This is a genomic window from Thiobacillus denitrificans, assembly GCF_001530125.1.
Classification (GTDB): Bacteria; Pseudomonadota; Gammaproteobacteria; order Burkholderiales; family Thiobacillaceae; genus Thiobacillus; species Thiobacillus denitrificans_C.
The window spans coordinates 16,253-59,956 of record NZ_LDUG01000061.1; the positions used below are offsets into that span (position 1 = coordinate 16,253).

The 43,704-nt window shown below is 64.1% G+C and carries 46 protein-coding genes and 1 pseudogene; 15 read left to right on the forward strand and 32 right to left on the reverse strand.

The window, feature by feature from the left end; translation table 11 throughout:
• From ABW22_RS16965 to ABW22_RS16090, 4 genes are all read right to left on the reverse strand, one after another.
• Window positions 1-643: NAD(P)/FAD-dependent oxidoreductase (locus tag ABW22_RS16965; RefSeq protein ID WP_193393321.1), on the reverse strand; the 643-nt coding region annotated here is incomplete at its 3' end.
• A gap of 345 nt (window positions 644-988) precedes the next feature.
• Entirely contained in the window at window positions 989-1,993 is a 1,005-nt protein-coding gene (gene ybiB / locus ABW22_RS16080) for a DNA-binding protein YbiB (RefSeq protein WP_059759262.1), read from the reverse strand.
• 139 nt (window positions 1,994-2,132) lie between these two features.
• Window positions 2,133-4,814 (reverse strand): nitrate reductase, encoded by a 2,682-nt coding sequence (locus tag ABW22_RS16085; RefSeq protein ID WP_059759268.1) that lies wholly within the window; start codon window positions 4,812-4,814, stop codon window positions 2,133-2,135.
• Window positions 4,815-5,080: 266 nt separating this feature from the next.
• Complete coding sequence (locus ABW22_RS16090) at window positions 5,081-6,436, reverse strand: diguanylate cyclase domain-containing protein (protein ID WP_237763388.1); 1,356 nt, start codon at window positions 6,434-6,436, stop codon at window positions 5,081-5,083.
• Between the two features lie 292 nt (window positions 6,437-6,728).
• On the opposite strand from ABW22_RS16090, the gene ABW22_RS16095 reads away from it, so the two are divergent.
• Entirely contained in the window at window positions 6,729-8,036 is a 1,308-nt protein-coding gene (locus ABW22_RS16095) for an MFS transporter (RefSeq protein ID WP_059759276.1), read from the forward strand.
• Between the two features lie 109 nt (window positions 8,037-8,145).
• On the opposite strand, the gene ABW22_RS16100 is transcribed toward ABW22_RS16095, so the two are convergent.
• Together ABW22_RS16100 and ABW22_RS16105 are read right to left on the reverse strand one after the other, a co-directional pair.
• The gene (locus ABW22_RS16100; RefSeq protein ID WP_202813979.1) at window positions 8,146-8,433 is read right to left on the reverse strand and encodes an NAD(P)H-dependent oxidoreductase; all 288 of its coding nucleotides are present in this window, start codon (window positions 8,431-8,433) and stop codon (window positions 8,146-8,148) included.
• 135 nt (window positions 8,434-8,568) lie between these two features.
• Window positions 8,569-10,680, reverse strand: coding sequence for an autotransporter outer membrane beta-barrel domain-containing protein (locus ABW22_RS16105; RefSeq protein ID WP_082709053.1), 2,112 nt, complete (start codon window positions 10,678-10,680; stop codon window positions 8,569-8,571).
• Between the two features lie 578 nt (window positions 10,681-11,258).
• Here ABW22_RS16105 and ABW22_RS18185 point away from each other — a divergent pair.
• From ABW22_RS18185 to ABW22_RS16125, 5 genes and pseudogenes are all read left to right on the forward strand, one after another.
• Window positions 11,259-11,480 (forward strand): annotated as a pseudogene (locus ABW22_RS18185) (hypothetical protein); the annotation flags it as partial.
• Between the two features lie 226 nt (window positions 11,481-11,706).
• Window positions 11,707-11,871, forward strand: coding sequence for a transporter associated domain-containing protein (locus ABW22_RS18190; RefSeq protein WP_237763391.1), 165 nt, complete (start codon window positions 11,707-11,709; stop codon window positions 11,869-11,871).
• Window positions 11,872-12,123: 252 nt separating this feature from the next.
• Window positions 12,124-13,581 (forward strand): sensor histidine kinase, encoded by a 1,458-nt coding sequence (locus tag ABW22_RS16115; protein ID WP_269083917.1) that lies wholly within the window; start codon window positions 12,124-12,126, stop codon window positions 13,579-13,581.
• Complete coding sequence (locus tag ABW22_RS16120; protein ID WP_059759283.1) at window positions 13,578-13,994, forward strand: response regulator; 417 nt, start codon at window positions 13,578-13,580, stop codon at window positions 13,992-13,994. Before ABW22_RS16115 ends, ABW22_RS16120 begins: the two co-directional genes overlap by 4 nt.
• Window positions 13,991-16,696 carry an EAL domain-containing protein gene (locus ABW22_RS16125; RefSeq protein WP_059759287.1) on the forward strand — a complete coding sequence of 902 codons (2,706 nt, stop codon included), beginning with the start codon at window positions 13,991-13,993 and terminating at the stop codon, window positions 16,694-16,696. Before ABW22_RS16120 ends, ABW22_RS16125 begins: the two co-directional genes overlap by 4 nt.
• A 30-nt stretch (window positions 16,697-16,726) precedes the next feature.
• Here ABW22_RS16125 and ABW22_RS16130 read toward each other — a convergent pair whose 3' ends face one another.
• The 15 genes from ABW22_RS16130 to queD all read right to left on the reverse strand — a co-directional run bounded on the left by ABW22_RS16130 (window position 16,727) and on the right by queD (window position 26,545).
• Window positions 16,727-17,368 (reverse strand): class I SAM-dependent methyltransferase, encoded by a 642-nt coding sequence (locus ABW22_RS16130; protein ID WP_059759290.1) that lies wholly within the window; start codon window positions 17,366-17,368, stop codon window positions 16,727-16,729.
• Window positions 17,365-18,507, reverse strand: coding sequence for a cysteine desulfurase family protein (locus ABW22_RS16135; RefSeq protein ID WP_059759293.1), 1,143 nt, complete (start codon window positions 18,505-18,507; stop codon window positions 17,365-17,367). Before ABW22_RS16135 ends, ABW22_RS16130 begins: the two co-directional genes overlap by 4 nt.
• Window positions 18,504-18,659 carry a hypothetical protein gene (locus tag ABW22_RS16975; protein WP_193393322.1) on the reverse strand — a complete coding sequence of 52 codons (156 nt, stop codon included), beginning with the start codon at window positions 18,657-18,659 and terminating at the stop codon, window positions 18,504-18,506. Before ABW22_RS16975 ends, ABW22_RS16135 begins: the two co-directional genes overlap by 4 nt.
• A gap of 26 nt (window positions 18,660-18,685) precedes the next feature.
• On the reverse strand, window positions 18,686-19,444 hold the full coding sequence (locus tag ABW22_RS16140) for a class II glutamine amidotransferase (RefSeq protein ID WP_082709057.1): 759 nt from the start codon (window positions 19,442-19,444) through the stop codon (window positions 18,686-18,688).
• A 42-nt stretch (window positions 19,445-19,486) separates the two neighbouring features.
• A complete protein-coding gene (locus tag ABW22_RS16145) occupies window positions 19,487-19,714 on the reverse strand; it encodes a heavy-metal-associated domain-containing protein (protein ID WP_059759300.1) in 228 nt (75 codons plus the stop codon).
• Window positions 19,715-19,760: 46 nt separating this feature from the next.
• Window positions 19,761-20,003: an SHOCT domain-containing protein gene (locus ABW22_RS16150; RefSeq protein ID WP_059759303.1), complete on the reverse strand. Its 243-nt coding sequence runs from the start codon at window positions 20,001-20,003 to the stop codon at window positions 19,761-19,763.
• Between the two features lie 10 nt (window positions 20,004-20,013).
• Entirely contained in the window at window positions 20,014-20,334 is a 321-nt protein-coding gene (locus tag ABW22_RS16155; RefSeq protein ID WP_059759306.1) for a DsrE family protein, read from the reverse strand.
• 23 nt (window positions 20,335-20,357) lie between these two features.
• Window positions 20,358-20,795 carry a hypothetical protein gene (locus ABW22_RS16160; RefSeq protein WP_059759310.1) on the reverse strand — a complete coding sequence of 146 codons (438 nt, stop codon included), beginning with the start codon at window positions 20,793-20,795 and terminating at the stop codon, window positions 20,358-20,360.
• Window positions 20,792-21,619: a sulfite exporter TauE/SafE family protein gene (locus ABW22_RS16165; RefSeq protein WP_059759313.1), complete on the reverse strand. Its 828-nt coding sequence runs from the start codon at window positions 21,617-21,619 to the stop codon at window positions 20,792-20,794. The genes ABW22_RS16160 and ABW22_RS16165 overlap by 4 nt, the downstream gene beginning before the upstream one ends.
• Before the next feature lie 50 nt (window positions 21,620-21,669).
• Window positions 21,670-22,626: a transglutaminase-like domain-containing protein gene (locus ABW22_RS16170; RefSeq protein WP_059759316.1), complete on the reverse strand. Its 957-nt coding sequence runs from the start codon at window positions 22,624-22,626 to the stop codon at window positions 21,670-21,672.
• Window positions 22,627-22,631: 5 nt separating this feature from the next.
• Window positions 22,632-23,087 carry a rhodanese-like domain-containing protein gene (locus ABW22_RS16175; protein ID WP_059759320.1) on the reverse strand — a complete coding sequence of 152 codons (456 nt, stop codon included), beginning with the start codon at window positions 23,085-23,087 and terminating at the stop codon, window positions 22,632-22,634.
• Between the two features lie 27 nt (window positions 23,088-23,114).
• A complete protein-coding gene (locus tag ABW22_RS16180) occupies window positions 23,115-24,422 on the reverse strand; it encodes an MFS transporter (RefSeq protein WP_059759323.1) in 1,308 nt (435 codons plus the stop codon).
• Window positions 24,423-24,425: 3 nt separating this feature from the next.
• Entirely contained in the window at window positions 24,426-25,169 is a 744-nt protein-coding gene (locus ABW22_RS16185; RefSeq protein ID WP_059759326.1) for an MBL fold metallo-hydrolase, read from the reverse strand.
• 179 nt (window positions 25,170-25,348) lie between these two features.
• Complete coding sequence (locus ABW22_RS16190; protein ID WP_059759330.1) at window positions 25,349-26,011, reverse strand: ArsR/SmtB family transcription factor; 663 nt, start codon at window positions 26,009-26,011, stop codon at window positions 25,349-25,351.
• Window positions 26,012-26,185: 174 nt separating this feature from the next.
• Entirely contained in the window at window positions 26,186-26,545 is a 360-nt protein-coding gene (queD, locus tag ABW22_RS16195; RefSeq protein WP_059759333.1) for a 6-carboxytetrahydropterin synthase QueD, read from the reverse strand.
• Window positions 26,546-26,650: 105 nt separating this feature from the next.
• On the opposite strand from queD, the gene ABW22_RS16200 reads away from it, so the two are divergent.
• The 6 genes from ABW22_RS16200 to ABW22_RS16225 all read left to right on the forward strand — a co-directional run bounded on the left by ABW22_RS16200 (window position 26,651) and on the right by ABW22_RS16225 (window position 29,907).
• Complete coding sequence (locus ABW22_RS16200) at window positions 26,651-27,094, forward strand: rhodanese-like domain-containing protein (protein ID WP_059759338.1); 444 nt, start codon at window positions 26,651-26,653, stop codon at window positions 27,092-27,094.
• A gap of 364 nt (window positions 27,095-27,458) precedes the next feature.
• On the forward strand, window positions 27,459-28,004 hold the full coding sequence (locus tag ABW22_RS16205) for a heavy metal-responsive transcriptional regulator (RefSeq protein ID WP_082709061.1): 546 nt from the start codon (window positions 27,459-27,461) through the stop codon (window positions 28,002-28,004).
• The gene (locus ABW22_RS16210; RefSeq protein ID WP_059759342.1) at window positions 27,902-28,165 is read left to right on the forward strand and encodes a glutaredoxin family protein; all 264 of its coding nucleotides are present in this window, start codon (window positions 27,902-27,904) and stop codon (window positions 28,163-28,165) included. The genes ABW22_RS16205 and ABW22_RS16210 overlap by 103 nt, the downstream gene beginning before the upstream one ends.
• Window positions 28,162-28,776, forward strand: a complete 615-nt coding sequence (locus ABW22_RS16215; protein WP_059759347.1) for a hypothetical protein — start codon at window positions 28,162-28,164, stop codon at window positions 28,774-28,776. Before ABW22_RS16210 ends, ABW22_RS16215 begins: the two co-directional genes overlap by 4 nt.
• A 1-nt stretch (window position 28,777) precedes the next feature.
• Window positions 28,778-29,473, forward strand: coding sequence for a cytochrome c biogenesis CcdA family protein (locus ABW22_RS16220; protein ID WP_059759350.1), 696 nt, complete (start codon window positions 28,778-28,780; stop codon window positions 29,471-29,473).
• A gap of 8 nt (window positions 29,474-29,481) precedes the next feature.
• Window positions 29,482-29,907: a DsrE family protein gene (locus ABW22_RS16225; protein WP_082709059.1), complete on the forward strand. Its 426-nt coding sequence runs from the start codon at window positions 29,482-29,484 to the stop codon at window positions 29,905-29,907.
• A 12-nt stretch (window positions 29,908-29,919) separates the two neighbouring features.
• On the opposite strand, the gene merA is transcribed toward ABW22_RS16225, so the two are convergent.
• Genes merA through merT form a run of 3 tightly spaced genes read right to left on the reverse strand, consistent with a single transcriptional unit; the run spans window position 29,920 to window position 32,210 of the window.
• A complete protein-coding gene (gene merA / locus ABW22_RS16230) occupies window positions 29,920-31,545 on the reverse strand; it encodes a mercury(II) reductase (RefSeq protein WP_059759358.1) in 1,626 nt (541 codons plus the stop codon).
• Window positions 31,542-31,844: a mercury resistance system periplasmic binding protein MerP gene (gene merP, locus ABW22_RS17080; protein WP_059759363.1), complete on the reverse strand. Its 303-nt coding sequence runs from the start codon at window positions 31,842-31,844 to the stop codon at window positions 31,542-31,544. Before merP ends, merA begins: the two co-directional genes overlap by 4 nt.
• A 12-nt stretch (window positions 31,845-31,856) precedes the next feature.
• Window positions 31,857-32,210 carry a mercuric ion transporter MerT gene (gene merT / locus ABW22_RS17085; protein ID WP_059759365.1) on the reverse strand — a complete coding sequence of 118 codons (354 nt, stop codon included), beginning with the start codon at window positions 32,208-32,210 and terminating at the stop codon, window positions 31,857-31,859.
• A gap of 83 nt (window positions 32,211-32,293) precedes the next feature.
• On the opposite strand from merT, the gene merR reads away from it, so the two are divergent.
• Window positions 32,294-32,707 carry an Hg(II)-responsive transcriptional regulator gene (gene merR, locus ABW22_RS16245; protein WP_059759367.1) on the forward strand — a complete coding sequence of 138 codons (414 nt, stop codon included), beginning with the start codon at window positions 32,294-32,296 and terminating at the stop codon, window positions 32,705-32,707.
• 3 nt (window positions 32,708-32,710) lie between these two features.
• Here the strand turns inward: merR and ABW22_RS16250 are convergent, their stop codons facing one another.
• From ABW22_RS16250 to ABW22_RS16260, 3 genes are all read right to left on the reverse strand, one after another.
• On the reverse strand, window positions 32,711-33,847 hold the full coding sequence (locus ABW22_RS16250) for an FAD-dependent oxidoreductase (RefSeq protein WP_059759370.1): 1,137 nt from the start codon (window positions 33,845-33,847) through the stop codon (window positions 32,711-32,713).
• A 61-nt stretch (window positions 33,848-33,908) separates the two neighbouring features.
• Entirely contained in the window at window positions 33,909-34,079 is a 171-nt protein-coding gene (locus ABW22_RS16255; protein WP_059759373.1) for a rubredoxin, read from the reverse strand.
• A 42-nt stretch (window positions 34,080-34,121) separates the two neighbouring features.
• Window positions 34,122-34,595, reverse strand: a complete 474-nt coding sequence (locus ABW22_RS16260; protein WP_059759376.1) for a rubrerythrin family protein — start codon at window positions 34,593-34,595, stop codon at window positions 34,122-34,124.
• A gap of 176 nt (window positions 34,596-34,771) precedes the next feature.
• Between ABW22_RS16260 and ABW22_RS16265 the strand changes: the two genes are divergently transcribed.
• Both ABW22_RS16265 and ABW22_RS16270 read left to right on the forward strand, forming a co-directional pair.
• Window positions 34,772-35,203 carry a DUF3617 domain-containing protein gene (locus ABW22_RS16265; protein ID WP_059759379.1) on the forward strand — a complete coding sequence of 144 codons (432 nt, stop codon included), beginning with the start codon at window positions 34,772-34,774 and terminating at the stop codon, window positions 35,201-35,203.
• A gap of 9 nt (window positions 35,204-35,212) precedes the next feature.
• A complete protein-coding gene (locus ABW22_RS16270) occupies window positions 35,213-35,614 on the forward strand; it encodes a YqaA family protein (RefSeq protein ID WP_059759382.1) in 402 nt (133 codons plus the stop codon).
• Between the two features lie 164 nt (window positions 35,615-35,778).
• Here ABW22_RS16270 and ABW22_RS16275 read toward each other — a convergent pair whose 3' ends face one another.
• The 5 genes from ABW22_RS16275 to ABW22_RS16295 form a co-directional block, all read right to left on the reverse strand.
• Window positions 35,779-38,850 (reverse strand): efflux RND transporter permease subunit, encoded by a 3,072-nt coding sequence (locus tag ABW22_RS16275; RefSeq protein WP_059759386.1) that lies wholly within the window; start codon window positions 38,848-38,850, stop codon window positions 35,779-35,781.
• A gap of 46 nt (window positions 38,851-38,896) precedes the next feature.
• On the reverse strand, window positions 38,897-40,042 hold the full coding sequence (locus ABW22_RS16280; RefSeq protein ID WP_237763389.1) for an efflux RND transporter periplasmic adaptor subunit: 1,146 nt from the start codon (window positions 40,040-40,042) through the stop codon (window positions 38,897-38,899).
• Between the two features lie 189 nt (window positions 40,043-40,231).
• Window positions 40,232-41,638, reverse strand: a complete 1,407-nt coding sequence (locus tag ABW22_RS16285) for a TolC family protein (RefSeq protein WP_237763390.1) — start codon at window positions 41,636-41,638, stop codon at window positions 40,232-40,234.
• A gap of 158 nt (window positions 41,639-41,796) precedes the next feature.
• The gene (locus ABW22_RS16290) at window positions 41,797-43,140 is read right to left on the reverse strand and encodes an ATP-binding protein (protein ID WP_059759393.1); all 1,344 of its coding nucleotides are present in this window, start codon (window positions 43,138-43,140) and stop codon (window positions 41,797-41,799) included.
• On the reverse strand, window positions 43,137-43,704 hold a 568-nt coding region (locus ABW22_RS16295; protein ID WP_059759402.1), incomplete at its 5' end, for a winged helix-turn-helix domain-containing protein. The genes ABW22_RS16295 and ABW22_RS16290, both read right to left, overlap by 4 nt.

The window sequence follows — 43,704 nt, forward strand, 5'->3', positions numbered from 1 at the left end:
GCAGGAATTTCATGCCTTTTGCTTCCAGGCTCTTCTGCAGCAGGCGCGCGGCGGGCTCGTCGAGCTGGCGTTCCATCAGCCATGGGCCGATGTGCACCACGGTCACGTCCATGCCGCGCTTCATCAGGCCGTTGGCCGCTTCCAGGCCCAGCAACCCGCCGCCGATGACGACGGCGTGGCGATACTGGCTGGAGGCGCGAATCATCGCGTCGACGTCGGCGATATCGCGGAAGCTGATAACGCCGTCGAGGTCGACACCGGGCACCGGCAGGATGAAGGGATTGGAGCCGGTAGCCAGCAGCAGGCGATCATATTCGGCGCGGGTGCCATCGTCGGCTTCGACCGCGCGCACGCTGCGGTCGATCTTCACCACCTTCTTGCCCAGGTGCAGGGTGATGTTGTTTTCGCTGTACCAGTCGAGCGGGTTCAGCACGATGTCGTCGACCGTCTGCTCGCCGGCGAGCACCGGAGACAGCAGGATGCGGTTGTAGTTGGGGTGCGGCTCGGCGCCGAACACCGTGATGTCGTAGAGGTCGGGCGCCAGCTTCAGCAGCTCTTCCAGCGTGCGCACCCCGGCCATGCCGTTGCCGACCATGACGAGCTTCATTTTTGGACCGTGTCCCATGGGCGTACTCATATCCATCTCACCACTCCAAACGAAAGACCAAAAGTGATGACCGAGATACGCCGTTGCATTCGGTCTGCTTAAAACAACTCATTCAACCCGGATATCGATTCGGGCCGAAACACCGCTGTAGGCGCGGCGCCCTCGCCGCGAATAGCGACCGCAATCGCGGCGAGGGCGCCGCGCCTACATAAAGACGTAAAGCAATCTCTATGCCAAGCTATCAGGGCTGCGCAACTGCCTTGTTATTACAGGGTTTAAAAGTTCCCCTCTGGAACGACCCGGTTTATTACGCACCATCGCAGTGCCGTATCGTGCAGCGTGCACCGAACCCTACGCTGCCGCCCGGCCAAAGCCATTGCGCTACGCGCCCCTCTCCCCAACCCTCTCCCGGAGGGAGAGGGCGCGAACGCCAAGCCCAAACCCGTTGATCGCCGTAATCGCGCGCGCCTGGTTGAGGTCTTCGGTATAGCCAGCGGCATACAGGCACACGGCGAGCTGATTGCGGATCGGCAGCGGCAGCGACAGGTGATCGCGCATGACCTGGGCTGTCCACGCACCCGTTGCCCGCGCGTCCATCTCCGGCAGATTCTCCAGTACGGATGCGGTCGTCTGCGCCCCGTACATCGGCTGCCACTGTCCGTCCTGCATCAGCACCATCTCCGGCCGCTGTAGCGGGTCGGCAAACGCCTCGCCCTCACAGCCCTGCAGCAGCAGCGCATGTCCGCCCAGGGCCTCCAGCACTTCGCGCGTCGGCGCAATCTCTGCGCCCGATGCCACCGGCGTCACCCGCACCGAATGCTCGCCCAGCACATCGGCCAGCATCGCCAGCCGCGTCACCCAGCCATCGACCCCCAGCCGCGCGCGCAAGGCCAGCAGCGCGGCCAGGCCGGGGCTCAGCAACGCCACCGGGGCGAAGGCGATGCCTTCCTCCTGCAGGTGCGCATTGACCTGCGCCGTGGTGCTGCACGGCATGATGCCGAGCTCGCGCAGCACGTAGGCCGCCGCCGTGCCGCCGCCGCCTTCGAACACGCCATGAATCAGCACCGGAATGCCGAAGCGCTTCAGCAGCAGCGCCAGCAGCGGGGTGAGATGCGGATGCGCGCGCACCCCGTGATAGGTCGGCAGCACCACGGTACGAAAGGGGCCGGACGGCGCGGCAAAATCCGGCAGCCGCTCGGCCAGCGCCGCGTGCAGGCCGAGCCAGGCATCCAGCCCCGGATCGTGCTGGTTGAAGGCGACCAGGAAGGCCGCCGTTTCCAGCTCCGGCACCCCGCCATCGAGCAGCGCTGCGCCCAGCGCGCGCGCATCGACAAAGCCCAGACCTTCGCCTACTTCGATCTGGCGGATGAGCGTGGCGTAGCTCATGACGGTCCACCTGGAAAAAGCCTGAACCACAGAGGCACAGAGGTATGTCCCGTAGGGACGGTATCCCTTGGGGCACAGAGAGAAACCGGAAAGAATTTGGGGTTCTCTGTGCCTCTGTGCCTCTGTGGTGAAATGGTTTTCATGCCGCCACCCGGTTGCTGGCGATCAGCCGCTTCAGTTCCGGCACGCACGAGCCGCATTCGGTGCCGCATTTCAGATTCGATTGCAACGCGGCCAGATCGGCGCCCGCCGCAATTGCCGCGACGATGTCGGGCTCGGCCACGTTCAGACAGTTGCACACGATGTGTCCACGCCCGGTCTTGCCTGCCGGCGGCAGCGCGACCGGCGCCAGCAGCCAGCTTCGCACCTCCATGGCCGACGCGCCTTCGGCAATCAGATCCTTGAGCCAGTCTTGCGCCACGGTTTCACCGGAGAGCCGGGCGCCGGTGATCACCCCGTCTTCCACCCGCACCTTTTTCCAGATTCCGCGACGGGCGTCCTGATAGTTCATGGTTAGCAGCGGGTCGTCCAGCCCGAACGCAGCGTCCATCTCCTGCACCAGCGATTCGGGCAGCGGGCCCACGCTTGCCGCCTGAAAAACCAGCACGGTGTTGTCGCGCCCGGTGAGGCCGGCGGTGGCGTAATCAAAACGCCCGAGAAAGGGCTGCGCGAGCCGCAGCAAGGTGACGCCATCGCCCCGCAGCATGATCGCCCGCCGATAGGGAAGGACGGCCTTTTCCACCTGCACCGCGGCATGCTTGAGTTCGGGTTGTCTGGAAACCGGATCGAAGGCGTCGAGCGTGAGGGCATTCACCCCCAGCCCGGCCATGAAACGGCCGCCCCAGTGCATGGGAATAAAACCCTGGCCGCCACGCAATTCCGCGCTCGCCTGCACCTTGATGACGAGACTGCCGCGGCGGCTTTTGACCCGCACCAGATCCCCATCGTGCAGCTGGCGGCGTTCCATATCCTGGCTATTCATCGACAGCAAGGGCTCTTCGACATGGGAATACAGCCGGGCCACCAGCCCGGTACGGCTCATGCCATGCCACTGGTCGCGCAGCCGTCCGGTATTCAGATGCAGGGGGTAGCGCGCATCGATGGGCTCTGCCACCGGCCGGTAAGGCGCGTCGTAAAAGCGCGCGCGTCCGCTCTCTGTTGGAAACACGCCATCCTCGTACAGACGCGGCTTGCCGAGATGTGCGCCTGCGGGAAACGGCCATTGCTGCGGCCCTGCATCCAGCAGGGCGTAGCTGAGCCCCGTAATGTCCAGGTCGCGCCCGCGCGTGGTCGCGCGGTGTTCGTTGAAGACGTCTTCGGCGCTTTCGTACGGGAACAGTCGCACGCCCTGTTCCGGCAGCAGCCGCCGCGCAAACTCGGTGGCAATGGCCCAGTCGGCACGCGCCTCGCCCGGTGGCGGCACGGCGGCGTGGACGCGCGAAATTCGGCGTTCCGAATTGGTCATCGTGCCGTCGGTTTCGCCCCAGGTAGAGGCGGGCAGCAGCAGGTCGGCAAACTGCACGGTTTCGGTATCGGCGAAGGCTTCCTGCACCACCACGAATTCCGCCGCCCGCAGGGCTTCATGGATCATGGCCTGATTCGGCATCGACTGCGCGGGATTGGTGCAGGCGATCCACAGCGCCTTGATCTCGCCCCGGCGCACGGCCTCGAACATTTCCACGGCGGTCTTGCCGGGCTTTTCCGGCACCGAATCCACCCCCCACAGCTGCGCCACTTCGGCGCGATGTTCGGGATTGACCAGGTCACGGTGGGCGGACAGCAGATTCGCCATGCCACCGACTTCACGCCCGCCCATCGCATTGGGCTGACCAGTCAGCGACAGCGGCGCGGCGCCCGGCTTGCCGATCTGACCGGTCGCCAGATGCAGGTTGATGAGCGCGGCATTCTTGTCGACGCCACAGCTCGACTGGTTGAGTCCCTGGCAGTAAAGCGACAGCGTCGGGCCTTGGGCAAACCAGCGCGCGGCCTGCACGATGTCCGCCGCCGCCACGCCGCAAATGGTCGCGACTTTTTCCGGCGTGTATTCGCGCACGGTTTCCCTGAGTTTTTCCCAGCCTTCGGTGTGGGCGAAGATGTAGTCGCGGGAGATCAGTTCCTCCCACAGCATCACGTTCAGCATGGAGTGAAACAGCGCCACATCCGTCCCCGGCAGGATGGACAGGTGCAGATCAGCCTCCTGCGCGGTGTCGGTGCGGCGCGGATCGACGACGATCAGCTTGAGGTCGGGATTGCGCTTGCGCGCTTCTTCGATGCGGCGGAACAGGATCGGGTGCGCATACGCCGTGTTCGAGCCGGCGATGAAGATCGTCCCGGCGTGATCGATGTCGTCGTAGCAGCCGGGTGGCGCGTCGGCGCCCAGGGTCGCCTTGTAGCCCGCCACCGCGGACGACATGCACAACCGCGAATTGGTGTCGACGTTGTTGGTGCCGATCAGCCCCTTGGCCAGCTTGTTGAAGACGTAGTAATCCTCGGTCAGCAACTGGCCGGAAATATAGATGCCCACGGCATCCGGGCCATGCTCGCGGATGATGGCGGCAAAGCGTTCGGCGGCGTGATCCAGCGCGGCGTCCCAGCTCACGCGCTGGCGTGCTTCGTCGCGCGACACACGCAGCTCCGGAACCAGCGCCCGCCCGCCCGCCTGCGCGGTCAGATGCAGCGTGGTGCCCTTGGTGCACAGCTTGCCGTGATTGGCGGGATGCATGGGGTCGCCCCGCACGCCGGTCATTTTCCCGGCATCGGTTTCGATCAATACCCCGCAGCCGGTGCCGCAGTAACAACAGACAGATGAAACAACAGACATGATGGCTCCTCGTCCAAGTCTGTCAGCAGGGTCTGTGCCAGGACGCGGCAACGTAGTGAATTCAAGGGCTTGACGAAATTCCGCTCGGCGCGATGCGGACGATGCGCTCAACTGCAGTGCATGCACGGAATGGGATGCCGCAAATTGGTGCGCCGGTTCAGGTGCAAAAGCCCAGACCCGACTCCGACCAGCCGTGCGCTGTGGTTATGAATGAGCGACAGCGACCCTCGGCGGCTCTTTGTGACAGGCCTCTCCAGGCCCGCTGATCAAGATTTCGGGGTATTGAGCATGCTGGGGCTGGATGTGACCTGGACGCGGTTTCCACCGCTCTTTTTGGCGGCGTACATTGCTTCGTCAGCATACCGAATCAATTGCTTGTAATCGTCACCGTGCTCGGGATAGAGCGCCACACCAATGCTCGGTGAAATATGCACCTTGTGGCCGGCCAGCTCGAAAGGATGGCCGAGTGCAACCCGAATCTTTTCGGCAATCGACAAGGCCTGCTCCGGCAGGGTGATGCCGTTGAGCAGTACCAGAAACTCGTCGCCACCGACGCGCCCGACCGTATCCGAGTTACGTACGCATTGACTGAGACGGCGTGCCGCTTCCTGCAGCAGAAGATCGCCAACGGGATGCCCCAAGGTGTCGTTCACCTGTTTGAACTTGTCCAGATCGAGGTACAGCAAGGCAAGCTGGGGCGGGGTCTGGTTCCGTTCAGCCCAGCGCAGCGCGGTTTGCAGGCGATCATGGAACAGTTCGCGGTTGGGCAGGTCGGTCAGCGGATCGTGCTGCGCGATATGCTGCAGCCAGACTTCCATCTGCTTGCGTTCGATCACAGGCGTGATCTGGTCGGCGACGAACTGCAACAACTCGATATCCTTATTGGTATATCGCGCCTCAGCGCAATCGCTCTGCACCACAAGGGCGCCGATGACGCCATTTTTTGCGCAGAGCGGAACGCCGAGCCAGTTCGATGAGTCCCTGCCGACATCGGACGGGGGTCGCCCGGGCAGACCCTCGCCGCTATTCGGTGGCACAAGCAGGGCCTGTCCGGTACGGACGACCTCTGCGCTCAGTGCCGTCGAATCCAGTTTTTGCGGTCCAGGCGCCTCACCGTATTCATCGACAGCGTAAGGAAAGGTCAACTCGTCCTTGTTTTTATCGTAAAGCGCAACGAAGAAATTGGCTGCCGGCAATAATTCGACCAGGATATGATGAATCTGTTGAAACAAGGCGACCAGATCTTCGGCAGCATGTGCCGCGTCGGAAATCGCATAGAGCGCGGCCTGGAGGGTGTCGGCGTGCATGCGTTCCGTAATGTCCCGCGCCACGGCCACCCTCACTTGATCCGCCTCCGACCAGCGGGCCGACCACATGATATGGACAACCTGGCCGTCCTTGCGCACATAGCGGTTCTCGAAATGGGGCTGGAGATGTCCGTCCAATATCCCATCGACCGCCTGCAGCGTCTTCGCCCGGTCCTCGTGAAACACAAAGTCGATCATCGGCCGGCCGACCATTTCCTCCGGTGTGTAACCGAAAATGCGTTCGCCTGCGGCACTGATAAATGCAAAACATCCCCGCGTGTCTACGACGCAGACAGCGTCGAGCAGCAGATCCATGAGATTGCTTGGGGGGGCGTGGCTGTTTGTTTTCATCTCATGGCATTCATGTCGCTAACTGCTGATCCGGATCGGGCGTAGGGGTTTATAGTCATCGAAAAATCATCTGTCGGCCTATAGTCCTGCTTCGGTCCGCTCATCCAACGTGGCATCATTCATCTGGCCCATTTTAGCCCGTGGCGCCCCAAATCCTGCACAGCCCCAGACCACGGCACTTCGCAGGCTCGTTTGCACTCACACCATCCAGGGATCGAATCGAGCATGACTTTTTCAAACTTTTGCGAGGCCGGCATTGACTAGCCTGCACCCACCCAGCCGCCTGCCGCCGGACTCGCTCGCCTGGCTGACCTGGGGCCTGCTTGCCAGCCTCTATTTCGTCGGCTACTTCCAGCGCGTCGCCCCGGCGGTGATGGTCGACGAACTGATGCGCGACTTCAGCATCACCGCCACCATGCTCGGCAATCTCTCCGCCCTCTACTTCTACACCTACGCCGCCATGCAGATTCCCAGCGGCCTGCTTGCCGATGCCGCCGGCCCGCGCCGCGTGGCCACGGCGGCGGCCGTGGTTGCGGCCGCCGGCATCGTCCTGTTTGCCCAGGCGGAAAGCTTGTGGATGGCCAGTCTCGGCCGGGCGCTGATCGGCGCCTCGGTCGCCGTCGCCTTCGTTGCCTGCATGAAGCTCGCCGGCCACTGGTTTCCCGCCAACCGCTTCGCTACGGTCACCGGCATCTCCCTCCTGATCGGCAATCTCGGCGGCGTGCTGGCCGGCGTGCCGCTCTCGGAGGCGGTGGCCAGCGTCGGCTGGCGCAGCGCCATGCTGGCCAGCGCGGGCGTCACCCTGGTACTCGCAGCGGTCGTCTGGCTGGGGGTGCGCGACGACCCCAGCGAACGCGGCTACGCCAGCCACGCCCATCCGGAGGCGCTCAACACCGCCGCCATGTCGCCGCGGCGCAGTTTGAAGCGGGTCATTTCCGAGCGCGACACCTGGCTGCTGTTTTTCGCCGGCGGCCTGATCGCCGCGCCGGTGCTGACCTTCGCCGGTCTCTGGGGGGTGCCTTACCTGGTCCAGGTTCACGGCCTGGAACGCAGCCATGCCGCCGGTTTCACCACCACCATGCTGCTCGGCTTCGCCGTTGGCGGCCCGCTGCTGGGCGCGCTGTCCGATCGCATGGGCCGGCGCAAGCTGCCCTATCTGGGCGCGACGCTCGTCCATGCCCTCGGCTGGCTGGCATTCCTGTTATTCGACGAGCTATCGGCCAGCGCGCTCACCCTGCTGTTCGCCGTCATCGGCTTCTCGGCCGGCGGGCTCATCATCGGCTTCGCCTTCGCGCGCGAGGTCAACCACCCGGGCGCGGCCGGCACCGTCGGCGGCGTCGTCAACATGGCCGTGCTCGGCTTCGCCGCCATCCAGCAAAGCGCCATGGGCTGGATCCTCGACCGCAACTGGCAGGGCGCCATGATCGAAGGCGCCCGCATCTATGACGCCGCCGCCTACCACGCCGCCTTCCTGTGGCTGGCGTTCAGTGCCGTAGGGGCGGTCCTGTTCGTGGCGCTGACCCGCGAGACCTACTGCCGGCTGCGCTTCGACGCGGGCGATTGAAGCAGCACGCTGCGGACTTCACGCCTGGCGCGATCTCCCATGCTTTGATGCTTTGCAACATCGGCCGACATCGATGCGCGGGCATTGATTGCCAATTCGGCCTCCCGATTCAATCGCCGCGCTCGCCGAGCTTTTCCAGCTTGGCCAGCCATTTCCTGGCAGGCTCGGGTTCCCTGTTCGCGACCATGCCGATCAAGATTTCGTGCACCGGCGCAATCCCCACAAAGCCGAGAATATTGCGTTCGAGCGACTTGATGCTGTGCGCGCGAAAATACCGGCGATAGACCGTCGCCGGCATCCCCATGGTGACGACCACGCGCACCGACCGGCCGGTAAGGCCCTTTGCCGCCAGCGGGTTCTTGCCCTCCCGCGAGAAAGCGAAGCCGGGACGTGCCACAATGTGCTTTTGAATGGAAGTGACGCCTATCTACAAGGCTGTAGATAGGGGAATTACAGGGGTTTTAATAAAAATCAGCAGACCCCAGGCTGACGCCCAGGATCTGCTGTTATGCAAGTTCAGACGCTGACCAAATTAGAACTTCAGGCCTGCAATGAGCGATACCTGATGTGAGGCGTACTCGCTGTCATTCCACTTATAGTCATAGAGTCCCTTGACGGTCCATGAATCCTTCTCGCAGTTGCATGAGAGAAACGTGACTCCTGCGCCGACATTATACAAATCACGATCCTGCTTGATCCCTTGCGCGTTGAAGCTTGCGCCGCCACCGGTGAAGGCTGCGTCTTGCTCCATCGTCGTCGAGTTGAAATCATGCAGCCACTTGACGTGCACCTCGGGAGAGAAGGTGCTGTTGCCGGATCGGATAACACGCTCCGCTTTCACACCCAGGGTGGACTGAACAAAGTTGTAATCCTGGCTCTCAACACGCAGGTTCGCGTCGCCCGCACCACTTTCCGTATAGCTGCCAACACGGATGTGGGACGCTTGCAATGAAGCGAGCGGCGTGATGGTTGTTTCGTTCACCTCATAATGCCTTCCCAGGGTGACGATGCCTGTGTATTGCTGTCCGGTGTAGTCGGAAGTCGCCGTACGATTTACCCCCGGAAATACGATGTGACGGGTGCTTTCGTAATCATTGACGCCGGCCGTCAAAGCTGCCTGGACAAACCAGGGACCCGGTGCGTGGTGCAGATAGCCCGTGATCTGATAAGAATCGATATCCGTGCTGCCCGATGAATTGTTGCCATCGATCGTGCTCTTCGCATAACCCCCGCCCAAACCAACGCGGGTCTGGTTGTTCAGCGGCTTGTCATAGGCAAGCATCAGACCGTAGGCTTCGGTATCGTATCCGTTCATATTAGCGACGTTGTCCTGGGTGCCCTGACTGCCGAACCCCTTCGCCCACCAGTTGCCTTTTTGCTCGGCGTCCTTACACGCATTCAAGTCTTTCGGCACATTGGGCTTGTTGGGCTCACAGTTGGTATCGCAACAGGCAGATTGGATCTGGTCCATCTGCGCCATCCAGAGGTCTTCAAACAGCCGCGTCGTCTGCGCCGCCACCCAAGGCGCTGCCAGATTGGTGTTGCCGGGGGCAAGCTGTGCCAGCGCATTATCGATGGCGCCACTCGTGGGGAGTGTGGCAATTGCGTCCTGAATGGTCCGAAAATCGGAACCCACCGGCGCATTCACATCCAATATGGGGGCGACTGCCAAAGCGCCAGGCGTAGCGACAAGGGTCGCCAAGGGCGCGATCCCGGTCAAGAGGATATTCACGTCGCCAGTGGTCGTCGGCACGCCGGAAAACGTGTAGCGCGGGCTGTTGCTGTTGTCCACGTTCACGACGGCGCCAATGGTGCCGGCCGGTGCATCCACAATCCTGAAATTGGTTCCGTTTGTCAGCGCGCCGGTGACGGTCGGAATCACGGTGATCCCGCCGGCATTGATATTCGAGGTGTCAGCGATGACGCGCCCAAACACGCTATCGCTGGCAAGCGTGGTCGCAATGTTGCCACCGGCGTTAGTTGTCAACGCGCCCGTGATCGTCAAGGTATTCGTGCCGAGGCTGAACCCTAAAGTTTGAACTGCGCCGGTAATCGAGGCGTTGCCGCCCGACACGTTGATTTGCTTCAGCCCGCTTGCGCCACCAATAGCACCCGTCACGCTGCTGCCATCATTAAGCGTCAAAGTGCCTGTATTCGCAGTATTGGTGGTGATGGCGCCAATCAGCGTTTTTCCCGCACCGAGATTGATAAAACCATCACCGACAAAGACAGGGGCCGTGATCACGTCGCCATTGAAATTGACGATTCCTGTCCCACTGACACCGAACGTCTGTGAATAAACCGCCCCATTAAAATTTACCGTTGAACCAACAGCGCCGGCGCTGATATTCAGGAACTCGGATCCAACCGTACCCGTGAATCCGGTTACCGTTGAGTTGCCTAGAAAAACAACACTGCCCGTATCGGCAGCGGAACTTGTCAGCGCCCCGCCGAGATCGTTATTGGTATTGATATTCTGGTTGTTGCCAACAGTCAATGTACCGCTGCCAGCCGTATCGACGCCGTTCAATTCACCCTCAGCACCCACCACGCCAGGAAGCGCCACTGCTTCGCGAGCCGATCCAACTGGTGCCCAGGCCGCGATGACAGCGGCCACGGCGGCGGTAATTAATTTAACTTTCATGAGAAATCCTTAATGTTATTTACGGCCTTGGCTGAATACACAGCGGATATAAAAACAGAAAAACACAATGCACAACAGACCATTAATTTCATTTTTCCATCTTTGCCGGGCCAATGTATCCGGGTTGCGCAAATGCCTCTGTGCGCTGGCACACATAAGGACACGCAGTTTCCGCTGGCTGAACTTGAACAGATGGAGCGATCAGCCTGGCTAGCCGCGTAGGGGTGTTTAGGCAATCAGCCTTTCGAGCGCGCCCTGTATAGCGAAAGGCCCTGGTCTTGAAAAATCAGCATGCGGGTCTAGGTTGGATAGGTGGTCGCCATGACGACTTAAATCCGTATCCAGAAAACCCGTTCAATAGGCGAAAAACATGGCCAACCTCACGCGTCACGACCCTTCCAGCCTTGCCCGCTTCGATCCCTTCGGCGACATCGACGACCTGTTCAGGGGGTTTTTCGTGCGGCCTGCACGCCTGGAGGGCCAGCCGCAGATGCAGATCAAGATGGATCTGAAAGAGGATGCGCGCCGACATCGTGTATCTGGACACCGCGCTGCCGCTGCAAGAGAACCTGCGGCGCATGGCCGAATCGGACCACACGCGCTTTCCGGTCTGCCGCGACGGACTCGACGAGGTGCTGGGCATCCTCAACACCAAGCAGTTGCTGGATACGATGCTGGCCGGCGCGGCGCCCAGTCTCACCGACCCGCTGCTGCCGGCCGTGTTCGTGCCGGAAAGCCTCCGCGGCCTCGATCTGCTGGAACAGTTCCGCGCGGCCGACACCCACCTGATGCGGGTCATCGACGAGTACGGCGAGATCAACGGCATGGTCACCCTGCGCAACGTGCTGGAAGCCATCACGGACGAATTCAAGCCGCGCCGGCAGGACGAGGCCTGGGCGGTGCCGCGCGGGGACGGCTCATGGCTGCTCGACGGCCTCATCCCCGTTCCCGAACTCAAGGACAGGCTGGGGCTGAAAAACGTGCCGGAAGAAGGCCGGAGGCGCTACCACGCTGAGCGGGCTGGCAATGTGGCTGCCCGGAGCGTTGCCGCAGACCGGCGATGTGCTGACCTGGGAAAACTGGCGGCTGGAAGTGGTCGACCTCGACGGCAAGCGCATCGAAAAGATACTCGCCACGCCGATCCCGCCCAGCGAAGCATCGCATCCAGACGCGCCTGCCGGGCCAGTCTGACCCATCCGCTCCCCGGATGAAATCTGGTTTTTTTACACGACCTTGCCAATATCCGGCCTATGAATTGAATTTCTGAAAAGACAATCCTCATTAAGTACCACGCTTGCGCCAAAGCCAAAGATAGCGTCCGTCCGGGACGGCATGTATATTGCTCAATAAACCAATTAAGCAATTAGGCATCAGGCTGGCCTTCTTGACAGCCCGGAACGCCGGGGGAGAACTTTCATCAAAGGGTTGGAACAAAAAGGCCTGTTGTGGCTGCTGGAATCGGCAGCCGATGCCATGCTTATCACCGATTCGAGCGGACGCATCGTGCTGGCCAACACGCCAGCCGAAGCGCTGTTCGGCTATACGCGGGCCGAATTGCTCGCGCTGTCGGTTGAAAGCCTGATTCCGCCGCGTTTTCGCGCCACCCATGTCACCCGGCGCCAGGACTATACGGCGCACCCCGGCAGCCGGGTGATGGGCAGCGGGGTTGAACTGTACGGCCTGCGCAAGGACGGCGGCGAGTTCGCCGCGGATGTCAGCCTGAGCCCGCTGGAAGGCGGCTATGTGCTGGCCACGGTGCACGACATCACCCGCCGCAAGCGCGCCGAGGAAGCGCTGGCCGAGCAGAGCGCGCGGCTCGCCGCCATCGTGGAGACGGCGGTGGATGCCATCATCACCATCGACGAACGCGGCACCATCGATTCCTTCAACCCCGCCGCCGAGCGCCTGTTCGGCTACGGACGGGACGAAGTCCTGGGCAGGAACGTCTCCCAGCTCATGCCCTCCCCCTATCGCGAAGCGCACGACGGCTATCTCGAGCACTATCTCGCCACCGGCGAGAAACGCATCATCGGCCTCGGCCGCGAGGTGGTGGCGCAGCGCAAGGACGGCAGCACCTTTCCGATCGAGCTGGCGGTGAGCGAAATGCGGGTGGGCAGCCGCCGCCTGTTCACCGGCCTGGTGCACGACATCAGCCTGCGCAAGCAGACGGAAGAACGCCAGGCACGCTTGATTCACGAACTGGAAAGCGCGAACGAGGAGCTGAAGAATTTCGCCTATGTCGTTTCCCATGATCTGAAGGCGCCGCTGCGCGCCATTGGCTCGCTCGCCGACTGGATCAGCACCGACCAGTCGGAGAAACTCGATGCCGAGGGCAAAGAGCATCTGCGATTGCTGATCCAGCGGACGCGGCGCATGGACAGCCTCATCGACGGCATCCTGCAATACTCGCGCGTCGGCCGCGTGCGCGAGGCGGTGGTGGCGGTGGATGTGAACGAGATCGTCCAGGAAGCACTGGCGATGCTCGCGCCGCCGCCGCAGATCCGTGTCGAGGTCGCCCCCGACCTGCCGACGGTTCGCGCCGAACGCACCCGCATCCTGCAGGTGTTCCAGAATCTGCTGTCCAACGCCATCAAGTATCTGGACAAGCCAGAAGGCCTGATCCGCGTCGGCTGCGTGGACCACGATCAAGAGTGGGAATTCAGCGTCAGCGACAACGGTCAGGGCATCGAGACGCGGCACTTCAAGCGGATTTTCCAGTTGTTTCAGACCCTCGCGCCCAAGGACCGGGTGGAGAGCACCGGCGTCGGCCTGTCGCTGGTGAAAAAAATTGTCGAGATGTACGGCGGGCGCGTGTGGATCGAATCCCAGCCGGGCGCCGGCAGCACCTTTTTCTTTACCTTGCCGCGTAGCGGCACAACCCAGCAGGAGCAACGCAATTGAAGACAACTTGCAAGGCAATCATGTTGGTGGAAGACGACGAGGTGGACGCCATGACCGTGCGCCGCGCCCTGAAGGAATTGCATGTGGGCAATCCGATGGTGCAGGCGGAGAACGGCGAGGAGGCGCTCAGCTACCTGCGCCAGCCGGGCCAGGTCATGCCGTGCATCATCCTGCTCGACCTCAACATGCCGGTGATGGGGGGCATCGAGTTCCTGCAGGTGGCCAAGCACGATGCCGCACTCAAGCGCATTCCGGTGGTGGTGCTCACCACTTCCGATGAGCAGCAGGACAAGGTGGCCAGCTTCGATCTCGGCGTGGCCGGTTACATCCGCAAGCCGGTGGACTACAAGCAGTTCGTGGAAGCTGTGCGCGCCATCGACACCTACTGGACGCTCTCCGAGCTGTCACAATGAGCCACGTCACCGTGCGTGTGCTGCTGGTCGAGGACGACGCCGTCGATCGGCTCGCCTGCCGCCGCGCGCTGGCGGCGCAGCCCGGCTACGTATTCGAGGTGGAGGAAGCCGACACGGCGCGCGCCGGGCTGCAGCGCGCGCACGCGGCGGCGCCGGATCTGATTTTGCTCGACTACCACCTGCCGGACATGGATGGTCTGGAGTTTCTCGCCGAGCTCGCCGCGGACGGCGGCGAGATGCCGGTGCCAGTGATGCTGCTGACCGGTGCCCAGGACATCGCGATTGCCGTCGACGCCATGCGCCGCGGCGCGCGCGACTACCTGGTCAAGGACGGCAAGGGCGATTACCTCAAGCTGCTGCCGACGGTGATCCATCGCGTGCTGCGCGAGAGCCAGGCGCACGCCGACAAGCGCGCAGCGGAAGAACAGCTGCGCGCTGCCGAGGCCCGGTATCGCAGCCTGGTCGAACAGATTCCGGCGATCGCCTTCACCGCCGCGCTGGATGTGCCGGGCAACCTGCTCTACGTCAGCCCGCAGATTCAGCGTCTTGGGTTTTCTCCGGACGAATGGCTGGCGAACCCGGACGGTGTGCTCAACCGCATCCACCCGGACGACCAGGCGCGGGTGCTCGCGGCCTTCGCCCACAGCTACGAATCGGGCGAGCCGTTGCGCTGCGAGTATCGCCTGCTGACGCGTGACGGCGAGCCGCGCTGGTTCCTGGATGAAGCCCGCGTGGTGCACGACGCGGCTGGCACGCCGCTGTGCTTGCAGGGCGTGCTGATCGACATCACCGAAGACAAGCAGCGCGAGGCGGAGCTCGAATTTCACCGCAGCTATCTTGAGATACTAGTGGCCGAACGCACCGGCCAACTGGAAAAACAGACCGTGATGCTCAGATCGGCCAACGTCAACCTGGTGAAAGAAATCGACGAGCGCCGGCAGGCCGAGCAGACGCTGCGGCAGAGCGAAGCCCGCTTCCGGCTGCTGCTCGAATCGGCCGGCGAGGGTATCTATGGGCTCGACACCGAGGGACGCTGCACCTTCGTGAACGAGGCCGCGCTGACGATGCTTGGCTATGCCCGCGACGAACTGCTGGGGCGCGAGACCCACAGCCTGATTCACCACAGCCATGCCGATGGCAGCGCTTATCCGGCACAAGAATGCCCCATCTACGACGCGTTCCACAAGGGTCAGCCGACCCACGGGCTGGTGGAACTGCTCTGGCGCAAGGACGGCAGTTCGTTCCCGGCGGAATATTCGGCGCAGCCATTGCGTGAAGCGGGGCAAGAGGCGGAACGCGTCAGTGGCGCGGTGGTGGTGTTCCACGACGTCGCCGAGTCGCAAGCCCTGAGGCACCTGCTTTCGTACCAGGCGACGCACGACGCGCTCACCGGCCTGGTCAATCGTCAGGAGTTCGAACGCCAGCTGGAGCGGATGCTCATCGAGATTCGGGGCGACGGCGAGGCGTACGCGCTGCTCTATCTCGACCTCGACCGGTTCAAGGTGGTGAACGACACCTGCGGCCACACCGCGGGCGACCAGCTGCTGCGACAGATCACAGCGCGTCTGCATGAGCGCCTGCGCGGTCGAGACACCCTGGCACGGCTGGGCGGCGACGAGTTCGGCGTGCTGCTCGAACACTGCCCGCTGGACCAGGCGCTGCGCATTGCCACCGAACTGCGCGACGCGGCGCAGGATTATCGTTTCGTATGGGAGGGCAAGCCGTTCTCAGTCAGCGTGAGCATCGGCCTGGTGCCGCTGTCCGCAACCATCGGCAGCGTATCCGCCGCGCTCGCCGCCGCCGATGCCGCCTGCTACGCGGCGAAGGAGCAGGGTCGCAACCGGGTGCACCTATACCAGCCGGACGACGCCCTGCTCACGCAGCAGCACACCCAAATGCAATGGGTGTCGCGCCTGACCCATGCCCTCGACACCAACCGCTTCCGCCTCTACCAGCAGGTCATCGCGCCGCTCGGTCAGCACGGCCAGGGCCGCCCGCACCACGAGGTCCTGCTGCGCCTGCTGGACGAAGAGGGGCGGGTGGTTGAACCGATGGCCTTCGTGCCGGCGGCGGAGCGTTACAACCTGATGCCTGCCATCGACCGCTGGGTGGTGCGTGAGGTGATCAGTCACCACGCGGTGCAGCAGCGCCACGCGCCTTTGGCCGAGCGGCCGATCTTCGCCGTCAATCTTTCGGGCAGTTCACTTGCGGATGAGCGCCTGGCCGAATTCGTGTGCGGCCTGCTGGCCGAGCATGGTGTGCCAGCCGACATGCTGTGTTTCGAGATTTCCGAGACTACGGCCATTGCCAACCTGAGCCGCGCCATTGAGTTCATCCGGGCGCTCAAACGCGAGGGCTGCCTGTTCGCCCTGGACAACTTCGGCAGCAGCATGTCTTCGTTTGCCTACCTCAAGCAGCTGCCGGTGGACTTCCTCAAGATCGACGGCAGCTTCATCCGCACCCTGGCCGAGGACAGCCTGACGCGGGCCATGGCCGATGCGATCAACCGGGTGGCACACGTGATGGCGATCGAAACCGTGGCTGAGTGCGCAGAGAGCGCACCGATTCTTGCCCTGCTCAAGGAGCTCGGCGTGGACCACGCCCAGGGCTATGCCCTGGCGCGGCCGCAGCCGCTGCCAGAGGCGGACGCGCCCGCACCCAGCGCCGATGGGTACGGGCGCAATCCGGCACACCGCCCGTGACCCATCCCCAAGCGCAAGGACAGTAACGAATCAGGCTTTTTCACCGGTTGCCAGCAACAAGCCGCCCCAAGGCAGCACGTTGGGCACGCCCCGCTCCAGCCGGACGGCGAAGCCCGATCCCGAAGGCAGGAAAATGGCCGAGCGCAGCTTCAGGTTTTTTACCGGCAAACCCGCGAACATCTCACGCACTTCGCGTGCGCTGTGCCAGCGGGCGCCACGATAGGCACCGCTGCCGCCGCCCCTGCCCTTTTGCCGATACAGCAGACTGTCCCGATTGAGCCAGCCGATAGCGAAACGGCGACGCGCCACCCGCACGCTTTCGGCCACGGCCTGCCGTTCGTCATCGACAAAACAGAGCGCGGCGATGGACAGCACATGATCGAAGCTGGCATCGGCGAACGGCAGGTCGCGCGCATCCCCTTCCACCCAGCTCAATGCCGGACTGCTGTGGGCGCGCGCGAAATCCAGCCAGTCGGGATTGGGATCGAGCCCGGTGGCGACGAGGTCGTCGGCTGCGGCACGGCGGGTGAACCAGCCGCTACCGCAACCGACGTCGAGCAGGCTGTCGCCCGCCTGCGGCGCGAGCAGGCGCGCGGCCAGCGCGTATTCGGCCTCGCCGATCCAGCGCCCGCGCGGGGTGTCGTACCAGGCGTCGTAGTCGGCGGGGTTCATGCCGTCAGCGACTTCCAGACGCCGATCAATGCTTCGGCCGCCCTATCGATTTCGGTCTCGGTCGTGAACCGGCCCAGCGACAGGCGCACCGCGCCTGCAGCCGCTTCCGGTGCCAGCCCCATCGCCGCGAGCACGCCGCTCGCCGCGTGGTCTCCGGCATGGCAGGCAGAACCGGTGGACGCGGCTACGGCAGGAGCGGCAGCCAGCACCTGCCAGCCCGCCACAGCGGGGAAGGAAATATTGAGCGTATTGGGCAGGCGTTCGGTCGGGTGACCGTTGAGGCGCAGACCCGGAATGACGGCGGCGAGCAGCCCGTGCAGGCGGTCGCGCAGCGCTGTCATGCGTGCGGCTTCCTGCGCCAGCGTTGTCCGTGCCAGCCGCGCCGCCTCGCCCAGAGCGACGATATAGGGCACATTCTCGGTGCCGGGGCGCAGGCCGTGTTCGTGGCCGGCGCCGTACTGGATGGGTTCGAGCGCGACGCCGGTTCGCACAACCAGCGCCCCCACGCCCTTGGGCGCGTAAAACTTGTGGCCGGCCAGGGTCAGCAGGTCGGCACCCAGCGCATGCACGTCCACCGCCACCTTGCCGACAGCCTGGGCCGCATCCACGTGCATCAACGCACCCGCGGCATGGGCGAGATCGGCCAGCGCGCGCACGGCCTGCAGGCTGCCGGTCTCGTTGTTGGCCAGCATCACCGACACCAGCGCCACCTCCGGCGTGATGGCGTTCGCCGCATGATTCACTTGCACCCTGCCGGCCGCATCCACCGGCAGCTCGGTTAATGACCAGCCTTGCCGTGCCAGATGGCGCAGGGGGTTCAGCACGGAAGGATGCTCGATGGCAGACGTCACCAATACGGTGCGCCCGCCGGGCTGCGCTGCCCGCGCAGCTCCCAGCAGTGCCAGGTTGTTGGCTTCGGTGGCGCAGCCGGTGAAGACGATTTCCGGGGGCGTCGCCCCGATCAGTTCCGCCACCTCGGCACGGGCGACCTCAATCGCAGCCTTGGCGCGCTGGCCGTAAACATGATCGGATGAGGGGTTGCCGTAGTGGGCGGCGAGATACGGCAGCATGGCTTCCAGCACGCGCGGATCGACCGGGGTGGTGGCGTTGCAGTCGAGGTAAATCGGGGCAGGGGTCATCGGGGAACTCGGTTGTTGCCGATCAGCATGGCCGCGACGGGAAGCATCGCCAGCCCCTTGTCAGGCGCAAGCATGGCGCCGAGGATCGCGGCGAGCACCATGGACAGCACAATGGCGCACAGCATCAAGGCCTGGCTCAGCGCCAGGATCAACACGTTGCCGCGGGATGAGAACCGCCTCACGCCGCGCCCTTATCTGGCAGTTCGGACGAAGCTTGAGCAAAGCCCTGCGGAGAATAGCGGGCGAGCAACACGCCATCCTTGTACACGCGTAGCTCTTGATCTGCGAACGGCTGCCACGGGCCGTCGGCAAGCGGCTCGGTCGCAACCAACGCGAAGCTGCCGCGACCATCCGATGACTCCAGGTAGTGGAGCCGATCATGACCGTAGGCCATCAGGATGCGTCCGTCAGAGAGCAGAAAATTGAATTTACCCCGGGTGGCGATGGCATCGGCGAGGCGATTCAGCGCATTGAGCCAAGGCTGATGATCGTCGGTGGCGTATGTTCCGGCGATCCCGGCCAATATCTGGCAGAAGGCGTGCTCCGAATCCGTCTCGCCCACCGGATGGCAAGACGGATTGGGCGCCGATTCGGCAACGTCGGATACCAGACCATTGTGGGCGAATACCCATTCACGGCCGCAGCAGGGGTGGACAAACGGATGGGTGTTTTCCACGCTGGGCACGGGTGGATGCCGCGCCTTGCGGACATGGGCGATCACCAGGTCTGAAGCCAGGTTTTCCGACAATTGCAAGAAGTGTGTACTGCTCCAGCCGGGTTCTGGAGATTTCTCGATATTTGGATGACCGCCTGACCAAAAGGCGATACCCCAGCCATCGGGATTGTCGGCGGATTCGCCACCGCGTAATCGAAAAGGGCGCAGCCAGCGGGAGAGGGATCGGGGTGTGCTGCTGCTGGCGCCGAATAATTCGCACATTTCAGAAGGTCAGGTTCATGTCCGCCCCCGAAGTTGCCGAGACTACAAACCCGCCATGGTGGCCGCCGCATCCCATTCGCGCACAATCTGGAGCAGTTGCCCCGCGTGGGCTGCCTCCGGATCGTACGCCACGGTCAGCACGTGGGGATGTTCGGTGCTGAAGTGCGCGGAGACCACCCCCTGGTTCCCGCTCAACGCTTCCTCGATCTTTGCGCGTTGCTCAGTGCTCAACGTCGGATGTACATGAATCAGAATATCTGCGAAATCCATAGCAATCTCCTTTGCCGGTTTGGCGGCGAGGTTGTTAAAAACGGTCTCAGCGACTGAGATCGCATTTTTTCTGCTCGAACGCCTCGCGCTCGATCTCGCCGCGCGCGTAGCGTTCTTCCAGAATCTGCAATGCACTCTTCTGCGCTGGCGCGCCTCGACTGCTTGCTTCACCCGCCGGCCATTTAATCAGGGCAAAAATCCCCAGGATAAGCAGCCCCAAGAACAGCAGCATGAAAAGCCAGCCGAAACCGGGCGCCCAGATGCCAAATGTTCCCATCCCGTCCATCATGTTCTACTCCCTAAAAAGTCAGCACCCGATCGCTTTCGCTGGCGAGGCGATACAGATCCTGCATGGTGGCCAGGGCACACACCCCGCCCGCCCCGGCGTTGCGCAGCTTGAGGCAGGTGCCGCACGCGTCGATCTTGCCGCCGCTGTCGGCCAGATCCTGCATCGCCTGCGTCACGGCGAAATGTTCCGTGTCCAGAGACTCGCATTCGACGCCTTTGCCGAGCAGGAATACATTGACCGTGTCGCCCTGCCCAAGCGCGAATTTACCCAGACGGAATGCGTTCCATACTGTCTCAGGGTCGTTCGAACTGATTACGATGCCTAGTTTCATAGTAGCCTCCGCTAGCGAATGTTTTATCGGGCTCCGGACAGAATCACGAACGTCATGCGACCGGCGATGCTGCCAAGGGTCTCGCCGGGGTCGGGGTTGCCCACCCGAAACCACATGCCCGCTGTTTCGCCCCTGGCGTAAGGCGTGCCATTTTCCAGCATGCCGGTTTCAACGATGTGCACCCGCGTCGTGGCCAGGATATCGATCCGATAGCCCGCGGCATGCGCCGCCACCGCGTAGCCTTGCTTCATGGCGGAGATGTCTTCGTGGCTCAGGTTGCAGGCCTTGCACACTTCAATATGAAGCGCAGGGAGCGGCCCGGCCTGGGCCGACGACTCGCAGCGCATGGCTTGCTCCGGCGGCGGCTGCCGGATTCCGGCTTCCAGGGGCCGGGCGGCCGCCGTGTTCGCCCAGGCGAGCAGGGCCGACATCGCGAGAACGGCGGCAACGGTGCGTTTCATGCCAGGACGTCCCCGATCACGCTCTTCAGCAGTATGTAGCTGGCCACCCCCACCAGGAACCAGGCGAAAGCTTTTTTCAGGGTGGCCTGCGAGACGTGTCCCGCCAATCGCGTGCCTATGAAACTGCCCACCACGGTGACGGCCGTGAACGCGCCCATCAGGGCGTAGTCAATCGGCACACCGCCCATGTAGCCTGCAAACCCGGCGTAGGACTTGGCGGCGACAATGGCCAGCGAAGTGCCCACCGCCTGTTTCATGGGGATACCGGAGAGCAGCACCAGCGCCGGCACGATCAGGAAGCCGCCGCCCACCCCAACCAGACCGGTCAGTACGCCGACACCGATGCCGTGCAGGGCGATGTGGCCCATGCAGGGTGAGAAAAAATCGTGGCAACTGCTAAAGGCAGCCGTGCCGCTACCGTTGGCAACCACGCCGTTCGCCGATTCCGCAACGGGGGATGCGGGAACTAATTTGGCGGGTTTCAACATGCGCCAGGCGGCGACGTACATCACCAAGGCGAACAAGCCGAGCTGAATGACCACAGGGGTCAGCAAACCCAGCCGCGCGCCGGCGAAGGTGCCCATCACGCCAAACAAACCGAATACCAGCGCCACCCGCACGACTACGTTGCCACGCCGCCAATGGTCAAAGGCCGTCAAGGTGGCGGTGATCGCCACCACGCCCAGGCTCATGGCAATAGCCGATTTCGGCGCCACGTCGAGCAGATACAGCAGCGCCGGCAGGGCGATGATGGAACCGCCGCTGCCGAACAGACCCAACACCACGCCGGTCACTATGCCGGCGAGTATCCCAAGAATGTCCATATCCTCCCCCTCAAAAATTCAAACAATATTGATGCGTCGTCTGGCCGGACTTAAGACCCGGTCGGGTGGCTGAAAATGCTGTACCCCTGCGTACCCGCTTCGATATTGAGCGGCATGCCGTCAGTCTCGGCATACGGGACGGTGAAGAAATTGAGCGGTCCGCCCGTTGCCGGGGGAGCGAGCTGGAAGTCGCGGGCGTGGTTGTAGGCGACCCAGTTGGCTTCGGCGCTGCCCAAGAGATAGGCGCTGACCTCTCGCTGGAGCGTGTCGGGTACGCCTGCGTCGGCAAGCTTTAATGCATCGGCGGGGTCAACCGGCACCCAGCCGAGGCCGCCCAGATACACCTCCGCCCGGGTATGCAGCGCCTGGGTGACGTCGCCGGAAGCCCCGAGCGCGGGATCGAAACGCGACGGCGCGGCGCGGACACCCAGCACAGTGCGCGCCGGCAGGCCCGCCGCGCGGCATAGGGCAACCAGCAGCGAGTTGATGTCCACGCACTTGCCGCAGAATTCCCCGGCCGCCAGCATCGCCGGCACATCGCCCAGGCCGCACCAGGCGACATCAAAACGGCGCTGGGCATGCGCCAGCACCCAGTCATAGAGGGCGCGGAGCTTGTCCGCCGACGTGTCCAGGCCTTGCGTGATCGCCTCGGCCCGAGTGCGAACTTCGCCCTCGACGGGCACATGCGTGCTAGCCGCCAGGTAGCGGCGCGTGTCCTCGGGCAGCGGGGCGTCTGCGCGTGCCTGCGCGAGGTCGCAGTTCATCTCCCGCGTTTCCACCCGGGTAGAAACGGTCAATTGCGGATCGTCCTGCACGCCCTGCCAGCGAACGAACAACATCGGCGCGCCATACAGCGGATCGCGGTGGAGCGACAACTCGGCATGGTTGCCGACGCTTTCAAGCGCAAGCCGCCGCTGCTGCGGGGTGTCCTGCGGCACGGGCAGCCACAGGGCGAGATCCCGGAAGCGGCCCTGCAGCGCCAACTGGAACGTCAGATCGAGTTCCACGGCGTTCAGTGCCCGGCGGGCGAGCTGGCGCGGGCATGGGCGTCGAATCCGCCCTTGGCCTTCCAGCCCTCGATGCCGTCCTGCAGCACCTTGACGTTGTCGTAACCCAGCAGGCGCAGGGCGAACACCGCCTGCGCGGAGAGCGAGCCGGAGTTGCAGTACATCACCACCATGCGGTCTTTCGGCAGTTCGGCGCGGCGCACCACCGCCTGGCGCCAGTCGATGTTGACCGCGCCGGGAATGTGCTCCTTCGCATACTGGGCGGCATCGCGCGCATCGACGATGAAGACCTTTTTCCAGTCGTCGGCAGGAATCTGTTCAGGCCAGATCAGGCTGCTGCTGTATTCGGCGAAATCCATGTAGCCGGACAGCGCATCGACCACGGCGGGATTCTCTTCCGCTTGGGCCGGCCCGGCAAGCAGGGCGAGGCTGGCGAACAGGGCAAGCAGTAGCTTGTTCATGGCGTTTCTTTCTATTGGATCAAGGGGTCAATCGGCGGCCGGGTTGAGGCGCGGGTGGGTTTCCTCGCACGCCAGCAGGACGATGAGACCGGAGATGAACATGGCGGCGGCGGTGAACCAGAAGCCGGCCTCGATGCCGCCGGCGAGCGCGGCCACCGCGCCCAGCAGCAACGCGCCGATGCCGTAGCCGAGGTCGCGCCAGAAGCGGTAGATGCCGATCGCCGAGCCGCGCCAGTTGGGGTGGGCGATGTCGGAGACGGCGGCCGACAGCGTCGGGTACAGCAGCGCCATGCCGAAACCCATCACCGCGGCGGCGAACGACCACCACAGCTCGCCTTCGCCCATCAATACCAATGCCACGCCGGCACCGCACAGCCACATGCCCCAAATGATGGGTTTTTTGCGGCCGATGCGGTCGGACCAATGGCCGGTGACGAACTGCGAGATGCCCCAGACGAAGCCATACACGCCGACCACCCAGCCGATGCCGGCGAGCGAGAGGCCATGTTGATAGAGGTAGACCGGGAAGAACACCCACACCAGCGCGTCGACGAATTTCTCCACCAGGCCGGCCTGGCTGATCGCCGCCAGGCGCCTGTCGCGCCAGGACATCAGGGTAAACACCTCCCAGGTGCCGGGCTGCGCGGAAATGTTGGTGGGGTAGCGTGGTGTGGGGCCGGTCATCAGCCCCGCAGCGTGCTTTTTGCCTTCGGCATGCGCCCACGGCAGGGTGTCCTTCACCCACAGCAAGGTCAGCAAACCAGCCAGAGACACCACCACCAAACCAAATATCATCAGGCCTTCACGCGGGCCAAAAGCCGTCGCCAGATAGCCGGTGATGATGCCCGCCACCGCCACGCCGAAATAGCCGGAGAATTCGTTGAGCCCGATGGTGAGGCCGCGCTGGTCGGCGCTGGTGAGATCGAGCTTGGAGGTTTGCGTCATCGACCAGGCCAGCCCCTGATTTACACCCAGCAGCACCGTCGCCGCCACGATCCAGCCCCAGCTTGGCGCGTACAGGATCATGAAGGGAATCGGCACCGCGGCCAGCCAGCCGATGAACAGCACCTTCTTGCGGCCGATGCGCTCGGACAGCCTGCCGGCGACGAAGTTGAGCGTGCCCTTGACGAAGCCGAAGGCGGTGACGAAGGCCATCAGCATCATGAACGAGCCCTTGGCCACGCCGAACTCGGTTTCGGCGAGCGCCGGCACCACGGTGCGGAACATGCCGATGGTCAGGCCGACGAAAAACACCTGCACCAGCTGATGCGAAAACTGGGCGAGGTTGTTGCGGATGCCGTAGCGGTACTCCGCGATATTTTGAGTGAGCGACATGGTTCAGTTACCGAGGTTGAAGGCAACCATGCGATCCATTTCCGCGGGACGCGGCGGAATCGATTCGGTCAGCGTGGCGACGAATTCATCGCGGCTCATGGACAGCATCGGATTCCAGCGCTTCTCGAAGCCGATAGTCGAGGCGGGTTTGCCCGACATGCCGGCGCCACAGGCGCTGCCGGAGGTGTGGCCGGGATACAGCTCGACCTCGGGCGCAAGCGTCAGCAGGCGCTGGTGCAGCGTGTCGTAGAGCTGACCCGCCATCTCGGTTTCCTTGCCGGCCAGGTCGGGGCGGCCGGCGCTGCCGACGAACAGGGTGTCGCCGGTGAGCACGAACCACGGTGCCGCATCATCCGCCGTCGCGCGACGTTTGTCGGCCACCAGCAGGCTGATCGAGTCGGGCGTGTGGCCGGGGGTGTGCAGCACGTCGACAAAAACATTGCCGACCTCGATGCGCTGGCCGTCCGTGAGCGGCTCGAAAGGAAATTTCATGCGGCTGCCGTTCGATTCGTGCAGGCAATACAGCGCGCCGGTTTTTTCCGCCAGCGCGCGGCCGCCCGAGAAATGATCGGCATGCACATGGGTGTCGATGACATGAGTGATCTTCACGTCCTGTTTGGCGGCTTCGTCGATGAACCACTGCTCGTCACCGAGCACCGGATCGACGGCCACGCCAACATGGCAGGAACCGCAGCCGAAAAAGTAGGACAGGGTGGCGTCTTTGGCCAGCAATTGACGGAAAAACATGGAGGTCTCCTTGGTATGTAATGGGCACTTCTATAAATCGTCGTCGCGAGGAGCGAAGACGGATTAATCAGCGTCTCCCTAAACCAATGCGCTGGATTGCTTCCCGCCGCGCTACGCTCGCGGTCGCAATGACGGAAATGACGCATTTATAGAAGTGCCCTAATGAAATGGAAAAGGGATCAGGATGTGGTCAGCGGCAAACCCGCCGCCTGCCATTCAGCCGTGCCGTCAGCGATCTTCTGCGCGCGGTAGCCGTGTTCCTGCAGCAGCGTCACCGCTTCGGCCGACATCATGCAGAACGGTCCGCGACAGTAGGCGACGATGTCCTTGTCGGCGGGCAGCTCCTTGATGCGCTGGCGAATTTCATCCAGCGGCATCGAGCGCGCAAACGGCAGATGGCCGCTGGCGTATTCGGCAGTGGGACGCACATCGATCACCACCACGTCGCCGCGCCGCGCCTTGCTCATCAGCGAACGCCGCGTTTCGGCGTCGAGTTTTTCCGGCGCGGAAAAAATGCCGTCCATCGCCACTTTGAGCTCGACCAGGTGTTCTTCGGCCACCGTGCGCAGCTTGACCCACAGCGCGCTGACATCTTCACCGGACAGGCGATAGGCGATAAAGCGCCCATCGCGCTGCGCCACCACCAGCCGTGCCGCTTTCAGCACCTTGAGGTGAGCGCTCGCCAGCTTGATGTCGATGCCCGCTTCGGCGGCCAGGGCATCCACGGTTTTTTCGCTCTGCGCCAGCAGTTCCAGCAACTCCAGCCGCTTGGGGCTGGAAACCGCCTTGCCGATACGGGCGACTTCTTCGTAGAGCAGGTCTTTGATTTGGCGTTTGTTCATGAAACGAATATTCCAACGAATATTAGAATATTGCAAGTGCTATTTGCACGATGGCGTTAAAAAAGGCTGCGGTATGTTGGGCGCGCGCCGCAACACGTGCGACGCCATGAGTGTCGTATTTTGGCCGGCTCCCGCCCTTACCAAACAGTCAAACTAACACCTCTTGCCTTTTAGTTAGGGCTGCCCCCGATAGACACAACCCGAATCGTGCGTTTCCATCACTTTGATTTGAGACAAACCGGGCAGCGCGGGCTTGAGCTGCTGCCACAGCCACACCGCCAGGTTTTCGCTGGTGGGGTTTTCCAGCCCGGCGATGTCGTTGAGATGACGATGATCGAGTGCAGCGTGGATGGGCCGCCAGACCGCCTCGATGTCGGCGAAGTCGAGCACCCAGCCGAGCGTGGGGTCGATGTCGCCGCTGACGCTGAGCTCGACCCGGAACGAATGGCCGTGCAGGCGCGAGCAGGGATGGGATGCGGGCAGCGCGGGCAGCCGGCGCGCGCATTGCAGGTGAAAGATGCGGAAGATGTCCATGCGGCATTCTCGCGCAAGTCGGGCGTGCTGACCATGCAGGCGCTACGGAACTTCTGCGCGAATCCGCAAACTATGCGAAGTCCCTTTAACAACACCGGAGTCACCATGTCCTTATACCGCCTGCCCGCCGCTGCCGCCGCCCTCGCCCTGCTGTCGCTCACCGCCTGTTCGACCGAGAGCGGTCCCACCCTCACCGCGCCCGAGGCCTTTGCGCAGGCCCAGGCTGGCCAGCTGACGCTGATCGACATTCGCCGGCCCGACGAGTGGCGCCAGACCGGCGTCGCCGAGGGCGCACTGCGCATCAACATGGTCCACCCGCAGGGCGAATCGGGTTTCGTGCGCCAGGTCGCGGCCGAACTGGCTGGCAAGCGCGATACCCCGATCGGCATCATCTGTCGCACCGGCAACCGCACCACCCACATGCAGCAGGCCTTGCAGGAGGCCGGTTTCACCGAGGTCTACAACATCAAGGAAGGAATGGCCGGCAGCGGCGCCGGGCCGGGCTGGATCGCGCGCGGCTTGCCGGTGGAGCCCTGCAAGACCTGTTGACGCATTTCATAATAAGTCCTGCCATTTCCGCTTTGCGGCACGCATACCACGGCCGGGCGAATTTTCGGCTGATTTCACCGCAGTCGCTCGCCCTCACGAATACCCGGTTTCCGAGCGATTTCCCGTGCCGCGGACGGGGCACCTCGCAGCCCGAAACGATCACCTCGCCTGAGACAATTCCCCAGCGCACCCAACGCGGCCGGCGCCCCGTGGGTCCGGCAGGGCTTCGATAGCACGCCTTTGTATCACCGCACTGCCGCTCGAAGTTACCGAATCCATCGCTGCTTTCCAGCGGGCCATCCATTTGGCTTGACTTTGGAGCGCACTCCAGGGTTTACACTTTTCCTGAATGAAGGAGGCTGTCATGCACACCATCGGAAAATTCGCGCAGCAGGGCGGGGGCACGGCGGATACCGTTCGTTATTACGAAAAAGAAGGCTTGCTCGCGTCCGCCCGCAAAACCGAAGCGGGCTATCGCCTATACGACGAGCGAGCGGTTCGGCGTTTGCGTTTCATTCGGCAGGCGCAGGAGTGTGGTTTCAGTCTGGCCGATATCCGCGAGTTGCTCGCTCTGAAAAGCAGCGATGCGGCCTGCTGCAAGGATGTGAAAAGCGTGGCGGTGACCAAGAAGCTGCACCTGGAACACAAGATTCGGGCATTGCAACTGATGTCCCGGGCACTCTCCGAGCTGATCGCCATTTGCAATGACGAGGCCCGTCCGCTGGACGCGTGCCCGATTCTCGCTGCACTGGAAAACAGCAGCTGCACTGGAAAACAGCATGACCAAGCAAACGAAAAGGGCGCGCAATGCTTAAGGTGGAAGTATTTTCCTCGCCGGGCTGCGGCAAATGCGCCCAGGCCAGGACGGTGCTCAAAGGCGTCGCGGAAGCGTTGGGGCCCGATCGGGTGAGCTGGCGCGAGGTGAACATCCTGGAGGAAATGGACTACGCCGTGGATCTGGGCGTCATGGCCTCGCCATCGATCGCGATCGACGGCGAGCTGATTTTTACCTCTCTGCCCAGCGCCGTGAAGTTGCGTGCCGAGCTCCTGCGGCGGCTTGATCGGTCATGAGTTCGCTCCTGTTCGCCGCGGCGGCGACACTCGGCTTTCTGGCCTTTTTCGAGCCCTGCACCATCGCCACCCACACCCTGTTTGCGGCTCGCACCCATCATGCGAGTGGAACACAGCGCGCGCTTGCACTGGTGCAACTGCTGCTGGCGCGGGCGGGGCTGCTGGCCCTGATTTTCGGCGTGGCCGCCAGCGTCGGCCTGGCGACCCTGTCTTCCGGCATGGCGATGGCCATGCTCGCCGCGATCGGTCTCGTCTATCTGGTCACGCGCAGGGTTTACCTTCCCGTCCCGCATCTGAAATTTTTTCGTCTGCTTCCCGGTGGTGATCGCCTGTCGCAGGGGGTCAAGCTGGGGTTGACGCTGCCGGCCTGCACGCTGCCGCTGGTGCTGATCGTCGGCATCCTGTCGGCGCTGGCGCAGCAAGCGCTCCTCGCCATCCTGGCGGGCGGGCTCTTTGCCCTCATGTTCAGCCTGCCCACCGTATGGGGCAGCGCCCACGGTATGGGCGCGGACGCGCGGGCGTTTCTCTCCCGGGCGGCTTCACTCAGCCCTTACTTCACCGCGTTCCTGTTGTGGGGCGCGGCATTCTTGATTTGGCAGACTGGCGTTTGAGATGGATTTTGAAACCTTGAAGAGCACGCTGGAACAAGCCAGCCTCGCTTCGCTTGGCGTGGGTTTCATGGCGGGGTTCATTTTCAGCTTCAATCCGGTCGCGCTCGCAGCCATCCCGGTGTCCCTCGCCTATGTGACCAAGGCCCACGAGACCAGGAAAGCCGTGCTGTTCGGCAGCATGTTCATCGCCGGCATGATCGTCACCCACGTCTTCATGGGCCTGGCTGCCGGCTTCGGCAGCCAGTGGGTGCAGAAACTCCTGGGGCGTGAATGGGGCCTGGTACTCGGCCCCTTGCTGATCCTGCTGGGATTGATGTGGCCGGGCTGGATCAGGCTGCCGCTCCCCGCCATCCGGTTCCGGGCAAAGCGCGCCGGCAGTGGATGGGGGGCGTTCCTGCTCGGCATTCCGTTTTCGGTGGCGGTGTGTCCGTTTTGCACGCCGGCACTGGTGATCCTGCTGGGGGTGGCCACCGGCATCGGCTCGCCCCTGTTCGGCGCAACGCTGTTGCTCGCTTTTGCCCTGGGGCGCGCCGTGCCTATCATGCTCGGCGCGTGGGCGGTCGGCTGGCTGGAAAGCCTGAGGCCCTTGCAGCACTGGCAAAAAGCCTTCGAGATCATCGGCGCGCTGCTGCTGATTCTTTCCGGGCTGTACATGCTCAACGCCTATTTCTTTTTCATCCCCGACCTTGCCGCCTAGGAATTGCCATGCCCGTCCTGTTGCGAACTGCTTTGCTGCTTGCCCTGCTCGCGCTGTATGGCGCCAGCGCCCATGCCGCTGATACGCAAGCCGTGCCCTTCGTCATGCAGATGACCGTGGGCGACTCCGATGCCCAGCGGCGCGCGTTTTTGCAAATTGCCAAAGTGCTGGAAGATATCGGGCCGCACAAAGTAAAAGTCGAAGTGGTGGCCTACGAGGGCGGCATCGCTTCGCTGCTGGCGGACAACAGCGATACCGCGACCCTGCTCGCCGCGCTGGCGCGCGAAGGCGTCCGCTTCAAGGCCTGCCGCATCAGCATGCGCAGCCACGGCCACACCGACGCCGATTTCCCGCTGGAAGTGGAGTTCGTTTCCGCCGGCGCGCCGGAGATGATCCGGCTGCAAATGCAGGGCTACCGCTACTGGCGCCCCTGAGCGCCAGAGGGTTCATCCCGCGCAGCAGGACAACTGTTTCACGTCCTTGGTGAAGGTCTGGGCGCACAGCTTGAGTCCTTCCACCATGGTGAGGTAGGGGAACAACTGTCCTGCCAGATCAGCCACGCTCATGCGGTTCCTGATGGCCAGCGCGGCGGTCTGGATGATCTCGCCGCCTTCTGCCGCCAACACCTGCGCACCCAGCAGGCGTCCGGTCTTCCTATCCGCCACCAGCTTGATGAAGCCGCGCGTGTCGAAGTTGGCCAGGGCACGCGGCACGTTGTCGAGCGTCAATGTGCGGCTGTCGGTGTCCATGCCAAGCGTGTTCGCCTGCACTTCGGTAAGCCCCACCGTGGCCACCTGCGGATCGGTGAACACCACGGCGGGCACCACGGAGAGGTCGAGGGCCGCATCGCCGCCGGTCATGTTGATCGCCGCACGGGTGCCGGCCGCCGCCGCCACGTAGACGAACTGCGGCGCGTTGGTGCAATCGCCGGCCGCATGGATGTGCGGCACCGAGGTACGCAGGTGGTCGTCGACGACGATGGCGCCACTGGCATCCATGGTGACGCCGGCGCGGTCGAGGGCGAGCCCCGCCGTGTTGGGTTTGCGCCCGGTGGCGACGAGCAGCTTGTCGCCGCTCACGCATCCCGCGCTGGTTTCCAGCTCGAATGCGCTGCCATCGAAGTGCACGGCGGTAACAGCGGTGTCCGTGAGCACCCGCATGCCTTCCTCGATCAGTACCGCCTTGAGCGCCTCGCCGATGGCCGGGTCTTCCTTCGACAGCAGGGTGCCGCGCGCCACCAGGGTGACGCGGCTGCCCAGGCGCAGAAACGCCTGCGCGAGTTCCAGCGCGACCACCGAGCCGCCATAGACGATGAGGTGGGCCGGTGTTTCATCGGCGACCAGCGCCTCGGTGGAGGACCAGAACGGGGTGCCAGCAAGCCCCGGCACGTCCGGAATCTGCGGCAAGCGGCCGGTGGCGATCAGGATGCGATCCGACGTGAGGCGCGTCTCGGTTCCGTCCGCCTGACGCACGACGAGGGTTTTGGCGTCCTCGAAGCGCGCAAAGCCGCGCAGCAGGCTGATGCCCGGATTGGTTTCCAGAATGCTTTCGTATTTCGCGTGGCGCAGTTCTTCCACCCGGGCCTGTTGTTGCGCGACCAGCGCCTTGCGATCGAGCGTCGGCGCATGCCTGGCCAGCCCGGGAAAAGGATGCCGGGCTTGCAGGTGCGCCACTTGGGCGGCGCGGATCAGAATCTTCGAGGGCACGCAGCCGACGTTGACGCAGGTGCCGCCGGTGGTAGAGGCTTCGATCACGGTCACCGCGGCGCCTTCCTCAACGGCGCGGATGGCGGCGGCAAAGGCTGCCGAACCGGTTCCGATGATGGCGACGCTGAGTTTTGCTTTGGCCCTTGGCGAGGCGCTACCCACGACTTCCGCGCCATAGCCCCTGGCGCGCACTGCGTCGAGCAGTGCGGCGGCCGTCGTGTCCGCGGACACTTCCACGCGGGCTGTAGCGTCGGCGTATGAAACCTCGGCGCCCTTTACACCGGCTACTGACAACAGGGATTGTTTCACTGACGCGGCGCAGTGGTCGCAAGTCATGCCGGTCACGTGGAGAATCTGTTCGCTCATTTTGCGCTGTCTTCCTTGCCGGTCGCCTTGAGGGAGGATTCATAGCCCGCCTCGAAGGTGGCATCTTCCAGCGCCTTGATGGTGGTTTTGGCATCGTCGAAGCTCACGACGGCTTCTTTTTTCTCATAGGACACATTGACCTTGGAGACGCCGGGCACTTTTTCCAGGGCCTTCTTCACGGTGATCGGACAGACTGCGCAGTACATGCCGGGCACGGAAAGCGTGACGGTGCGCACGGCGGCGAACGCAGCATCGGTGAAGGCAAAAACCAGGATCGAGGCGAGAATCAGTTTTTTCATGGCGAGATTCCTTTAGTAGAACAGCGGGGCGAGGTAGGGAAAGATCATGGCGAGAACGACGAGCACAGCCACAATCCAGAACAGCACCTTATAGATGCGGTTGGTCTGGGGCATGGCGCACAGGGAGCCCGGCGTGCAGGCCGCCGCTGGCGCCCGGTAGATTTTCTTCCAGGCGAAGAACAGGGCAATGATGGCTGCCCCGAGGAAGTAGGGCCGGAACGGCTCCAGCGCGGCGAGATTCGCCATCCAGGCGCCGCCGATGCCGAGCATGACCAGCACCAGGGGACCGACGCAGCACAGAGAGGCGGCGATGGCAGCGATGACGCCGCCGACGAGCGGCAAGCGCCCGGTTTTCTCTTGCAACATGATTTCTCCTTTAGAGATAAGTTGTCGCAAGCCTAAGTACCGTACCATACTACGGTGTCAAGCGATTTTTTTCAGGAGATCAGATGACCACCCTGGGACATACCATCGGGGCCTTGGCGCGCGCAGCGGGCGTCAACGTCGAAACCATCCGCTTCTATCAGCGCCGCGGCCTGCTGACCGAGCCGGACAAGCCCTTGGGCGGCATCCGCCACTACGCCGAAGCCGACGTGGCGAGGGTGCTGTTCATCAAGGCGGCCCAGCGCATCGGCTTCACGCTGGACGAAATTGCGCAGCTCCTGAAGCTGGACGACGGCGCGCATTGCTCGGAAGCGCGCGCGATCGCCGAGCACAAGCTCACTGATGTGCGCCAGCGCTTGAGCGATCTGCAGCGGATCGAAGCAGCGCTAGCGCAGCTGGTCGATCGCTGCGCCAGCCACCGCGGCCAGGTAAGCTGCCCGCTGATCGACGCGCTGCAGCCCATGCCCCCTGTAGCCTGAATCTCAAGCCACAACCTCCTTCGCCAGCGTGTTGCGCCGCGCCGTCTCGCTGCCGGTGAGCGCGAAGCCCTGCAGCCGGCCGGCCTCATCCACATGCAGCGCGCAGATGCCGGTGTCGCTGCATTCGACTTTCCAGTCGCCCACCGCGCCGATCTTGGGCGGCAGCACCGCCACCGGGTGCGCCGGGGTTTTCACCATCACCGGCATCGGCGGATACACCACCGGGGTCGGGGCGCCGGTGAGGGTGGCGGCGAGCGCGCGCGCCTGCACCATCAGCGGCTGCACGTAGGGCAGGTTGAGGCCTTCCACTTCTGCGCAATCGCCCATCGCATACACGTTGGCTGCGCCAGTTTCCAGCAGGCCATTGGTCTGGATGCCGCGCCCGACCGGGATGCCGGCCGCCTGCGCCAGCTGGGTGCGCGGGCGCAGGCCGATCGCCGACAGCACGGCGTCCGCCGCGATGGTTTCGCCGTTGTCCAGTTCGATCCGATAGCCGTCAGCCGTCCGCTCGACACTTTTTCCGGTGCGCCCGAAATGCCAGTTCACCCCCAGCACGGCGAGGCTGTCGGCCAGGCGCTGGCCGGCTTCGACCGGCAACAGGCGCTCCAGCAGCCACGCGCCTAGGTGCACCACGTCGACTGCGAAGCCGGCGTGCACCAGATCGTTGGCGAACTCGCAGCCGATGAGGCCGCCGCCGAGCACGGTGATGCGCTTTTTGCCGTCGATGGCGCTGCGGAAGGCGGCGTAATCGGCCAGGTCATTCACCGCCAGCACACCGGCTGCGCCGCTGCCGGACAGGCCATGCGGGAACGGATCGGCGCCGAGGGCGAGCACCAGTTGGCTGTATTCAATCTCGCCGGTTTCGGTACGGATGCGCTGGCCCTGCGTGTCGATCGCGGTGACGCGAGTGTGCGTCAGCACCGTCGCGTTCTGGTCGGCCGCCATCTTCTCCGAGCTGGCGCTGGCGAGTGCTGCGGCCGTCCGGCCGGTGGCCAGCGCGTTCGACAGGTTGGGCTTGGAATAGAAAACGCCGCCGTCCGCCGTCACGAGCGTGACCGGGGTTTCCGTGTCGCGCTTGCGGATTTCCTTCAGCAGGGTGTAGCCGGCGAGGCCGGAACCGACAATGACGATGGGATGCATGACAAACTCCTGGATTCAAATTGCGGGAGGCATTCAAAACGCCTCCCGTTGTGGCCGACGATCAAGCGGTGATTTCGGCCATGTCGAAATCGGCCTTGGAGACGCCGCAGTCCGGGCATTCCCAGCCTTCCGGCACGTCCTCCCAGCGGGTGCCGGGGGCGATGCCGTGCTCCGGGTCACCTTTGGATTCGTCATAGATGTAACCGCAAACGATGCATTGCCAAGCTTTCATGATGTGTCCTTTCAAGTGATCAAATAGTCTTCAGTGATTCGTTCAGGCGGCAATCGCGTCTTTTTGCGCCTGGTAGTGCTTCGCGTGCTTCTCTTCCACTTTGGCCAGCGCGGCGAAACGCTTGGCTGCCTTTTCCAGCACGCTTTTGAACATCTCGGCGTGCGCTTTCGATTCGACGATCTGCTCGTCGATCTCGGCCACTGCGGCGTCATGGCCTTCCTGCATCGCCTCGTGACGGAACTTGGGATACATCTCGGTGTATTCGTGGGTTTCGCCATCGATCGCATACTGCAGGCACTTGGCCGGGGTCATGTCCTCGTCGGCGAACAGCAGCTCGGCGTGGCCAAAGGCGTGCAGCATTTCCTGTGCGGCTGTGTCCTCGAACACCTTGGCGGTGGCTTCGTCGCCGGCCTTGCGGCACTGGCGGGCGAACCACATGTACTTGATGTGGGCCATCGACTCGCCGGCAAAGGCGGCTTCGAGGTTCTGGATGGTCGGGGATTTCGTGTTCTGCATGATTCGCTCCTGTGTGGTTGATTTACGTTGTCAATCAAGACAGGTCGAATATTAGAGGCAGACAATAATTCGATCCAACGGATAATCTGGATAAACACGATTGAAAATATCAATCGCTTTAATCCGGGCAGGCACTATGCAACACTTTGCTTTCCTCAAAATCCCGGGAATCCACCATGCGCCCCCTGCTGACCGCCGCCCTGCTCATCCTGACCGCCCTGCCCGCTGCCGCGGCACCCACCCTGCAGCCCGGCCTGTATGACATTTCAATGCAGATCGTGATGAAAGGCATACCGATGCAGATGCCGGTGATGACGTTCCGGCAATGCCTCACCGCCCAGGATGTCGCCGACGGCAAGGCCTATGCCGCCAACGAGAACAAGGACTGCACGATCAGCAAGCTGAGTGAGCGCGGCAATCAGGTCAGCTATGACTTCAACTGCGCCATGCAAGGCGGCCAGCGCATGGTGGGCCGCGCCAGCGGCACCACCCATGCCACCGGCTACGACGTCCTGATGAGCGGGCGCTTCGTCCCGGCGATGGAAGGCATGGGCGAATTCAGCCAGAAGCTGAACGCGAAGCGTCTCGGCGACTGCACGCCGGGCTGACCGGCGGCGATGGACTGGACGCTGTTCGGGTCGGCGCTGCTGTCGTCCACCCTGTTTCCCGGCGGCTCCGAAGCGCTGCTGCTGTATCGCCTGCACCAGGGCGCCGACCCGTTTGCCAGCGTGGTGACGGCCACCGTCGGCAACGTGCTCGGCAGCCTCATCACCTACGGCATGGGGCGCTTCGGCCGACAGGCGGTGCGGCGCAGCGAAAAGGCCGAGCTACGCGCCGCGCGTGCCGAACGCTGGTTTGCCCGCTACGGCCGGCCCAGCTTGCTGCTGGCCTGGCTGCCGGTGGTCGGCGATCCGCTGTGTCTGGTGGCCGGCGTGCTGCGCGTCGGCGTGGGCAGTTTTCTGCTGCTGGTGACGCTGGGCAAGCTGGCGCGCTATGCCGCGCTGGCCTGGCTGGTTTAACTTAACAGTTCATTCACCACAGAGGCACAGAGGCACAGAGTTGAAAAACAGGAAAAGGTCCTGTACGCATCATTCGCCGGTTTGGAGACGGTAAGTCTTCCTGCAACCTATTGTTTTCTCTGTGCCGCTGTGTCTCTGTGGTTAACTGCCTTTTTCCAGTTTAATCAGGCGGACCGTGCCCGCCAGCGTCTGAGCGCCGCTTCCATCCGCGCCATGCTCACGTAGAAGGTGGGCGTGATGTAGAGCGTGAAGAACTGCGAGAACAGCAGGCCACCGACCACGGCGATTCCGAGCGGCCGCCGCGCTTCGGCGCCGGCGCCGAAGCCGATGGCGATCGGCAGGGTGGCGAAGATGGCCGCGAAGGTGGTCATCATGATGGGGCGCAGACGGACCAGGCTGGCTTCGACGATGGCGTCCTCGGCGCTCATCCCCGCGCGCTGCCGGGTCAGGGCGAAGTCGATCATCATGATGCCGTTCTTCTTCACCAGACCCACCAGCAGGATGATGCCGACGAAGCTGAAGATGTTGAGTTCCTCGCCCAGCAGCAACAGCACCAGCAACGCGCCAAAGCCCGCCAGCGGCAAGGCAGTGAGGATGGTGAGCGGATGGCCGAGGTGTTCGTACAGCACCGCCAGCACCATGTAGATGATCACGACGGTGAACAACAACAACAAGGGTAGCGTGACGGTTGACTCCTGGAATTTCTGCGCCGCGCCGGTGAGCTCGGCACTGACATCGGACGGCAGCACCTCGTTGGCGGCAGCCAGCGCCGCATCGAGCGCGGCGTTGAGCGACGCGCCGGGTGCCAGGTTGAACGACAGCGTGACCGCCGGCTGCTGGCCATAGTGATACACCGCGATCGGCCCCACGCCAGCCTCGATCTTGGTCACCGCATCGAGTCGGGTCAGTTCGCCCGAAGCGGTGCGCAACGGCAACTGGCCGAGGATGGACGGATTGAGCTGCGCTTCGGGCAGGATTTTCAGGCTGACTGTGTACTGGTCGTCGACGCCGTAGATCTCGCTGATGCGGCGCCCGCCGAGCGCGTCGTATAGCGTCTGCTGCACCTGCTGCGCGCTGATGCCGAGCCGCGCCGCCTGCACCGGGTCGAGGACCACCCGCAATTCGGGATTGCGCAGCTCGAGGTTGCTGTTGACGTCGACCAGCAGCGGCAGCTCGTCGAGGCGCTTCTCGACCGCGACCGCGGCGGCCTTCAGCGCTTCGAAATCGCTCGACTTCAGGGTCAGCTGATAGTCGCTGCTGGCAATCAGCGAGCCGACATTGATCGACGCCGGATTCTGCAGCGTGACATTGACACCGCTGACCTTGCGCGTCGCCGCACGCAATTCGTCGATCACTTCGTCGGCGCCGATGCGCGTATCGCGCGGCGCGAGGCGAATCACCAGCCGCCCGACATTGGACCCGCTGATGCCGCCCCCGGCCTGCCCGGCACTCGACATCAGGCCTGCGACCGCGGGATGCTTCTGCACGATGTCGGCGATGCGCTGCTGGCGGGTGGAAAGCTCCTCGAACGGGATGCCCTCCGGGTACTGGATGCCGGCGAAAATCATCCCGGAATCGACCCGCGGGATGAAGCCCTGCTTGACCTGGCCGGCCAGCCACAGCATGCCGCCCAGCACCGCCGCCGACAGCAGCAGCATGGCGCCGCGATGGCGCATGCTGGCGCGCAGGGTGGCGCCGTAAAAATCCTGGAAGCGCCTGAATCCCGCCTCGAAAGCGCGCGACACGGGGTTGTTGAGCGCTTCATGCGACAGCCCGCGCGCGCACAGCATCGGCGTGAGGGTCAGCGCCACCACGCCGGACAGCAGCACGGCGACGGCGATGCTGATGGCGAACTCCTGGAACAAGCGCCCGATCATGCCGCCCATGAACAGGATGGGCAGGAACACCGCCGCCAGCGACACCGTCATCGACACCACGGTGAAGCCGATTTCCTGCGTGCCGTCGAGCGCGGCCTGATAGCGCGACTTGCCCATGTCCAGGTGGCGCGTGATGTTCTCGATCACCACCACCGCGTCGTCGACCACGAAGCCGATCGCCAGGATGATCGCCATCAGCGACAGGTTGTTGAGGCTGTAGCCCGCCAGGTGCATGAAGGCAAAGGTGCCCAAGAGCGTGCTCGGCAGCACCAGCGCGACGATCACCGTGGCGCGCACATTGTGCAAAAAGGCGAAGATGACCAGGATCACCAGGACCAGTGCCAGAATCAGGGTGAAATTGACTTCATGCATCGAGTCCTTGACGAACAGCGAGCGGTCGAAATGGACCTGCAGGTTCACCCCGTCCGGCAGATCAGCGACGATCTGCGGCAGCATCGCGCGGATGCGTTCGGCCACCTCGACCGTATTGGCCCCCGGCTGGCGCTGCACCGCCAGCACGATGGCGCGGGTGCCGTTGTACCAGGTGCGCGTCTTGTCGTTTTCGACGCTGTCCTCGGCGCGCCCGAGGTCCTTCACCCTGAGCGCCACGCCATCCTTGTAGGCCACGATGATGTCGCCGAAGTCGGCCGCGTTGGCGAGCGTCACCGGCGCCTTCACCGTGTAGGCGCGGCTGGCGCCGTCGAGCGTGCCCGACGGCAGGTTGGCATTGGCAGACTGAACCGCCTGGGTGACGTCGGAAAAACTCAGCCCGCGCTGCTGCAACTTGGCCGGATCGAGATACAGCCGCAGCGCGTATTTCTGCGAGCCGAACACCAGCACCTGCGCCACACCGGAGAGGCCAGACAGGCGCTGCGCCACCCGCGAGTCGGCAATCGCGTCGAGTTCGGTCAGCGGCAGGCGCTCGGCCGACAGCGCCAGATAGAGGATGGGCGAATCAGCCGGGTTGATCTTGCGCAACTGGGGCGGATCCATGCCGGCGGGCAGGTTGCGCGCCGCCTGCGCGATCGCGGTCTGCACGTCCTGCGCGGCGGCGTCGATGTCGCGCGCGAGCTCGAACTGCAGCGTGATGCTGGTCGAGCCCTGGCTTGACTGCGAACTCATCGACTCGATCCCCGGCACCGTCGACAACTGGCGTTCCAGCGGCATCGCCACCGTGTTGGCCATGGTCTCGGGGTTGGCGCCCGGCAGGCTGGCGCTGATGCGCAGGGTCGGAAAATCAACCTGCGGCAGATCGTTCACCGGCAGCTGCTTGTAGGCCAGCGCGCCGAACAGCACCATCGCCAGCACCAGCATCAGCGTGGCGACCGGACGTTCGATAAAGATGCGTGATGGATTCATGTCGGGGCGCGCGAATCAAGTGTGAAGCGCATGGATTGTTTCGGCATCACGATCCCGCCTTGCCCGGTTTCTTTTCCGCTGGCGCGCCTTCGAGCTTGACCTGGCCGCCCGCCTTCAGCCGCTTGGGGACTTCGATCAGCACCGCCTCGCCCGCCTGCAAATCCCCCTCGACCACCAGCTGCCCATCGAGGCTGTGGGTCGCGCGTACCGGCTGCACCACCGCGCGGCCGTCGCGCACCACATAGACATACGTGCCTTCCTGCCCCTGCTGCAGCGTCGCCTCGGGCAGTACTTTCACGTTGGCCAGGCTACCCAGCATCAGTCGCAGCCGCACGCCCTGCCCCGGCATCAGGGCACCCGGCGACCCTTCGATCCGCACCTTCAGCGGCACCGCACCGGTGGCGGGATCGAGCTGGGTGTCGACGAACACCAGTTCGCCCCGCACGGCGGTCGCCTGCCGAGCGTCCGCGCCGGGTGAGTCCGGCGTCACCTCGGCCATCACCTTGCCCGCCGCGCGCGCCGCGATGACCTGCGGCCAGTCGGCCTCGGCCAGCCCCGCGCGCACGTCGAGCGCACCCGGCGCGACAATCGTGGTGAGCGGCTCGCCGCCGGCCTGCACCAGGCTGCCCTGACGGATCGCGATGCGCCCGACGCGTCCGGCGATCGGCGTGCGGATCTGCGCGTGACCGACCTCGATGCGCGCCGACTCCAGTTCGGCGCGCACGCTGCCGGCGCGTGCGCGCGCCGACTCCAGCGCCACCCGGGCGTCGTCGAATTCCTGCTGGCTGATGTAGCCCGGCGGCATCAGCGGCGCCAGGCGCGCCAGCTTCTGTTCCGCCTCGGCGGTTTCGGCGCGCGCGCCGGCCAGCGCCGCCTGGCTTTGCGCGATGCGCGCCTGTGCCGGCCGCGCGTCCAGCGTAAACAGCACCTCGCCCGCCCGCACCTGGGCGCCTTCCTGCACATGCTGCCGCAGCACCGTGCCGCTGGCCTGGGCGACGATCGCCACCTGCTGCGCCGCTTCCAGCGTGCCAGGCAGATCGATCACGCGCGGGAAGTCGCGCACCGCCACCGCCACGGTCTTCACCGCAAGCGCCCGCTCGCCGCCGCCTTTCTTGTCGTCACCAGTTCCCGCGATCTGGGTGCGATACACCACGCCGGCGATCAGCGCCAGCACGATGACGGTGACAAGCATGCGAACTTTCATCTTGAAAACCTCAATTCATTCACCACGGAGACACAGAGACACAGAGAAAACAATGGGTTGCAGGAAGACGTGCCATCACCAAACCGGTGAATGATGCGTACAGGACTTTTCAGGACTTTTTCTTTGCTTTTCAACTCTGTGTCTCTGTGCCTCTGTGGTGAACCGCATTTTCCAGGTTCATGGATTTCTTTCATATGTGATGGCGGGCAAGCGGCCCAGCGCATGGTTCAGACGGGAAAATGCGGCCAGCCAGTCGCTGTCGGCCTGCGCCTGCGCCTGCCGCGCGCGCGCCAGATCGGCCTGCGCGGTCAGCCATTCCAGCAGGCTGCCGATGCCGGCGCGATAGCGTGCCTCGGCGGCCTGCGCCGATTCGCTGGCGCTATCGAACTGCACCGCCACGCCCTCGCGCTGCGCCTGCGCGTGACGCACGTCGTGATACGCCTCGGTCACCGCCAGGGACACTTGGCTGCGCTGGCCATCGGCCTCGGCCTGCAGGCGCTCGGCATCACGCTCAGCGGCGCGCGCCTGTGCCGCCAGCCTGCCGCCGTCGAACAGCGGCACCGACAGGTTCACCCCGACGCTGTAAGTGGTCGACGGCGACCGTTCATCTTCCAGAAAAAAGGTGCGCCCGCTGTTGGCGGCCAGCGACAGGCTCGGCCAGCGCGCCGCCCGCGCGCGTTCGGCCTCGGCACGCGCGCTTGCTGCGGCGGCCTGCAGGGCGCGCAGATCGGGACGCTGCTGTTCGGCCTCGGCCAGCAGTTCGGCCAGCAGGGTCGCGCTATCCAGCACGGGCGGCGGCGTGGTTTCCCAGTCGAGCAGCAGCGGACGCGTCTGTTCGATGCCCGCCGCCTGTTTCAGCATGGCCTCGGCCTTGGCGATATCCCGCTCCGCCAACTGCCGCGCAAGCGTCGCTTCGCTCAAGGCGGCGCGCGCGCGCAATTGGTCGGCGCGCGCCGCCAGCCCGCCGCGCAGGCGCAGCTCGACCGCGTCGAAACTGGCCCGCAGCGCGGCTTCCTGCTCCGCCTGCGCCGCCCGCTGCGCGCGCGCGGCGAGCACTGCAAAATAAGCGGTCTCCACTTCGGCGACCGTGTCCTGCAGCGCGCGGTTGTTGTTCAGCAGCGCAGCAATCAGCTGGTAGCGCTGGGCGTCGATACTGGCTGCGCGCGCGCCGAAGTCGTAGAGCACATAGGCGAGGCCGAGACTGGGGCCATAGCGATGCAGCGTCGGTACCGACGCACCTGAACTCGACAGCGCGCGGCTCTGGGTAAAGCTCAATTGCCCGGTGAGGGTGGGCCAGTTGGCGGCGCTGGCGACATCCAGCCGCGCGGCCTCGGCCTGAATGCCGAGCCAGGCGGCACGCGAATCGGGACGCTCGCGCAGAGCGTGTTCGGTGAGTGCGGCCAGGCTGTCAAAGCGAACGGTGGCGGCTCGCGCGGCCGGCGACTGCGGCTGCACGGGAAGCGTATCGATCTGCAGCCAGAAAGTGCCAGGCCGCGCGGGCAGTTCGGGCGTGGCCGCGTAGCCCCACGACGGCCACAGCGCAAGCGATGCGCACAACAGGGAGCAATACGGAATGGGGTTCAAGGTAGGACGATTCTAAACGAGTCTCAAAGCCGACTGTGAAAAGCGTACGCGAGTTCCGGCCCCGTCTGGGCCGGGAAACGGGATACGCATGCCCTGTCTGGCCGGATGGGCCGAGCGCGCATGTCCAGCGGTGGATTCCTTATTGTTTGCGATTCGCTCTAGTCAAAGTTCGGGTCACCCCGTTTCGCTCTTGGCAAGGTCAACTTCGCCTCCAGTCCACCCGTGGGGCGCTGCGCCAGCGCGAGTGATCCGCCGCAACGCTCGGTAATGGCCACCACGATAGCGAGTCCCAGTCCGCTGCCGCGACCCGTGTCGCGCCGCCAGAAACGTTGCGTGACCCGCGTCAGCTCATCGGCGCTGAGCCCCGGCCCGCTGTCGCACACGCGGAAACAGACGGTGTCTTGCGTGGACTGAATTTCCAGACTGACGGGGTGTTCCGCCGGCGCGTGACGCAGTGCATTGTCGAGCAGATTGCGCAGCGCGGTGACGGCCAGCGCCTGCGGCAGCGCCAGTTCGACTTGGGGACCACCGCTGACTAATTCGATGCGCTCGGGTGTACCGGGTGCCGCATCGCGCATCGCCAGGCGGGCGACTTCGTCGGCATCCGTGCGCTGCGTCGCGTCCCAGGAAAAGGGCCCTTCCACTTGCGCCAGCGTCAGCAGTTGCTGCAAGGTGTGCTGCAGCCGCGACGCGCCTTCTTCCGCGTAATCCAGTGCCGTCTCGGCGTCCTTTCCGTGGGTGATGCGGGCAACTTGCAGGTGGGTTTTGAGTGCGGTGAGCGGCGTGCGCAATTCGTGCGCGGCATCGCTGGTAAAGCGGCGTTCGCGGCTGATGGTCATCCGCATTCTTTCCAGCAACTGGTTCAGCGTATCGACCAGCGGCTGCAACTCGCGCGGCATCGGCGCATCGGGAATCGGCGTCAGCGCATCCGGCGCACGGCGAGCCAGCGCCTGGCGCAGGCGTTCCAACGGCACCAGCCCGCTTCTGACGCCGATCCACAGCATCATCAGGCTGCCGATCAGCGCAACCACAAACGGCACGATCGCGGCGACCATCACGTCGCGCAGCAGCGTATTGCGCTCGGCCAGGCGATCCGCGGTGGTGATGCGCAAACCGTGCGCTTCTACGGTAAAGCTGCGCCAGCGCTCGCCGTCTATTTCGCGCTCGGCAAAACCAGGCGTGGTCGTTGCGATGGCGGCGGGCGCGGCGCCCGGGGTGCGCGCGAACACCTCGCCGCGCAGCGAGCTGACCTGGCAGGCGAGTCCTTTTGCCGTCGCCGGCACGGTCAGCGTGGAGACGCCTGCTGTCCCGCTGCGCGTATCCCACGCGGCAGGGTTCTGCGAGACCAGCCCGGCCACCATGCGCGCCGACATCGCGAGTCGCTGATCCAGCGTGCGGCGCATCTCGTTTTCCAGGTCGCGCAGCATCCACACCGCGACCCCGCCCCACAGCAGGCTCAGCGAGATGCCAATCATCAGCAGCAAGCGCAGGCGCAGGCTCATGCGCTCGCCATGTTGAAACGATAGCCGACGCCGCGCACGGTTTCGATCAGCTCGGCGCCGAGCTTGCGCCGCAGATGGTGGATATGCACATTGAGCGCATTGCTCTCGATCTCCTCGCTGAAACCGTACAGGCTGTCCTTGAGCTGGTCGACGCTGAGGATGCGCCCGCGCGCATGCAGCAACGCGGCCAGCAGCGCCATTTCGCGCCGCGACAACACCACCGGATGTCCATTCAGAGAGACTTCGCCGCGGTCCGGGTCGAGGCGCAACGCGCCCTGCTCGATGACATCCACGCTGCGCCCTGCGGCGCGGCGCAGCAGCGCATGCAGACGCGCGACCAGTTCGTCGAGATCGAACGGCTTGAGCAGGTAATCGTCCGCGCCGGCGCGCAGTCCGGCCACGCGGTCTTCCACGGCGTCGCGTGCGGTCAGCACCAGCACCGGCAGCGCCATACCGTCCGCGCGCCAGCGCTGCAGCAGGCTCATGCCATCCTCGTCGGGCAGGCCGAGATCGAGAATCACCACCTGGAAATGCACGGCCGACAGCATGGCCTCGGCCTGCGCC

Bases quoted from the DNA above. Each gene is read 5' to 3' on its own strand.
- ybiB (WP_059759262.1), bottom strand. From the start codon at position 1,993: ATGAGCTACGCCACGCTCATCCGCCAGATCGAAGTAGGCGAAGGTCTG.
- ABW22_RS16085 (WP_059759268.1), bottom strand. From the start codon at position 4,814: ATGTCTGTTGTTTCATCTGTCTGTTGTTACTGCGGCACCGGCTGCGGG.
- ABW22_RS16090 (WP_237763388.1), bottom strand. From the start codon at position 6,436: ATGGATCTGCTGCTCGACGCTGTCTGCGTCGTAGACACGCGGGGATGT.
- ABW22_RS16105 (WP_082709053.1), bottom strand. From the start codon at position 10,680: ATGAAAGTTAAATTAATTACCGCCGCCGTGGCCGCTGTCATCGCGGCC.
- ABW22_RS18190 (WP_237763391.1), top strand. From the start codon at position 11,707: ATGTGGCTGCCCGGAGCGTTGCCGCAGACCGGCGATGTGCTGACCTGG.
- ABW22_RS16125 (WP_059759287.1), top strand. From the start codon at position 13,991: ATGAGCCACGTCACCGTGCGTGTGCTGCTGGTCGAGGACGACGCCGTC.
- ABW22_RS16130 (WP_059759290.1), bottom strand. From the start codon at position 17,368: ATGAACCCCGCCGACTACGACGCCTGGTACGACACCCCGCGCGGGCGC.
- ABW22_RS16135 (WP_059759293.1), bottom strand. From the start codon at position 18,507: ATGACCCCTGCCCCGATTTACCTCGACTGCAACGCCACCACCCCGGTC.
- ABW22_RS16140 (WP_082709057.1), bottom strand. From the start codon at position 19,444: ATGTGCGAATTATTCGGCGCCAGCAGCAGCACACCCCGATCCCTCTCC.
- ABW22_RS16145 (WP_059759300.1), bottom strand. From the start codon at position 19,714: ATGGATTTCGCAGATATTCTGATTCATGTACATCCGACGTTGAGCACT.
- ABW22_RS16150 (WP_059759303.1), bottom strand. From the start codon at position 20,003: ATGATGGACGGGATGGGAACATTTGGCATCTGGGCGCCCGGTTTCGGC.
- ABW22_RS16155 (WP_059759306.1), bottom strand. From the start codon at position 20,334: ATGAAACTAGGCATCGTAATCAGTTCGAACGACCCTGAGACAGTATGG.
- ABW22_RS16160 (WP_059759310.1), bottom strand. From the start codon at position 20,795: ATGAAACGCACCGTTGCCGCCGTTCTCGCGATGTCGGCCCTGCTCGCC.
- ABW22_RS16165 (WP_059759313.1), bottom strand. From the start codon at position 21,619: ATGGACATTCTTGGGATACTCGCCGGCATAGTGACCGGCGTGGTGTTG.
- ABW22_RS16175 (WP_059759320.1), bottom strand. From the start codon at position 23,087: ATGAACAAGCTACTGCTTGCCCTGTTCGCCAGCCTCGCCCTGCTTGCC.
- ABW22_RS16180 (WP_059759323.1), bottom strand. From the start codon at position 24,422: ATGTCGCTCACTCAAAATATCGCGGAGTACCGCTACGGCATCCGCAAC.
- ABW22_RS16185 (WP_059759326.1), bottom strand. From the start codon at position 25,169: ATGTTTTTCCGTCAATTGCTGGCCAAAGACGCCACCCTGTCCTACTTT.
- ABW22_RS16190 (WP_059759330.1), bottom strand. From the start codon at position 26,011: ATGAACAAACGCCAAATCAAAGACCTGCTCTACGAAGAAGTCGCCCGT.
- queD (WP_059759333.1), bottom strand. From the start codon at position 26,545: ATGGACATCTTCCGCATCTTTCACCTGCAATGCGCGCGCCGGCTGCCC.
- ABW22_RS16200 (WP_059759338.1), top strand. From the start codon at position 26,651: ATGTCCTTATACCGCCTGCCCGCCGCTGCCGCCGCCCTCGCCCTGCTG.
- ABW22_RS16205 (WP_082709061.1), top strand. From the start codon at position 27,459: ATGCACACCATCGGAAAATTCGCGCAGCAGGGCGGGGGCACGGCGGAT.
- ABW22_RS16210 (WP_059759342.1), top strand. From the start codon at position 27,902: ATGCTTAAGGTGGAAGTATTTTCCTCGCCGGGCTGCGGCAAATGCGCC.
- ABW22_RS16215 (WP_059759347.1), top strand. From the start codon at position 28,162: ATGAGTTCGCTCCTGTTCGCCGCGGCGGCGACACTCGGCTTTCTGGCC.
- ABW22_RS16220 (WP_059759350.1), top strand. From the start codon at position 28,778: ATGGATTTTGAAACCTTGAAGAGCACGCTGGAACAAGCCAGCCTCGCT.
- ABW22_RS16225 (WP_082709059.1), top strand. From the start codon at position 29,482: ATGCCCGTCCTGTTGCGAACTGCTTTGCTGCTTGCCCTGCTCGCGCTG.
- merA (WP_059759358.1), bottom strand. From the start codon at position 31,545: ATGAGCGAACAGATTCTCCACGTGACCGGCATGACTTGCGACCACTGC.
- merP (WP_059759363.1), bottom strand. From the start codon at position 31,844: ATGAAAAAACTGATTCTCGCCTCGATCCTGGTTTTTGCCTTCACCGAT.
- merT (WP_059759365.1), bottom strand. From the start codon at position 32,210: ATGTTGCAAGAGAAAACCGGGCGCTTGCCGCTCGTCGGCGGCGTCATC.
- merR (WP_059759367.1), top strand. From the start codon at position 32,294: ATGACCACCCTGGGACATACCATCGGGGCCTTGGCGCGCGCAGCGGGC.
- ABW22_RS16250 (WP_059759370.1), bottom strand. From the start codon at position 33,847: ATGCATCCCATCGTCATTGTCGGTTCCGGCCTCGCCGGCTACACCCTG.
- ABW22_RS16255 (WP_059759373.1), bottom strand. From the start codon at position 34,079: ATGAAAGCTTGGCAATGCATCGTTTGCGGTTACATCTATGACGAATCC.
- ABW22_RS16260 (WP_059759376.1), bottom strand. From the start codon at position 34,595: ATGCAGAACACGAAATCCCCGACCATCCAGAACCTCGAAGCCGCCTTT.
- ABW22_RS16265 (WP_059759379.1), top strand. From the start codon at position 34,772: ATGCGCCCCCTGCTGACCGCCGCCCTGCTCATCCTGACCGCCCTGCCC.
- ABW22_RS16270 (WP_059759382.1), top strand. From the start codon at position 35,213: ATGGACTGGACGCTGTTCGGGTCGGCGCTGCTGTCGTCCACCCTGTTT.
- ABW22_RS16275 (WP_059759386.1), bottom strand. From the start codon at position 38,850: ATGAATCCATCACGCATCTTTATCGAACGTCCGGTCGCCACGCTGATG.
- ABW22_RS16280 (WP_237763389.1), bottom strand. From the start codon at position 40,042: ATGCTTGTCACCGTCATCGTGCTGGCGCTGATCGCCGGCGTGGTGTAT.
- ABW22_RS16290 (WP_059759393.1), bottom strand. From the start codon at position 43,140: ATGAGCCTGCGCCTGCGCTTGCTGCTGATGATTGGCATCTCGCTGAGC.